The sequence below is a fragment of the Actinoplanes sp. NPDC051411 genome (genome assembly GCF_040682075.1).
Lineage (GTDB): Bacteria > Actinomycetota > Actinomycetes > Mycobacteriales > Micromonosporaceae > Actinoplanes.
In genome coordinates, this window is sequence record NZ_JBFBAD010000005.1 from 55,939 (window position 1) to 99,918 (window position 43,980).

The 43,980-nt window shown below is 71.5% G+C and carries 41 protein-coding genes (1 of these 41 only partly in view); 15 read left to right on the top strand and 26 right to left on the bottom strand.

Annotated elements, in window-relative coordinates; all coding sequences use genetic code 11:
- The 5 genes from AB0M88_RS04080 to AB0M88_RS04100 form a co-directional block, all read right to left on the bottom strand.
- Positions 1-2,820, bottom strand: the 5' portion of a protein-coding gene (locus AB0M88_RS04080) for a BTAD domain-containing putative transcriptional regulator (protein WP_364095047.1). 57 nt of this gene lie to the left of the window's left edge; only the first 2,820 of its 2,877 coding nucleotides appear in the window; the start codon lies at positions 2,818-2,820; its stop codon lies off the left edge, out of view.
- Between the two features lie 315 nt (positions 2,821-3,135).
- Entirely contained in the window at positions 3,136-4,311 is a 1,176-nt protein-coding gene (locus tag AB0M88_RS04085; protein WP_364095050.1) for a Fic/DOC family N-terminal domain-containing protein, read from the bottom strand.
- A 149-nt stretch (positions 4,312-4,460) separates the two neighbouring features.
- Complete coding sequence (locus AB0M88_RS04090) at positions 4,461-6,128, bottom strand: fumarate hydratase (RefSeq protein ID WP_364095053.1); 1,668 nt, start codon at positions 6,126-6,128, stop codon at positions 4,461-4,463.
- Between the two features lie 70 nt (positions 6,129-6,198).
- Positions 6,199-7,497, bottom strand: a complete 1,299-nt coding sequence (locus tag AB0M88_RS04095; protein ID WP_364095055.1) for a PQQ-binding-like beta-propeller repeat protein — start codon at positions 7,495-7,497, stop codon at positions 6,199-6,201.
- A 63-nt stretch (positions 7,498-7,560) separates the two neighbouring features.
- Positions 7,561-8,046, bottom strand: coding sequence for an Lrp/AsnC family transcriptional regulator (locus AB0M88_RS04100; protein ID WP_364095058.1), 486 nt, complete (start codon positions 8,044-8,046; stop codon positions 7,561-7,563).
- Positions 8,047-8,191: 145 nt separating this feature from the next.
- Between AB0M88_RS04100 and hppD the strand changes: the two genes are divergently transcribed.
- From hppD to hisC, 3 genes are all read left to right on the top strand, one after another.
- Complete coding sequence (gene hppD, locus AB0M88_RS04105) at positions 8,192-9,310, top strand: 4-hydroxyphenylpyruvate dioxygenase (protein WP_364095304.1); 1,119 nt, start codon at positions 8,192-8,194, stop codon at positions 9,308-9,310.
- A gap of 153 nt (positions 9,311-9,463) precedes the next feature.
- On the top strand, positions 9,464-10,696 hold the full coding sequence (locus AB0M88_RS04110) for an RDD family protein (protein ID WP_364095060.1): 1,233 nt from the start codon (positions 9,464-9,466) through the stop codon (positions 10,694-10,696).
- Positions 10,693-11,781: a histidinol-phosphate transaminase gene (gene hisC / locus AB0M88_RS04115; RefSeq protein ID WP_364095063.1), complete on the top strand. Its 1,089-nt coding sequence runs from the start codon at positions 10,693-10,695 to the stop codon at positions 11,779-11,781. The genes AB0M88_RS04110 and hisC overlap by 4 nt, the downstream gene beginning before the upstream one ends.
- Before the next feature lie 15 nt (positions 11,782-11,796).
- Here the strand turns inward: hisC and AB0M88_RS04120 are convergent, their stop codons facing one another.
- Entirely contained in the window at positions 11,797-13,020 is a 1,224-nt protein-coding gene (locus AB0M88_RS04120; RefSeq protein WP_364095065.1) for an MFS transporter, read from the bottom strand.
- 51 nt (positions 13,021-13,071) lie between these two features.
- Here AB0M88_RS04120 and AB0M88_RS04125 point away from each other — a divergent pair, with 51 nt between their 5' ends.
- Positions 13,072-14,178: an ROK family protein gene (locus AB0M88_RS04125; protein WP_364095068.1), complete on the top strand. Its 1,107-nt coding sequence runs from the start codon at positions 13,072-13,074 to the stop codon at positions 14,176-14,178.
- Here the strand turns inward: AB0M88_RS04125 and AB0M88_RS04130 are convergent.
- From AB0M88_RS04130 to AB0M88_RS04150, 5 genes are all read right to left on the bottom strand, one after another.
- Positions 14,165-14,962: an SMP-30/gluconolactonase/LRE family protein gene (locus AB0M88_RS04130; RefSeq protein ID WP_364095071.1), complete on the bottom strand. Its 798-nt coding sequence runs from the start codon at positions 14,960-14,962 to the stop codon at positions 14,165-14,167. The two genes, AB0M88_RS04125 and AB0M88_RS04130, sit on opposite strands and share 14 nt — an antisense overlap.
- Before the next feature lie 190 nt (positions 14,963-15,152).
- Complete coding sequence (locus AB0M88_RS04135; RefSeq protein ID WP_364095073.1) at positions 15,153-16,202, bottom strand: PQQ-binding-like beta-propeller repeat protein; 1,050 nt, start codon at positions 16,200-16,202, stop codon at positions 15,153-15,155.
- 15 nt (positions 16,203-16,217) lie between these two features.
- Positions 16,218-16,661: an SRPBCC family protein gene (locus AB0M88_RS04140; RefSeq protein ID WP_364095076.1), complete on the bottom strand. Its 444-nt coding sequence runs from the start codon at positions 16,659-16,661 to the stop codon at positions 16,218-16,220.
- A 15-nt stretch (positions 16,662-16,676) separates the two neighbouring features.
- Positions 16,677-17,783: a fumarylacetoacetate hydrolase family protein gene (locus AB0M88_RS04145; RefSeq protein WP_364095078.1), complete on the bottom strand. Its 1,107-nt coding sequence runs from the start codon at positions 17,781-17,783 to the stop codon at positions 16,677-16,679.
- On the bottom strand, positions 17,780-18,625 hold the full coding sequence (locus AB0M88_RS04150) for a hypothetical protein (RefSeq protein ID WP_364095081.1): 846 nt from the start codon (positions 18,623-18,625) through the stop codon (positions 17,780-17,782). Before AB0M88_RS04150 ends, AB0M88_RS04145 begins: the two co-directional genes overlap by 4 nt.
- A gap of 80 nt (positions 18,626-18,705) precedes the next feature.
- Here AB0M88_RS04150 and AB0M88_RS04155 point away from each other — a divergent pair, with 80 nt between their 5' ends.
- Positions 18,706-19,860 (top strand): homogentisate 1,2-dioxygenase, encoded by a 1,155-nt coding sequence (locus AB0M88_RS04155; protein ID WP_364095307.1) that lies wholly within the window; start codon positions 18,706-18,708, stop codon positions 19,858-19,860.
- A 39-nt stretch (positions 19,861-19,899) separates the two neighbouring features.
- On the opposite strand, the gene AB0M88_RS04160 is transcribed toward AB0M88_RS04155, so the two are convergent.
- The gene (locus AB0M88_RS04160) at positions 19,900-21,114 is read right to left on the bottom strand and encodes a chitosanase (protein ID WP_364095084.1); all 1,215 of its coding nucleotides are present in this window, start codon (positions 21,112-21,114) and stop codon (positions 19,900-19,902) included.
- Between the two features lie 195 nt (positions 21,115-21,309).
- Between AB0M88_RS04160 and AB0M88_RS04165 the strand changes: the two genes are divergently transcribed.
- Genes AB0M88_RS04165 through AB0M88_RS04175 form a run of 3 tightly spaced genes read left to right on the top strand, consistent with a single transcriptional unit; the run spans position 21,310 to position 24,784 of the window.
- A complete protein-coding gene (locus AB0M88_RS04165; protein WP_364095087.1) occupies positions 21,310-22,485 on the top strand; it encodes an ROK family transcriptional regulator in 1,176 nt (391 codons plus the stop codon).
- Between the two features lie 23 nt (positions 22,486-22,508).
- On the top strand, positions 22,509-23,774 hold the full coding sequence (locus AB0M88_RS04170) for a 6-phospho-beta-glucosidase (protein ID WP_364095089.1): 1,266 nt from the start codon (positions 22,509-22,511) through the stop codon (positions 23,772-23,774).
- Positions 23,771-24,784: a BadF/BadG/BcrA/BcrD ATPase family protein gene (locus AB0M88_RS04175; RefSeq protein ID WP_364095091.1), complete on the top strand. Its 1,014-nt coding sequence runs from the start codon at positions 23,771-23,773 to the stop codon at positions 24,782-24,784. Before AB0M88_RS04170 ends, AB0M88_RS04175 begins: the two co-directional genes overlap by 4 nt.
- Before the next feature lie 94 nt (positions 24,785-24,878).
- Here the strand turns inward: AB0M88_RS04175 and AB0M88_RS04180 are convergent, their stop codons facing one another.
- From AB0M88_RS04180 to AB0M88_RS04195, 4 genes are all read right to left on the bottom strand, one after another.
- Entirely contained in the window at positions 24,879-26,054 is a 1,176-nt protein-coding gene (locus AB0M88_RS04180) for a hypothetical protein (RefSeq protein ID WP_364095094.1), read from the bottom strand.
- Between the two features lie 71 nt (positions 26,055-26,125).
- On the bottom strand, positions 26,126-26,617 hold the full coding sequence (gene ispF / locus AB0M88_RS04185; protein WP_364095097.1) for a 2-C-methyl-D-erythritol 2,4-cyclodiphosphate synthase: 492 nt from the start codon (positions 26,615-26,617) through the stop codon (positions 26,126-26,128).
- Between the two features lie 4 nt (positions 26,618-26,621).
- Positions 26,622-27,413, bottom strand: coding sequence for a 2-C-methyl-D-erythritol 4-phosphate cytidylyltransferase (locus AB0M88_RS04190; RefSeq protein ID WP_364095099.1), 792 nt, complete (start codon positions 27,411-27,413; stop codon positions 26,622-26,624).
- A gap of 46 nt (positions 27,414-27,459) precedes the next feature.
- The gene (locus tag AB0M88_RS04195) at positions 27,460-27,945 is read right to left on the bottom strand and encodes a CarD family transcriptional regulator (RefSeq protein WP_026206027.1); all 486 of its coding nucleotides are present in this window, start codon (positions 27,943-27,945) and stop codon (positions 27,460-27,462) included.
- Positions 27,946-28,277: 332 nt separating this feature from the next.
- Here AB0M88_RS04195 and AB0M88_RS04200 point away from each other — a divergent pair, with 332 nt between their 5' ends.
- The gene (locus AB0M88_RS04200; RefSeq protein WP_364095102.1) at positions 28,278-29,054 is read left to right on the top strand and encodes a hypothetical protein; all 777 of its coding nucleotides are present in this window, start codon (positions 28,278-28,280) and stop codon (positions 29,052-29,054) included.
- A 3-nt stretch (positions 29,055-29,057) separates the two neighbouring features.
- Here AB0M88_RS04200 and AB0M88_RS04205 read toward each other — a convergent pair whose 3' ends face one another.
- From AB0M88_RS04205 to AB0M88_RS04220, 4 genes are read right to left on the bottom strand one after another with little or no spacing between them, the layout of a single operon-like run.
- Complete coding sequence (locus AB0M88_RS04205; RefSeq protein ID WP_364095105.1) at positions 29,058-29,513, bottom strand: DUF6023 family protein; 456 nt, start codon at positions 29,511-29,513, stop codon at positions 29,058-29,060.
- The gene (locus tag AB0M88_RS04210; protein WP_364095108.1) at positions 29,510-30,595 is read right to left on the bottom strand and encodes a type III polyketide synthase; all 1,086 of its coding nucleotides are present in this window, start codon (positions 30,593-30,595) and stop codon (positions 29,510-29,512) included. The genes AB0M88_RS04205 and AB0M88_RS04210 overlap by 4 nt, the downstream gene beginning before the upstream one ends.
- A 23-nt stretch (positions 30,596-30,618) precedes the next feature.
- The gene (locus tag AB0M88_RS04215) at positions 30,619-31,773 is read right to left on the bottom strand and encodes an acyl-CoA dehydrogenase family protein (RefSeq protein ID WP_364095111.1); all 1,155 of its coding nucleotides are present in this window, start codon (positions 31,771-31,773) and stop codon (positions 30,619-30,621) included.
- Positions 31,770-32,480, bottom strand: a complete 711-nt coding sequence (locus tag AB0M88_RS04220) for a methyltransferase domain-containing protein (protein ID WP_364095114.1) — start codon at positions 32,478-32,480, stop codon at positions 31,770-31,772. The genes AB0M88_RS04215 and AB0M88_RS04220 overlap by 4 nt, the downstream gene beginning before the upstream one ends.
- A gap of 47 nt (positions 32,481-32,527) precedes the next feature.
- Between AB0M88_RS04220 and AB0M88_RS04225 the strand changes: the two genes are divergently transcribed.
- The 5 genes from AB0M88_RS04225 to AB0M88_RS04245 all read left to right on the top strand — a co-directional run bounded on the left by AB0M88_RS04225 (position 32,528) and on the right by AB0M88_RS04245 (position 38,724).
- On the top strand, positions 32,528-33,355 hold the full coding sequence (locus AB0M88_RS04225; RefSeq protein WP_364095115.1) for a UbiA family prenyltransferase: 828 nt from the start codon (positions 32,528-32,530) through the stop codon (positions 33,353-33,355).
- Between the two features lie 109 nt (positions 33,356-33,464).
- The gene (locus tag AB0M88_RS04230; RefSeq protein ID WP_364095117.1) at positions 33,465-34,196 is read left to right on the top strand and encodes a hypothetical protein; all 732 of its coding nucleotides are present in this window, start codon (positions 33,465-33,467) and stop codon (positions 34,194-34,196) included.
- A gap of 29 nt (positions 34,197-34,225) precedes the next feature.
- The gene (gene radA / locus AB0M88_RS04235) at positions 34,226-35,662 is read left to right on the top strand and encodes a DNA repair protein RadA (RefSeq protein ID WP_364095120.1); all 1,437 of its coding nucleotides are present in this window, start codon (positions 34,226-34,228) and stop codon (positions 35,660-35,662) included.
- A 73-nt stretch (positions 35,663-35,735) separates the two neighbouring features.
- Positions 35,736-36,923 carry a DNA integrity scanning diadenylate cyclase DisA gene (gene disA / locus AB0M88_RS04240; RefSeq protein ID WP_364095123.1) on the top strand — a complete coding sequence of 396 codons (1,188 nt, stop codon included), beginning with the start codon at positions 35,736-35,738 and terminating at the stop codon, positions 36,921-36,923.
- An 871-nt stretch (positions 36,924-37,794) separates the two neighbouring features.
- Entirely contained in the window at positions 37,795-38,724 is a 930-nt protein-coding gene (locus AB0M88_RS04245; RefSeq protein ID WP_364095126.1) for a hypothetical protein, read from the top strand.
- 104 nt (positions 38,725-38,828) lie between these two features.
- Here the strand turns inward: AB0M88_RS04245 and AB0M88_RS04250 are convergent, their stop codons facing one another.
- From AB0M88_RS04250 to AB0M88_RS04265, 4 genes are all read right to left on the bottom strand, one after another.
- Entirely contained in the window at positions 38,829-39,347 is a 519-nt protein-coding gene (locus tag AB0M88_RS04250; protein WP_364095129.1) for a 2'-5' RNA ligase family protein, read from the bottom strand.
- A 4-nt stretch (positions 39,348-39,351) separates the two neighbouring features.
- Positions 39,352-40,128 carry an adhesin gene (locus tag AB0M88_RS04255; RefSeq protein ID WP_364095132.1) on the bottom strand — a complete coding sequence of 259 codons (777 nt, stop codon included), beginning with the start codon at positions 40,126-40,128 and terminating at the stop codon, positions 39,352-39,354.
- 82 nt (positions 40,129-40,210) lie between these two features.
- Positions 40,211-40,729, bottom strand: a complete 519-nt coding sequence (gene def, locus AB0M88_RS04260; RefSeq protein ID WP_364095135.1) for a peptide deformylase — start codon at positions 40,727-40,729, stop codon at positions 40,211-40,213.
- Entirely contained in the window at positions 40,726-41,229 is a 504-nt protein-coding gene (locus AB0M88_RS04265) for an ACT domain-containing protein (protein ID WP_364095137.1), read from the bottom strand. Before AB0M88_RS04265 ends, def begins: the two co-directional genes overlap by 4 nt.
- A 20-nt stretch (positions 41,230-41,249) precedes the next feature.
- Between AB0M88_RS04265 and AB0M88_RS04270 the strand changes: the two genes are divergently transcribed.
- On the top strand, positions 41,250-42,146 hold the full coding sequence (locus tag AB0M88_RS04270; protein WP_364095139.1) for an A/G-specific adenine glycosylase: 897 nt from the start codon (positions 41,250-41,252) through the stop codon (positions 42,144-42,146).
- A 7-nt stretch (positions 42,147-42,153) separates the two neighbouring features.
- Here the strand turns inward: AB0M88_RS04270 and AB0M88_RS04275 are convergent, their stop codons facing one another.
- The gene (locus AB0M88_RS04275; protein WP_364095142.1) at positions 42,154-43,128 is read right to left on the bottom strand and encodes an arabinan endo-1,5-alpha-L-arabinosidase; all 975 of its coding nucleotides are present in this window, start codon (positions 43,126-43,128) and stop codon (positions 42,154-42,156) included.
- A gap of 121 nt (positions 43,129-43,249) precedes the next feature.
- Complete coding sequence (locus tag AB0M88_RS04280; RefSeq protein ID WP_364095145.1) at positions 43,250-43,840, bottom strand: DUF4291 domain-containing protein; 591 nt, start codon at positions 43,838-43,840, stop codon at positions 43,250-43,252.
- Positions 43,841-43,980 lie beyond the last annotated feature (140 nt).

A 43,980-nucleotide genomic window follows, 5' to 3' on the forward strand; every position in this document is an offset into this window, starting at 1 on the left:
GAAGATCTCGACCGCGGCGAGCCAGTGCGACCGGGCCACCTCCGGATCGGTCGCGCAGTCGCCCAGGCCGAGGTGCGAGCGGGCGATCTCGGAGGGCTGGGAGACCGTCCGGGCGAGCTCGCCGGCCCGCCGGTGCAACTCGGCCGCGGCCACCGGGTCGCCGCCCTCGCGCCGGACAACGCCCAGCGTGTTGAACGCACGAGCCCGGAAGCGCACCTCTTCGGACTGGTCGAACATCTCCAGGGCCTGTTCGATCTGGTCGGCCGCGTCGGCGAAGCGGCCCCGCTCGCGCAGCACGTCGCCCAGCTCGGCCCGGGCCTCGGCGGCGACCTCCGGGTATTGGATCCGGATCGCCTGGCGCAGGATGATCCGCAACGCCCGCTCGGCGGCCGGCGGCGCGATCCGGCCGGCCCGCCGCCGGATCGTGATCAGGTTGAGCAGGCAGTGCACGATGTCGGTCTCGTCCTTGGCCCCGAGCCTGGCGCGCAGCCGCCGGCCCTGCAGACGCAGCGCCTCATCGAAGAACCCGAGCCGGTTCAGGCTCATCGCGCGGGAGTCCAGCCGCATCATCACGGCGTGCTCGTCGCCGGCGTGCTCGGCCAGCCGCAGCGCCTCCGCGGAGGTCGCCGCCGCCTCGACGAACCGGTCGGTGGCCGAATAGATCGCGCCCAGGTTGCCGAGCGAGAACGACAGGGGGACCGGGTCGCCGAGCGTCCGCCGGATCCGGATCGCCTCCTGCACCAGCGCCAGCGCGTCGTCGAACTGGGCCCGCCGGAAGTAGATCGACGCGAGATAGTTGGCGCAGGTCGCCTCCGCGGCACCGTTGCCGACGCGGCGCGCCTCGATCTGGGCCCGGGTGAACATCTCCCGGACCTCGTCGCCGTAGCCCAGAGTGGACAGTCGCCACCAGGCCGCCCGGGCGAACTGCCACGAATATTCGGACCGGCCGGCCGCGATCGCGGCCGTGATCAGCGCACCGAGGTAGAGGCGGCCGCGCTCCAGCCGGGCGCCCGGGTCGGCCACCGTCTCGGCCAGTTCGGCGCCGGGCAGCCCGGGCAGGCTCAACTCACGAAGGACCGATCGGAGCCGGGGCGCGGCGAGGGTACGCAGCGCCGCCCCCAGTTCGAGGTCGAGCAGCCGGTGCAGGGCCGACCGCCGCTCGTCCGGCGGCAGCTCGGCGGCGAGAGCCGACGCGTATTCGTGGAGCAGGTCGTGCATCCGGAAGACGTCCGGCTCCGGCTCCTCGACCAGGTGCACGTCGATCAGGTCGTCGAGCAGGTCGCGCGCCTCGTCCGGCGGCCGGCCGGTCAGGGCGGCCACCGCCGGGATGTCGAAGAGCCGGCCGGGATGCACACCGAGCAGCCGGAACGCCCGCCGCATCGGCTCCGGCAGCTGGCCGAAGGAGAGCGCGAACGCCCCGGCCACCGTACGGCTCTCGGCCGCCAGCTCGGGCAGCGCCGCGTCGCCGAACCGCTTGACCAGATCGGCGACCTGCCAGCGCGGCCGGTGCGCGAGCCGGGCCCCGGCCAGCCGGATCGCCAGCGGCAGCCCACCGCAGCGCCCGACCAGATCGGCCGCCGCGCCCGGCTCGGCGAACACCCGGTCGCCCGCGATCCGCGCCAGCAGCGCGACCGACTCGGCCTCGTCGAGCACCGGCAGCGACTCCGGGTGCACGCCGTCCAGCCCGAGCAACCGCCGCCGGCTGGTCACCAGCACCAGCGCCTCAGGCGAGGCCGGCAGCAGGTCGAGAATCTGGGCGCTGGACGCGGCGTTGTCGAGGATCAGCAGTGCCCGGCGCCCGGCCAGCTCGCCGCGCCACAGGTCGATCCGCTCGTCGAGCGACTCCGGCACCCGGTCGGCGGCGACGCCGAGCCGGCGCAGCAGCACCAGCAGGGCGGCCGCCGGGTCGAGGGGCGCGCGCTCGCTGTGCCCGTGCAGGTCGACGTAGAGGTGGGCGTCCGGGTAGCGGTCACCGAGCCGGGACGCCAGGTGCAGGGCCAGGGTGGTCTTGCCGCTGCCGGGCATGCCGTCCAGCGCCAGCACGGCCGGGCCGCCGGCGGCGACCCGGCGCAGCAGGCGGTCGATCAGCTCCTCGCGGCCGGTGAAGTCGGCGACCGTACGCGGAAGGCTCCGCACCACCGGCCGCTCGGACGTCGCGGCCGGCCCGGCTCCGCCGGACAGCAGCAGTTGATAGAGCTCCTGCAACGGCCGCCCCGGCTCGATGCCCAGCTCGTCGAGCAACTGGTCGCGGGCCAGCCGGAACTCGGCCAGCGCCTCCCCGGTGCGGCCGGCCGCGGCCAGCGCCCGCATCAGCTGACCGCGCAGGCGCTCGCGCAGCGGGAACCGCTTGGCCAGGTCGGTGAGCGGCCCGACCAGGTCGCGCTGGTGGCCGGCCGCCAGCTCGAGCTCGGCCCAGTCCTCGAGCGCCGCCTCGTGCTGCTCGTCCAGGGACGCGGCGGCACGGCGTACGGTCTCGCTCTCGACGCCGGAGAGCGCGTCGCCCCGCCAAAGATCGAGTGCCTCGCGCAACGGCGCGGGATCGCCGTCGCGGCGACCGGCCGCCGCGAGGCGGGCGAAAACCACCGAGTCCACATCGTCCGGACCGATATTGATCTGATATCCGGCCGGGTCGCTGCCGATCGTCTGAAACGGCAGAATCCTGCGCAAGCGCGAAATGCAATTCTGCAGTTGGCCCCGCGCCGTGGCCAGCGGTTCCTCACCCCACACGGCCTCGATCAGCGTGTCGACGCTCAGCACCCGCCCCGGGCTGAGCAGCAGCATGGCAAGGACGACCCGATCACGGGCCGCAGTGATGACCACGCTTTGTCCGTCGACAGTGACCGACAGTGGTCCGAGGATGCGAAACCGCATGACGCCCCCGAGATACCTGGCAGAACCGCCAGCCTAGTCCGGTCGGCGAGAGCGGGACGAGAGCCAATTGATAGCGGCGCCGGGCACGATAAACGAGCCGGCACGGTCCGCGGATTCGCCCCTGGCGGTCCGAGCCGGCTACGGGGATGGACTGGCTCGCCCGCGCCCCCAGATCGCGGGCGAGCCTGTTCGAACCGGGCCTTCGCGGGGCGGCCTCGACCGCCGGCCAATCGACCGGACCGGATGTCTCAGCCGGGACCGGACTCAGGCGGCGTTGATGATGTTCAAGACCCTTCGTGCCGCAAATACGCGCCCGTACTTGCGGCCGGTACGTTCCTCCAGGATGCCGAGCTTCACGAGACGTCTGATCGCCGTGTTCGCAGCCTGATAGGAGACCCCATATCTTTCGGCGGTAGGCGTGGCCGTGATCAATGGATACCCGAACAGGTCCTCGACGATCCGCACGGCCACACCGCGGACGTCGGCTTCGAGCAACTGGGCCAGCGCCTCATCTCGCCAGTCGTGCAACGCGTCGATCTTCTCCACGCCGCGTACCGCCTGCGCGCGCACCGCCTCCGAGAAGAAACGGATCCAAGGTTCGAAGTCGCCGGTAGCACTGACGGCGAGCAGGTGGTCCTGATACTGGCGCCTTCTGGCTTCGAGCCAGGGCGAAAGATTCAGCACCGGCACGCGCAGTTCGCCTCGATGGGCCAGCTGCAGAACGCACACGAGGCGGCCGAGGCGGCCGTTGCCGTCGTTGAAGGGGTGCAGCGTCTCGAACTGGTAGTGACCGAGGGCCATCTTGATCACCAATTGGATCGAGTCTTCGGCCATGAGCCATGAGGCCCAGTCGTCGATGCCGGCACGCAACTGATCGCCCGGCGGCGACGGCACAAACCGTGCGTCGTTCACCCGACCACCGCCCCCGCCGATGAACACCTGGGTTGTCCGGATCCGACCGGCGTCGTGCGAATCTCCGCGGGTGCCCCGAACAACCATCTTCTGCAGCTGCTCGAGCATCCCGACCGTGACAGGCTTGTCCTTGATCCACTCGAACGCGAGCTCCGCGGCCTCGACGTAGTTGTGGACTTCCGCTACCGACGCAGTGAGCTGGTCGCGGTGGAGAAAGTCAGCCTCGAGTACGTCATCGAGCGCCGCATAGGTGCCTTCGAGCGCCGACGTGCTGACGGCTTCCTGCCGGATCGCAGGCCGTGCGAGCAGCCCGGGGTTGGGAAGCCGGAAAGCAGCCTGGTCGAGACGGGCGACCGCCACCGCCGCGTCGGTCACCGCCAGGTACGTCTCCTGCCCGAGGTCAAGCCTGGTCGGCAGCGGATCAGGTATGAAGGCCGAGCAGTCGTAACTCTCGTGGAACCGGGGATCCCATCCGGTGATCCGGACAAGTGATCCCACAGGTGACGATCGGAACGTAGCGTCATCCATGATTTAAAGTAAACCACGGAAAACTTGAAAATCGGACCCGACTTTTCAAGCCTGGATGGCATAGCCGAGCCCGGATTCCAAGTTTGCTGGGCGTAACTTGAAATTACGCCGCTGAAATTCAACCACCGTGCGTGAGGCGATTCACCGAGTCAGGGGCGGGCGCCGATCCGCAGGACGCTCTTCGGGCGGGTGACCTCGGCGAAGAAGTCGTTGCCCTTGTCGTCGACGACGATGAACGCCGGGAAGTCCTCGACCTCGATTTTCCAGACCGCTTCCATGCCCAGCTCGGGGTATTCGAGGACCTCGACGTGCCGGATGCAGTCCTGGGCCAGCCGGGCCGCCGGGCCGCCGATCGAGCCGAGGTAGAACCCGCCGTACGCGTTGCAGGCCTGGGTCACCTGGGCCGAGCGGTTGCCCTTGGCCAGCATGACCAGCGAGCCGCCCGCGGCCTGGAACTTCTCGACGTACGAGTCCATCCGCCCGGCCGTGGTCGGGCCGAACGAGCCGGACGCGTAGCCCTCCGGGGTTTTCGCCGGGCCGGCGTAGTAGACCGCGTGGTCCTTCAGGTATTGCGGCATCGGTTCGCCCGCGGCCAGCCGCTCGGCGATCTTGGCGTGGGCGATGTCGCGGGCCACCACCAGTGGGCCGGTCAGCGACAGCCGGGTCTTGACCGGGTATTGCGAGAGCTCGGCCCGGATCTCGGCCATCGGACGGTTGAGGTCGACCTTGACCACCGGGCCCTCGTCGAGTTCGACGTCGGGCAGGAAGCGGGCCGGGTCGGTTTCGAGCCGTTCGAGCCAGACGCCGGACGGCGTGATCTTGGCGAGGGCCTGCCGGTCGGCCGAGCAGGAGACCGCGATCGCGACCGGGCACGAGGCGCCGTGCCGGGGCAGGCGGATCACGCGGACGTCGTGGCAGAAGTAACGCCCGCCGAACTGGGCGCCGATGCCGAAGTCGCGGGTCAGTTCGAGGACCGCCGCCTCCAGCTCGACGTCGCGGAAGCCGTGCGCCGACATGGTGCCGTGGCGGGGCAGGTTGTCGAGGTATTTGGCGCTGGCCAGCTTGGCCGTCTTCAGCGCGTATTCGCCGCTGGTGCCGCCGATGACCACGGCCAGGTGGTAGGGCGGGCAGGCCGAGGTGCCGATCAGGCGGAGCTTCTCGTCCAGGAATTCCATCATGCGCGCCGGGTTGAGCAGCGCCTTGGTCTCCTGATAGAGGTACGACTTGTTGGCCGAGCCGCCGCCCTTGGCCATGTAGAGGAACTTGTAGGCATCGGGTTGGCCGCCCGGGTCTTCGGCGTAGAGCTCGATCTGGGCCGGCAGGTTGGAGCCGGTGTTGCGCTCGTCCCACATGGTGAGCGGCGCGAGCTGCGAGTAGCGCAGGTTGAGCCGGGTGTAGGCCTGGTAGACGCCCTGCGCGATGGCTTCTTCGTCGGTGCCGTCGGTCAGCACGTGCCGGCCGCGCTTGCCCATCACGATCGCGGTGCCGGTGTCCTGGCACATCGGGAGCACCCCGCCGGCCGCGATGTTCGCGTTGCGCAGCAGGTCGAGGGCGACGAACCGGTCGTTCGCCGAGGCCCTCGGGTCGTCGATGATCGATCGCAGCTGGGTCAGGTGGGCCGGCCGCAGGTAGTGCGCGATGTCGTGCATCGCCTCGGCGGTGAGCTGGGTGATCGCGGCCGGGTCGACGGTCAGGAACTGCCGTCCGCCGGGCCCGCTGACCACGTCCACGCCCTCGTCCGTGACCAGACGGTACTCGGTCAGGTCGTCGCCGAGCGGCAACAGCGGCGAGTACGAGAATGCGGCGCCTCTGCTCATGAGCGGAAAGCCTAGGCCAGCCGCCAGGCGAACTGCGAACCACTCCCGCGTTGGCCGGATACCAGTTCGGTTAACGGAACGGTAGGTACGCCATGTCGCGCCCGGAAACGACGATCAGACCGGCGGTGCCGACGGTGAAGACCTTGGCGTCGGTCTTGATATCGACCAGCACCGATCCGCTGCGCGGATCGAGCGCCACCACCCGGCTCGGCTTGGCGGTGACGACGATCGACGCGTACGGGGTGACGGCCGCCGAGACGTTCGCTCCGACGGCCCGCCGCCAGGCCGTTCCCCCGGTCGAGAAGGACATCGCGCGCACGCTCCCGTGGTCGGCGCTGCGGATCAGGGCGTACGCGTCGTTGACCGAGAGCACGTTCTCGCCCTTGTCACCGTGCCAGAGGACCCGGCCGTCGTGGGCCGCGATCAGCTCCTCCCGGCCGACCGGGTCGACCCCGAGCACCACGTCCTGCCCGCCGGCCGGATCGCGGTCCTGCTTGCATCCCGACCCGTTCCCGGCGGTCCTCAGGTTGAGACCGTCGCGTTTCCAGATCGTCTGCCCGCCCGGTGGGTCGATGGCGACGACGCCGTAGTAGCAGGTGCCGTCCCCGGCCGTACCCGTGACCGTGAGCACCCGCCCGCCGACCACCACCACCTTCTGCCCGGCACCCGGGGTGACCGTTTCGGAGACCTTGCCCGTCGCGGTGTTGATCACCCGGACCTTGCCGTCGTCGGGCAGGCCGATCAGTCCGGGCATCTCGCCCCGCCCGGCCACGTCGTCGTCGATGCTCTTGCCGGTGAGCTGCCTGGTGTCGGGCAGGTCGGGGTTGGCGGCGTCGAGCACGAAGCCGATTCCGCCGGTGCTCACCTGCCATCGCGGCTGGGTGCCGTTGGGCGACCACGCGGTGAGCGTGCAGTCGCTGCCTTTGGCGCAGGCCAGGTCGAGGATCGCGTCCTGGTAGGTCCAGACCGCGGTGGCCGAGGTGTCGGCCCGTTTGACGGCGCCGCTGCGCGGGTCGAGCACCTGGTAGCCCTTGGTCAGCAGGCGGCCGGTGACGACCACGGCCTCGCTGCCCTGGCCGGCCACGGAGGCCCAGTCGGCGTCGGATTTCCAGAGCTGCACCCCGGCGCCGAGGCCGTAGGCCTCGACCGAGGTCCGGTACGAGACGATCACGGCGTCGTCGGCGATCTGCACCTTCTGCGGGCTGCCGCCGATCCGCTGTTGCCACTGCGACGCTCCGGCGGCGATCGGGCTGCTGGTGTTGAACCAGTTCCACAGCTTGGGCCAGGGATTCCAGGTGTGGGTGGTGGCCAGCACGATCAGAATGATCACGACGGCGAGCAAGTAGGACTTCCACCTGCCCTGGGCCATGTGGAGCAAGGTAGCCAGGTCGCCGGGCCGAGCGAAGGATCTTCATATGCCCGTGTCGATCGCTTATGTCTGGGATGCCGCTTTGACCAGTGGCAGCGTGCGGTACGGAATCAGCTCGGCCAGGGCGATGATCGTCGACGCCCGGACGATGCCCCCGTAGCCCACGATCTGATCGATCACCCGCTGGAGGTCGGCGTTCGAGCGGGCCACGATGCGGCACAACAGGTCGCCGCTGCCGGTGATCGTGTGCGCCTCGAGCACCTCCGGGATGTCGGCGAGGTGCCGGGCGACCTTGACGTGCCCGTAGCGCTGGCTGATCTCCAGCGTCACGAAGCTCATCACCCCGAAGCCGATCACGGCCGGGGAGACCTCGGGGCCGAAGCCCAGGATCGCGCCCCGCGCGATCAGCTTGTCGAGCCGGGCCTGAACGGTCCCGCGCGCCACGGCGAGACGCCGCGACAATTCCAGTACGCCGATCCTCGGTTCCGTTCTCAGCAGTTGCAGGAGCCGTGCATCGAGGTCGTCGAGCTGGACAGATTGCTCAGTCATTCTCCCGTTCTACCGGACGAATTGCGCAGGCTGACCATCTTTTCAGCCAACTGTTGCCCAGCGCAGGATCGACGACGAGCCTCAGTCCATGACGCAGAGCCTCCGAGGCGGCTTCGCCGCACTGCAAGACGAAAACCCGGCGAAGATGGAAAGCGCCACCGAGACCGTCGACGTCTTCCCGGTCAAGGGCGTCGACTACCTGCAGTTCCTGGTGGGCAACGCGAAACAGGCGGCCCACTACTACTCGACCGCGTTCGGCATGACCTGCGTGGCTTACCGCGGTCCCGAACAGGGCTATCGCGACCAGGCCGAATATGTGCTGGTCAGCGGCTCCGCCCGCTTCCTGATCACCGGGGCCGTGCACGCCGGGGCCTTCGGCGCTGATCACGTGACCGCGCACAGCGACGGCATCTACGACATCGCCATCGAGGTCCCGGACGTCGACGCGGCGTTCAAGCACGCGGTCTCCACCGGCGCCCGCGGGGTGACCGAGCCGCACGATCTGACCGATTCGCACGGCACGGTGCGCATCGCGGCCATCGCCACGTACGGCGACACGATCCACTCGCTGGTCGACCGGTCCCGCTACGACGGGCCGTTCCTGCCCGGCTTCGTGACCCGCGACCCGATCGTGGCCCCGCCTTCGAAACGCTATTTCCAGGCGGTCGACCACGTGGTCGGCAACGTCGAGCTCGGCAAGATGGACGAGTGGGTCGAGTTCTACGGCCGGGTCATGGGCTTCACCAACATGGCCGAGTTCATCGGCGACGACATCGCCACCGACTACTCGGCCCTGATGTCCAAGGTCGTCGCGGACGGCCACCGCAAGGTCAAGTTCCCGCTGAACGAGCCGGCGGTGTCCAAGCGCAAGTCGCAGATCGACGAATACCTGGAGTTCTACGGCGGCCCCGGCGCGCAGCACATCGCGATCGCCACCAACGACATCCTCCGCAGCGTGGACGCCATGCGCGCGGCCGGCGTCGAGTTCCTCGACACACCCGACTCCTACTACGACGACCCGTCGCTCCGGGCCCGCATCGGGCAGGTCCGGGTGCCGATCGAGGAGCTCAAGAGGCGCGCGATCCTGGTCGACCGGGACGAGGACGGCTACCTCCTGCAGATCTTCACCAAGCCGGTGCAGGACCGGCCGACCGTGTTCTTCGAGCTGATCGAGCGGCACGGGTCGCTCGGCTTCGGCAAGGGCAACTTCAAGGCACTCTTCGAGGCCATCGAGCGGGAGCAGGAGCTTCGCGGCAACCTGTAACACTGAGCACGTGATGCCACCACCTGGGTGCAACCTTCTTCCGACCGCGGCGTTCGTCCGGTTCGCGGCCCAGGTGGTGTTTCCCGGCGGCCGGATTCCGCGGCGAGCCCCGCAGGGCAAGGCCGCCCCGACCGTGGTCGTTAAGGTTTCCGCATGAGTTCGCTGCCCGCCGGTTGGTACAAGGACCCGGCCGACACCACGACCCAGCGCTACTGGGACGGTGAAGGCTGGCTGGGGAAAGCCATCCCCGCCGACGCGGTCCCGCCCGACGGGCCTCCCCCGGTCGAGGAGGAGCCGCCACCTTCGGAGGCCGCCGCGTCGATCTCCGGCGAGCCGGTGAAGCCGGGCTGGCCGGGCCAGCAGCTCCCTCCGGGCAATCCGCCCGGCTGGGGCACGCCGCCCGGTCCGCCGCCGGCCGGTTGGGGCACGCCCCCGGCCCAGCCCCCAGCCGGTTGGGGCACGCCCCCGGCCCAGCCCCCGGCCGGTTGGGGCACGCCCCCGGCCCAGCCCCCAGCCGGTTGGGGCACGCCCCCGGGCCAGCCCCCGGCTGGCTGGGGCACGCCTTCCGCTCAGACCCCACCCGGTCAGGTCCCGCCTGGTCAGCCGCCGACTGGATGGGGCACGCCTCCCGGTCAAGTTCCCCCGCCCGGCTGGGCACCTCCCGCTTACGGCCAGATGCCCCCTCCGGGCTGGGCACCCCCGCCCGGCTGGACCCCGCCGCCCGGCTGGCAGCCCCCGCCCGGCATGCGGATGGCCGCCTTCCCGTTCGCGGTGCAGGCGCGCCCGCACGGCTACGCGCTGGCCGGCCTCGGCCGCCGCCTCGTCGCCCGGCTGATCGACATCTTCGCCGTGCTGCTGCTCAACGTGGTCGTGAACGGCTACTTCGCATACCAGTGGTTCCAGGAGTTCCGCCCGATCTGGCACGACACGGTCAACCAGATGGCCAACGGGGGCAGCAGCCTCAACACCGAGCCCGCCACCCCCCGTATGAACGAGCTCACCTTGATCATGCTGGCCGTGGCGACCCTGCTCTGGCTGGCCTACGAGGCGCCCGCGATCGCCAGCCGCGGCCAGACCCTGGGCAAACGCATCATGCGCATCAAGGTCGTGGCGGTCGAGAGCACCGCGCCGCTCGGCTTCCACCGCGCGTGGAGGCGCTGGCTGCGCCTGGGCATCTGGACGCCGGCCTGGAGTTGTTTCGGCCTGGGCCTGCTCGCCCAACTCATCGACTCGCTGTCGCCGACGTTCGACCCGCTGCTGCGGCAGGCCTTCCACGACAAGGTCGCCGGCACGGTCGTCATCGAACTGCCGCCCGGCGGCGCACCCCCGGTCGACGTCACGACCGGTGCCGGCTCCACTTCTTCCTCATCGGAGGGACGATCATGACCCGCTTGACTCGCGCCGACCTGGACGGCCTGCCCAGCTACGTGCCCGGCCGCAGCCTCGCCGACCTGACCCGCGAACTGGGCATCGCCGAGGCGATCAAGCTGGCGAGCAACGAGGTCCCGTACGGCCCGCTCCCGGGCGTCGTCGAGGCGGTCACCGAGGTCATGCTGGGCTCGCACCGCTACCCCGACATGGGCGTGGTCGAACTGCGCGACGCGCTGGCCGACCGCCTGGGCGTCGCCGCCGACCGCATCGTCACCGGCTGCGGCTCGGTCGCCCTGGCCGAAACCCTGGTCAAGGCCACCTGCCTCCCCGGCGACGAGATCGTCTACGCCTGGCGCTCCTTCGAGGCCTACCCGATCGTGGCGGCCGGTGTCGGCGCGACCAGCGTCCGCATCCCCAACACCGCCGACCACGGCCACGACCTGGCCCGGATGGCCGACGCGATCACCGAGCGGACCCGCCTGGTGATCGTCTGCAACCCGAACAACCCGACCGGCACCGGCCTCCGCAAGGCCGAGATCGACCGCTTCCTGTCCCGCGTCCCGTCGGACGTCCTGGTCGTCCTCGACGAGGCCTACCGCGAGATGGTCACCGACCCCGACGTGCCGGACGCCATGCGCACGTACGCCCACCGCCCCAACGTGGTCGTCCTGCGCACGATGAGCAAGGCGTGGGGCCTGGCCGGGCTGCGCATGGGTTACCTGGTGGCGCAGCCCGAGGTGGCGGCCGCGATCCGCAAGGTCCTCACCCCGTTCTCGACCAGTCTGGTCGCCCAGGCCGCCGCCCTGGCCGCCCTGCGGCAGGAAGACGAGGTGAAGCGCCGCTGTGCCCTGGTCGTGGCCGAACGCGACCGGGTCACGGAGTCCCTGCGCAAGCTGGGCGTCGACGTCCCCGACTCGCAGGCCAACTTCGTCTGGCTCCCCCTGGGCGACGGCGCGGCCGCCTTCGGCACGGCGTGTGAGAACCGCGGCGTCATCGTCCGCGCCTTCCACCCGGACGGCGTGCGGGTCACGATCGGCACCCCGGCCGAGAACGACCAGTTCCTGGCCGCCGCCGAGGCCGCCCTGGAGCAGCCCGCCTGATACGACGGCCGAGGCCTAGGCCGACATGCCGGCCAGCTCAGCCTCCGCGCGATGATGATCTTCCGCGGTGAGGCGGGCCGGGAAGACCTGCCGGGCGAACACGACGGCCACGCACGCCACCAGAGCCAGCGAAGCGGTCAAGACCGGCAGCCAGCCCAGCCACCCCGCCCGCACGAAGCGCTCCCCCGCGAACGCCCCACTGCCGATCCCGACCTGGAAGGCCACGACGTACAGCGCCGACGCCGCGTCCCGGGCCCGCGGCGCGACCCGCAACACCGTCGCCTGCAGGCACGCCGGGATGGCGGTGAACGCGCCACCCCACAGCAATGTGCAGATCCACGTCGGCACCGCGCCGAGCCGGGGCGCCAGCAGGGCGACCGCCACCACCATCGTCGCCAGCACTCCGCTCAGGAGCACCCCCGGCCGCCGGTCGATGTGCCGTCCGATCAGGAAGTTGCTGACCAGCCCGGCCGCCCCGAACCCGAGCAGCAGGGCGCTCAGCGAAATGCCTTGCAGCCCGCCGTCCCGCAAAGCGAGCGGCGCCAGATATGTGTAAGCCGCGAAGTGTCCGACCACCATCACGGTGGTGATGCCACAGAGCAGCGCGACCTTGCGGTTGCCGAAGACCCGCACGGCCGAACGCAACGATTCCCCGGGCCGCGCCGCCAGGTCGTGGGGCAGAGGAGCCAGCGCCGGCAACACGCGCAGCAGGGCGAGCACGCTCAGGACCCCGCCCACCGCCATCGCCCCGACCGCGACGCGCCAGCCCAGCCACTGGCCCAACGCCGTACCCAGAGGAACGCCGAGCACGATGGCCAGCGAGTTGCCGATGAAGACCAGCGCCGTCGCCTTGCCGGACTGGCCGGGCGGCGCCAGCCGCGCGGCGACCGGCGCGAGCACCGACCAGAAGACGCCGTGGACGAGCGCGCAGACCAGCCGGGCCAGCACCAGGGTGAGGAAGGTCGGCGCGAACGTGGCGAGGCCCTGCGAGACCGCGAAGATCGCCACGGTGACCGCGATCAGCAGATGCCGGGGGACGCGCATGGTCAGCGCGGTGAGCGGGATCGTGCTGAGCCCGGCCACGACGGCATAGCTGGTGAGCAGCAACCCGACCGAGGCCTCGTCGACTTTGAGACCATGGGCGATCTGCGGCAGCAGACCGACCGGGAGTGTCTCGGCGGTGACGAAGAAGAAGGCGGAGACGCCGAGCACCGTCAGGGCCGGCCGGTTCAGGTGCATGCCCGCAGAATAAGCTCTGCTCCAGAGCAAAAAGAAGGGAACGAGGGAGCTGTGACGACGCGCTCAACCGAACTGCTCCGCGTCGCCCACGCCCATCCCGGGGTGACCAGGGCCGATGCGGCCCGGATGCTCGGGGTCGGCACCGGTGCGGCGACGGAGATCGTCGCACGGTTGACCGAGGCGGAGCTCCTGGCCGAGGCGCCGGCGGCGCGCAGCGGCGGGCGGGGCCGCCCGACGACCATGCTGGTTCCGCACCCCGACGGGCCGCTCGTGCTGGCCGCCGAGATCACCCAGGAGGTGTGGCGGGTCCAGGTGGTCGAGCTGGGCGGCAACGTCCTGGCCACCGCGGGCGAGGAACACGACGGCGCCGCGTGGGCCGAGGTCGCCGCGCCGCTCACCGCCGCGATCGGCGACTTCCGGGACCGGTACGCGGGCCGCCCGCGCGCGCTCGGCCTCTCCGCCCCGGGCACGGTCTCTCCCGGCCTGCGCCTCGACGCGGCCAACCTCAAGTGGCGCGACGTCGACCTGCGCACGCTGTGGCCCGGACTCTTCGTGGCCGGCAACGACGCCACGCTGGCCGCCTCGGCCGAGTCCCGCCGGGGCGCCGCCACCGGCGCCGCGGTCGCCCTGCACCTGCGCATCGAGGCCGGCCTCGGCGGCGCCGTCGTCGACCACGGTCAGGTGCTGGTCGGTGCCACCGGCGCGGCCGGCGAGTTCGGGCACATGCCGTTCGGCGACCCGGCGGTCGCCTGCCCGTGCGGCGCCCACGGCTGCTGGGGTACGGCGGTCGACGGCTCCGCCCTGGCCCGGCTCCTGGGCCGTCCGACCCCGCGCGACCAGGTCACCTTCGCCCGCCGCGCGATCACGTCGCCGACCGCCGAGGAGCGCCCGGCCGTCTCCGCGATCGCCCGCAACCTCGGCCGCGGCATCGCGGGCCTGGTCAACGGCGTCGATGCCGACCTCGTCACGCTCGGTGGCCTCGGCGTCGACCTGCTCAGGTCGGCCCCCGACGACCTGCGCGACGCCTATCTGGCCGGCCTGATGGCCTACCGCCGCGACGACCCGCCACCGATCGTCCCGGCCGCCCTGGGCGACGACGGCCCGATCGCCGGCGCGGCCGAGGAGGCCTGGTCGGCCCTGCTGGTCACGCTGGGCTGACCGCGTACAGCTTCCCGGTCCGCTTGGCGAACATCTGCCGGTCGGTGTAGTCGGCGGTGACCGCGTAGAGCGTCCCGTCGTCGGCGAGCGCACAGTCGAACGCCCCGTCGGCGAAGCCGACTTTCCGCACCACTTCGCCGCCCTCCCGCACCAGCACGCACTGGCGGTTGGGCACGTCGGCATACCAGAGGGCACCACTCGGATCGAGGCAGATGCCGTCGGGCGCCGAACCTTCGACCGCCGCCCAGACCCGCCGCCGGCTCAGCGAGCCATCCGCCCCGATGTCGTACGCGGTAAGCCGGCCCGCATGCGACTCCGCCACGATCAGCGTCGAGTCGTCCCCGGTGACCGCCATCCCGTTCGGAAACCGCAGCCCGTCCGCCACCGGCCGGACCACCCCGTCGGTTCCCACCACGGCGATGATCCCCGGCTGCTCCTCCCCGCCCGGAAAGTCGTAGCCGATGTTGTTGACGAAGAGGTTGCCCCGCGAGTCGGCCGCGACGTCGTTCCACGGATGCACCCCGTCGACCCCACTCAGGTCGGCCCACCGCTCCCCGCCGCGGGTGACAACCGCCTGCCGCCCCTCGACAACCAGCAACTCACCGCCGGGCGTCCACTCCAGACAGAACGGCAGCCCTTCGACCCGGCCCTGCACCTGAGCCTTCCCGTCGACGACCCGAACGACCTCCCCGGCACCCCAGTCGGAGAACCAGAGTTCGCCGTCATGCCAGCGAACCGACTCCCCCATCACGATCCCGCCCAGCACGACCTCAGGTTGTCCCATGCAGGCGAGATTACCGAGCTAGCGGCCGATCTTGCTCAGGCTTCCAGACCACGTCGTGAGCCGCTGGGTCTTGTACAACGCACGCTCGGGGAACTCGTTCGGTAGGCCGGTAGCCCCGCAGGTACCGAGCCTCGACGATCTCGCGCCACGTCATGGCCCGGCTGCCGGTCGGCTCAAGCCTGAGCAGCCGTCACAGCGCGGCGATGAGGACCGTCTCCGGGGTGAAGTAGTGGTCGGGGGCGTCGGCGTCGGCGGGGCCGTCGGCGGTCAGGCGCTCGATCGCCACGTAGCCGTCGGCGACGGCGGACAGGCCGGGCTTCCAGGTCAGTTTCTCGGTGCCCACGGCCAGCGGGAAGTCGACCGTCGCGCCGCCGCTCCGGGGATCGATCTCCCGCAGGTGGCGGCTCGCCGTCAGGACGATCGCGCGGTCGCGCCAAAAGCCCAGCACCTGGTCGCCCGGCGGGGGAACGAAGGCCGGCTCCCGCGCCGGCATCAGGGCGGTCGTCGTCCACGACCGGCCCGTCGAGTCGCGCATGCCGGGGCAGGCCGAGAGGGCCGGCCCGCAGGCGACCGGGGCGAACGTGCCCGGCGGCCACGACGCGACCGGGCGGCCGGTCGCGGTGTCGAGGGCGCTGGCCGGGCAGACGTACGCCCCTCCGGCCGTGACGAAACCCTGGGCGCACGCCGGCGCCGTCCAGAGGCGGGTGCCGGTGGCCGCCGCGTACGCGATCAGGCTGGATCCGGCCGTGACCAGCACCGATGAGGGGGTGACCCGGAGCCCGGCCGGCGCCCAGACGGTCGAGGCGCCGGTTTTGTGGCCGTCGAAGGCGGGCGCCGGCGGGCCGGAGGTCCGCCAGGCGATCTTGCCGGTGCGGGCGTCGATCGCGACGAGGTCGCCGTCCGACCAGCGGGTGACCACCGTGTGGCCGGTCGCCGCCACCCCGGAGACCTGTTGCGGCCAGCGCCGGTAGGACCAGACCGCGGTGTACGTCGTCTTCCCGTCGGCCGGCGCGTCGGCCCGCACCTCGCGCTCGGCGGCGTAGACGCGCACCAGCCCGTCGACGATCAGCGGCGCCATCGCGGTCTTTCCGGTCACGCCGGGTGTGTGCGCGGAGGGGGTTGTGAGGGGGCCGCTGACCGGGGCAAGGACCTCGGCCGGGCCCAGCACCCGCCAGCCGATCAGCGCCGCCGCCGCGGTCAGCACGACCACCAGCAGCGATCGCACCCACATCCGGCCCATTCGGAGCAGGGTAATTCAGGCCGCGTCGGCCAGATCGTCCAGGTCGCGGCGGAGGGCCGAGGAGGCCGTCTCGGCGGCCAGCGCGCCGAAGATCCAGGTCAGGAAGCGTCCGGCCGGTGCCGTCGGCGTGCCGTCCTGGGTGACCGTGACCAGCGTGCCGCCCCGGCGACGCTGGAACGTGTAGGTCATGCGGTAGTCGGCGCCGGTGCCGGGCGAGGTGACGACGAACCGTTCCGGTTCGACCGCCTCGATGACCCGGAACTCCTCGGTGACCGCGTCACCGCCGGCGGCCGTGCGCGTCTCGGCCCAGACCGTGCCGGCCCGGAAGGGCCCCGGTGTGCGCAGTTCGGCCCGCCGAACCGCGGTGAGCCAGCCGGCCCGCCCGGGCACGTCGGTGACCACGCGCCAGACCGCTTCGACCGGGGCGTCGATCGTCCGGGCCACCGCTACCGTCGACATAGCGTGACCCTATCGCTACGAGGCCGCCGGCCGGATGGTCCCGGTGACCGAACCCAGGCCGATTTCGACGCCGGCCGCGCCGATCGTGGTGCCGGCGATCGTGACCCGGTCGCCGTCGAGCAGGAAGCCGCGGGTGGTGCCGTCGGCCAGCTTGACCGGTTCGGTGCCGTTGCGGGTCAGCTCCAGGAACGATCCGACCTGGTCGCGGGACGAGCCGGAGACCGTGCCCGAGGCGTAGAGGTCGCCGGTCCGCACCGACGCGCCGTTGCTGGTCAGGTGGGCCAGCTGCTGGGCCGCGGTCCAGTACATCCCGGCGAACGGCGGCGACGACACGCGGGTGTCGTTCCAGTCGACGGTCAGCCGCAGGTCGAAGCCGGGGCCGGGCGGCATCAGGTAGTCGTGCGGCGGCGGATCTTGAGGCGCCGGGGCCGCCGGGGCGAGCGCGGCCAGCGGCACCACCCAGGGCGAGATCGAGGTGGCGAACGACTTGCCGAGGAACGGGCCGAGCGGCCGGTATTCGAATGCCTGGATGTCGCGTGCCGACCAGTCGTTGAGCAGCACCACGCCGAACACGTGGTCGGCGAAGTCGGTCGTGCGGATGTGGCGGCCGGGCACGCCGACCACGAAACCCACCTCGGCCTCGATGTCGAGCCGCTGCGAGGGGCCGAAGACGCCGTCGGCCAGCTGCCCGGACGGCCGTTCCACCGTGGTGCCGGAGACGATCACAGTGGCCGAGCGCCCGTGATAGCCGATCGGCAGCCGCCGCCAGCTGGGTGAGAGGCCGGGCGACTGCGGCCGCAGGATCTGGCCGACGTTGAGCGCGTGCTGTTCCGACGAATAGAAGTCGGTGTAGTCGGCGACCTCGAACGGCAGGTGCAGCCGCACCTCCTCGAGCGGCGTCCGCGCGGCCCCGGCGGTCACGTGGGCGGTCGCTTCGGCCCGCGCGGCGGTCCACGCCGGACGCCCGGCCGCGAGCAGCGGATTCAGGGTCTCGGCCGCGAGAAGACCGCCTAACGGCGAAAGATCAACAACATCGGACCCCAGCCGTACGCCGATCCGACGGGTCCCGTCGTCGCCGCTGAACACCCCGTAGGGCAGGTTTTCGATGCCGTACCGGCTCACTCGTAACCACCGTTGATCAGGCCGAGCCGCACCAGCTCGGTCAGCGGTTCCACGACGTTGGCCGCGCCGAAGCCGACGAAGAGCGGCCGCGAGCCGTCCCGTCGGCTGCGGGCCGGCTCGACCAGCGGCAGCGGATGGGTCGCGGCCAGGGCCTCGGCGACCTCGGCCACCTCGCCGCCGTCGCTCGCCAGCACCGCGCCGGCGAGCACGTTGAGGAAACCGTGATGGGTGAAGCCGGTCTCCGGGTCGGTGTGCCGGATCGCGTGGCGCATGCTCGCGGCCAGCCGGAACGGCAGCTCGCGATCGCGGCAGGCGCAGATCACGGCGGCCAGCTCGACCGGGGTCGGGAACAGCTCGGCGGCCAGCCCGCCGACCCGGAACTTGGGGGCGATCCGCAGGCCGTCACCGCGCGCCTCGGCGACCGCGTCGAGGGCGGCCAGCAGTCCCCAGCTGAGCGGGATCTCGGCGTACACCTGAAGGTCTTTGTCCTGCCCGGCGAGCGTGCGCAGCGCGGCGAGCCCGGGCTGCGGGTCTTCCCCCCGGCGGGCGACCGCTGCCTCGAGGTGGAAGACGACCGCGCCAGCCGCCCGCAGCTTCTCGACCGCGATCGGCAGCGCGCTGACCGCGAGGTCGCCGAGCAGGGCGACCGGCAGGTCCTGGGCGGGCGCCGCGGCGCCGATCGCCGAGGCCGGGACCAGCAGCGGACCGAGGAGTCCGGCGTACCAGGCGGTGCGGTGTTCGGCATGTTTGGCGTAGGCGTCGGGGAGGCTGGTGAAGCTGGGCGGGAGCAGGGATGCGTCATCCACCAGCCCGGCGAACAGCGTTGGTACCAGCGTTGACACGAACCTGAACCTAATGGACGCTTCGAATGACGGACAACCACGTCCGGTATGTCAGTTTTTTACTTAGGTGGGAGGCGACGATGCCGTACTACCGCAGCGTCGGGGAGGTGCCCCACAAACGGCACACCCAGTTCCGGCGTCCCGACGGGGGTCTCTATTCCGAGGAGCTGATGGGCCAGGAGGGCTTCTCCTCCGACTCCTCGCTGCTCTATCACCGGCACGCGCCGACCGCGATCGTCTCGGCCGACATCTACACGCCGGCCCCGCACAAGCAGTCGGCCAACCTGCCGCTCAAGCCGCGGCACCTGCGCACGCACAAGCTCGACCACGGCTCGTCCGACGCGGTTCTCGGGCGCCACCCGCTGCTCGCCAACAACGACGTACGCATCGGCTACGTCGTCGCCGACCAGCCGTCGCCGCTCTACCGCGACGCGATCGGCGACGAATGCCTCTACGTCGAAGAGGGCAGCGCGACCGTCGAGACGACGTTCGGCGCGCTGACCGTCGGCGCCGGCGACTACGTGATCATCCCGACCTCGGTCGTGCACCGGATCGTGCCCGACGGCCCGGTCCGCCTGCTGACCATCGAGGCGACCGGCCACATCGGACCCCCGAAGCGCTACCTCTCGGTGCGCGGCCAGTTCCTCGAGCACGCGCCCTATTGCGAGCGCGATCTCCGGGCGCCGTCGTCGGTGATCGACGTCGACGAAACCGACGTCGAGGTCTACGTGAAACACCGCGCCGGCTGGACCCGGCACGTCTATGCGCACCACCCGTTCGACGTGGTGGGCTGGGACGGCTGCCTCTACCCGTGGGCGTTCTCGATCCACGACTTCGAGCCGATCACCGGGCGCGTGCACCAGCCGCCGCCGGTGCACCAGACGTTCGAGGGGCCCAACTTCGTCGTCTGCTCGTTCGTACCGCGCAAGGTCGACTACCACCCGCTGGCGATCCCGGTGCCGTACAACCATCACAACGTCGACTCGGACGAGATGATGTTCTACACCGGCGGCAACTACGAGGCCCGCCGCGGCTCCGGCATCGAGCAGGGGTCGATCTCGCTGCACCCGTCCGGGTTCACGCACGGGCCCCAGCCGGGTGCCGTCGAGCGGGCGATCGGCGCCGAGGCATTCGACGAGCTGGCCGTCATGGTCGACACGTTCCGGCCGCTCGACCTGTGCGAGGCCGCGTTCGAGGTGGAGGACAGCGCGTACGCCTGGACCTGGAACCGCTGAAAGCGAAGGGGAGCCGGCAGGCCGGCTCCCCCGCGCTTTTTACCCGATGTGGTACGGGTCGCCGTAGGTCTTGAAGTCGAGCGGCGTGTTCAGGTCGAGGTTGCCGGCGTTGAGGAAGACGCGCTGCTCGGTGTCGACACGCGAGGTGTCGTCGTGAGCGGCCTCCTTCTTCATCTCGATCACCCGCTCGTTCAGGTACGCCTGCAGGTACGCGGTCTCGTTGCCGCCCTGGGACGGCGGCTTCGCGTCCTTGATCGCCCGAGCCCGGATCTGCTGCTCGCCCTCGAAGCCGTGCATGACCGCGGCGTCGTAGTACGCGAACTGGCCGAGCGCCCGCAGGCCGTCCGCCTTGGCCTGGTTGACCGCCGGCGTGAAGTAGGTGTCGTCGCGCTCTTTGTCCTGCGCGGCCTGGAACACCGGGTCGGCCGCGGCCGTCTTCCAGTCCTTGGTGAAGTTCGGGTCGAGGCCCGCGTGCGAGTCCGAGTTGTTGACCGCCTTCAGCGCCGTCAGGTATTTGGCCAGCACGTTGTTCGGCTCGGTCCTGGTGTACGCCTGCACCAGTTCCAGCATGTCGCCGGTGCCGGAGCAGAAGCCGATGATGCCGGCCGTGTAGCCGCGGCCGTCACCGATGTCCTCGATGTACTTGTACTGGGCTTTCCAGTCCAGCGACGAGTTCTCGGCCGCCGAGACGAGCTCCATGGCGACCTCCTTCTTCGCCGGGTCGGTGAGGTCCTTGCCGCTCGGGGCGGAGCTGGTCGGCGTGGTCGTGGGTGGCGTCGAGGTTCCCGACATGGTCCAAATCTGGTTGCTCGCGCCCGTGCATGTCCAGATCTGCAGCCGGGCGCCGTTGGCCGTGCTCTTGCCGGTGACGTCGAGGCACTTGCCCGAGCCCGAGTTGATCAGCTCGCCGCCGGAGAGGGTCCACTTCTGGGCGGCGGTGCCGTTGCAGTCGTACTGCTGAATCTTGGCCCCGTTGGCGACGGATGCGCTGGTCACGTCCAGGCACTTGCCCGAACCGGCATTGACCAGTGCACCGCCGGACAAACTCCACTGCTGGGCGGCCGAGCCGTTGCAGTCGTACAGCTGGATGGCGGCACCGTTGGCGGTCGAGGCGTTGGCGACGTCCACGCACTTGCCGCCGAGCCCGGTGATGGGGGCACCGGCGGCCGCGCTGGCCGGGAGCAGACCGTAGATCACGGCTGCTCCGGGGATGACCAGCCCGCCGACGGCATAGACGAAGGTTCTCTTGCGCATCAAGGCGCTCCTGTCTGGGGATAGGGGAAAGGCGCGCGCGATGGGCTGAGACGCTAGAACAGTTAAGTAGGTTTATCAATCCCCGTCGATCACCGCCATCTAGGCTGGATCGGTGCAGGCCTTGACACAGACGAGCGGCCTGCCTAACGTCCGAGCAAACTGTTAGGCAGTTTGCCAATCACCAGAGGAGCTTCTGTGACGCGTCTCGCCGGCTCGTCCAAGCTGCTCCGCGCCATGAACGAGAGCGCGGCCCTGGCCCACCTGCTCGACCCGGGCATGCTGACCCGGGCCGACCTGCGCAAACTGACCGCGCTCTCGACGCCGACCATCTCCGAGGTGCTGCGCCGGCTCACCGACGCCGGCCTGGTCACGGTGGTCGGGCACAACAGCGGCCGGCCGGGGCCCAACGCGGAGATCTACGCCGCCAACCCCGATGCCGCCTACTCGGCGGCCATTTCCGTACGCGACATAGGCGCCAGCGGATCGCCCTCGGTCGCGGCCGCGCTCTGTGACCTCACCGGCGCCGTCCGGGCCCGCCTCGAGTCGCCGATCGACTTCCTGGTCACCGACCCCAAGACCGCGATGCTCCAGGTCGTCGCCGAGCTGAGCGAGCAGGCCGGGGTGGAGGCTTCGCTCATCCGTCACGTGCAGATCGGCGTCGCCGGGTCGTACGACAGCCGCACCCAGACCATCCGCCACGTCGACGTGCCCGGCTTCGGCGCGACCGAGCTGGTGGCCGAGATCGCCGAGGCGCTCGGCACCCACATCGGCGTCGACAACGACGTCAACCTGGCCGCGGTCGCCGAGCGGCGCCGGGGCGTCGGCCGCGACACCGACGGGTTCGCCCTGCTCTGGCTGGGCCAGGAGGGCCTCGGTCTCGCGATCGACATCAACGGGCAGCTCATGCGGGGTGCGCGGGGCGGCGCCGGCGAGATCGGCTATGTGCCGCTCTATGCGCCCGACGACACCGGGCGCAAGCTCGACCTGCAGGACCTGTTCGGCGGCGCGGCCATCCTCGACCTGGCCCGGGAATGTGGCGTGGCCGGGCGTACGCCGGCCGAAGTGGTCGCCGCCGCGGCGGCCGTCCCCTCGGGCGATTTTCTGCCGCGGTTGGCCGATCGCATCGGGATCGGCCTGGCCGCCGTGATCGCCGTGCTCGACCCCTGGATGGTCGTGCTGGCCGGCCCGATCGCCCAGGCCGGCGGCGAGACGCTGCGCGGCGCGGTGGCCACCGCGATCCGGCGCGCCGCCCCGCTCGAGGGCTCCATTGCCATCACCGGCCTGGACGACGACGCAGTGTTGCTCGGCGCCCTCGACGCGGGTCTCACCGCGGTGCGCGAGACGCTCATCGGCACGATCCGCGACAATTGATCCATCTCTGATAGGTGCAAAACATGAAAATCGCGGTCATCGGTGGCGGATCGACCTACACGCCCGAGCTCGTGGACGGGTTCGCCCGGCTCCGCGACTCCGGCCTCGACGTCGACGAGCTCGTGTTGATCGACCCGGCCGCCGAACGGCTGGAGATCGTGGGAGCGTTCGCGGCCCGCATCTTCAACCAGTACGGTCACCCCGGCAAGGTCACCTGGACCACCGACCTCGACGCCGGGGTCACCGACGCCGACGTCGCGGTCATCCAGCTGCGGGTCGGCGGACAGCAGGCCCGGATCACCGACGAGACGTTCCCGCTCGAGTGTGGCTGCATCGGCCAGGAGACCACCGGCGCCGGTGGGCTGGCCAAGGCCCTGCGTACGGTCCCGGTCGTTCTCGACGTCGCCGCTCGGGTGAGAGACCGGGCCAAGCCGGGCGCGTGGATCGTCGACTTCACCAACCCGGTCGGCATCGTCACCCGGTCGCTGCTCGACGCCGGCCACAAGGCCGTCGGCCTGTGCAACGTGGCGATCGGCTTCCAGCGGCGGTTCGCCGGCTACCTCGGCGTCGACCCATCGGCAGTCGTCCTCGACCACGTCGGCCTCAACCACCTGACCTGGGAGCGCGGCGTCTACGTCGACGGCGTCGACCACCTGCCCTCCCTGCTCGCTTCTTTCGGTTCGGAACTGGCGGCCGAGGTCGATGTCGATCCGCTCGTCCTGAAAACGCTCGGCAACGTCCCGTCCTACTATCTGTCGTACTTCTACGCCCACGACCGCCACGTCCGCGAGGCCGTCGGCCAGCCGACCCGGGGCCAGCGAGTCGCCGAGATCGAGGCGACGCTGCTGGAGATGTACCGCGACGTGTCCCTGGTCGAGAAGCCGGCCCTGCTCGGCGAACGCGGCGGTGCCTACTACTCCGAAGCCGCGGTCGGCCTGATCGCCGCGCTCAACGGGCTCGACCCGGACGGCGTCCATTCGGTCAACGTGCGCAACAACGGCACCCTGCCCTTCCTCCCCGACGAGGCGGTCATCGAGATCTCGGCCCGGGCCGGCGTCGACGGCCCGGTCCCGCTGCAGATCAATCCCCTGGCACCCGATCTCGCCGGTCTGGTCGCCCACGTTTCCGGGTACGAGGAACTGGCCATCGACGCGGCCCTGCGCGGTGGTCGTGACCGGGTTTACCACGCTCTGCTCGCCCACCCCCTGATCGGCCAGCACGAGTACGCCGACGCCCTGGCCGACAAGCTGATCGCGGCCGGGCGCGAGCACCTCGCGTGGGCCAAATGAGCCTGTACCTCGCGGTCGACGGCGGGAACTCCAAGACCGACGTGGTGCTGGGCTCCTCGTCCGGTGAGGTTCTCGGCTTCGTACGCGGCGGCACGTCGGCGCCGTTCCAGGTCGGCCTGCCGGGCACCGTCTCCGTGCTCGACGGCCTCATCCGGGCCGTGCACGCCGACGCCGGGCTGCCGTTCGGCACCCCGATCGAGGTGCTCTCGGTCTACCTGGCCGGCGCCGACCTGCCGATCGAGGTCCAGCGCCTGCAGGACGCGGTGTCGGCGCCCGGCTGGGCCCGACGGTCCATCGTGGACAACGACTGCTTCGCTCTGCTCCGGGCCGGCACGTCGATGCCCGACGCGGTGACGGTCGTCTGCGGCGCGGGCACCAACTGTGTGGGCGTCGCGGCCGACGGGCGTACCGCCCGCTTCCTGGCCCTCGGCCCGATCTCCGGCGACTGGGGCGGCGGACACGACCTGGCCGAGAACGCCCTCCGCTACGCCGCCCGGGGCGAGGACGGCCGCGGCACCCCGACCGCCCTGCAGGCCGCGGTGGCCGGACATTTCGGTCTGCCCACTGTGGAGGCGGTGAGCATCGGGCTGCACTTCGGCGAGATCCCGATGGAACGCATCCCCGAACTGGCGCCGGTGCTGTTCGAAGTGGCGGCCGCGGGCGACGAGGTAGCGACGTCGCTGGTCGAGCGGCAGGCCCAAGAGGTGCTGGCCCAGCACCGGGTGGCGGCCGGCCGCCTCGGCCTGCTCGACCAGCCGCACGCGCTGGTGCTCGGAGGCGGGGTGCTCCGGGCCCGCCACCCGCAGCTGGAAAAGCTGATCGACGCGGGCGCCCACGCCATCGCGCCCCGGGTCGAGATCTCGGTGCTCGACGCGCCGCCCGTAGCCGGCGCGGCCCTGCTGGCGCTGGACGCGCTGGGCGCCACGGCGGCCGAGCCGTCCCTGCGTGCGGCCATCCGCACCCGCGAGCCGGGCGCCGCCCCGGTGCCCCAGGACGCGGTGGCCGACTGACCGCGGCAATGCACATCCTGGACGATCCGGCGAAGTCGGCGCGGGTAGCACAATTTCTGGAGCCTGGAGCAGCGAAGCCGGCCGGCGCCCGGAATCACGCCTCGCGATTGCGGGCCGTCAGCACGATCATTTCGGCGGCGGCGGCCAGAAGCATGCCCACAACGAGCGGCACGACCCCGCCGACCAGCGTGTAAAACAGCAACAGGACCGGCGCGGCGAAGGTCAGATAGGCCGCACTGGCCAGCGCCCGCCGGTGCGCGCGCAACCGGGCCAGCGCCGCCGCCAACGGCTCGGGCAGCTTGCGGTTGAGCCAGAACGTGACCCCACCCAAAATCAGCAAACCGATCAGTGCCGCCCAGACCCGCGAAATGCCCTCGCTGGCCAGGGTCATCGCCCCGGCGATCACGGCCGCGATCAGGGTCCAGTTGGTGCCGTAGAGCACAGCCTGCCGCACGGTGGCGACCGTCTCGGCCGACGGGTCGAGCACCGGCCCGGCCGGGACGCTCACCGGCGGCGGCTCACTCCAACTGGCCGACGACAGGCCGGCCGGCTCGTCGGGCAGCGGCCGGTCGGGCGCCTGATAGGGACGGGGGAACGGCTCCGGATAGGGCGTTTCCTCGATCGGCTCGGGCTCGGTCGGCAACGACGCCTGGTCGGCCAGGCTCTCCAGCGCCTGCGCCCAGCGGCGCCTCTCCAACCGTACGATCCCCACGTCGCGCTGGGCCTCGCCGACCGCGGGGTCGAGGTCGAGTGCCTCCGCGTACGCCCGCTGGGCCAGGTCGAACAGGCGCAACCGGGCCGCCACCACGGCCAGCACCAGGTGGGCCTCGGCCTCGGCGGGCGCGACGCGTACGCCGTTCCACGCCGCGTTCAGCGCCTCCTGCCCGTTGTGCGCCTCGCTGAGCAGGGCCGCCCCGGTGCGCTGGGCATAGGCGTCGCCCGGCCAGTTCCGCAGGATGTCGACGGCGATCTGAGCGGCCTCGCCATATCGCTGGGAGTCGGTGAGCGCCATCGCCCGCACCACGAGCGTGTGCAATATCGCCGGGGCGGCCGAGTTGGCCCGGTCGGCCGCGCGCAACGCCTCGGCCGGCTGCTCGGCCACCAGGTGGATGCGGGCGAGAGTGGCCAGCAGATTGGGCTCGTTGGGAGCCGCCTCGAGCCCGGCCGCGATCTCGCCGGCCGCCTCGTCATAACGCCCCAGATCGGCGAGCAGCAGGGCACGCTGCCGGTACTCCTCCGGCGTCGTCTCTGGCTCCAAGGGCGCGGCCACGCGTCGAGCGTAGGCCGCCGACGCGAGCCCCCGCGGCCCGGGTAGTCAGCAGTGACCCGTGCTCCCGCCGATTACGACAAACCGTCCGCCGGCCGCCCGATGATCAAGGCGATCGCGGTCGCGGCCAGGCCCTCTCCACGCCCCGTGAGGCCGAGCCCGTCGGTGGTCGTGCCGGAGACGGTGACCGGGGCGCCCACGGCCGCCGAGAGCGCCTCCTGGGCCTCGGCCCGGCGCTTGCCGATCTTCGGGTGGTTGCCGATCACCTGGACCGACACGTTCACGATCTCGTACGACGCGGCCCGCACCAGCCGCGCCGTCCCGGTCAGCAGCGCGACCCCGGACGCGCCGGCCCACTCCGGCCGCGACGTGCCGAAGTTGCTGCCCAGATCGCCGAGCCCGGCCGCCCCGAAGAGGGCATCACAGGCGGCATGCGCGGCCACGTCACCGTCGGAGTGCCCGGCCAGCCCGTCCTCGCCCGGCCACAGCAGCCCGGCGACCCAGCAGGGACGCCCCGGTTCGAAGGCGTGCACGTCGTTGCCGATGCCGACCCGCTGATCACTCACGGGGTCACTTTAGGTGCAGCAGCGCCTCGGCCAGCACCAGGTCGAGGGGGCGCGTGATCTTCAGCGCCAGCTCGGAGCCGGGGATGCAGGTCACCGGCAGCCCGGCCTTCTCGACCAGGCCGGCGTCGTCGGTGAGCGGGTCGGTCGCGGCGGCGTGGGCCGCCGCCAGCACGCTGTGACGGAAGCCCTGCGGGGTCTGCACGCTTCGCAGTGCCGCTCGATCGACTGTGCCTCGAACGATTTCGTGTGGGACCGGTAGACCACCCCCGCCCCCACCCCAGCGCTGGGCGGGGTCGAGTGAACCACCGGGGTCTGACATTTTCGGGCGTTCGTCCACCGCCGGCGCGGGGCCGACCTCTTTGATGGTGTCGACGACCGGCAGGACCGGGATCACGGCCGGCGCCCCACCGCGAACGGCAGCGGCCACCGACTCGATCAGTGCCGGCGGCGTGAGCGACCGGGCCGCGTCGTGCACCAGCACGATGTCGATCTCGGGCGGCACCTGGGCCAGCGCGATCGCCACCGACTCCTGCCGCTCGGCACCGCCGGCCACCACCGTGACCGGCGCGACGTCAGCGAGCAGGGCCCGCACCGCCGGGACGTCGGCGGCCGGGGCGGCGACCACGATCTGTCGCACCGAGGCGGCCGCGGCGACCCGGCGGATCGCGTGAACCAGGAGCGGCTCGCCGGCGAGGAGCCGCAGGGCTTTGGGGCCACCAGGACCGAGCCGCAGCCCGGCGCCGGCGGCCGGAACGAGGACCGCGACGTCACCCCGAGCATTAAGCTGCGCGGTCACGTCGCGGTCCTTGTGTGATCTATCCGGGAGGGATGGTGGCGGTTGCTCAGGCCTCGGTGAGGACCTTGTCGAGGAGAACCTCGGCCTCGTCCTTCGTGCTCTTCTCCGCCAGAGCGACCTCGCCGACCAGGATGTCGCGGGCCTTGGCCAGCATGCGCTTCTCTCCGGCCGAGAGACCGCGCTCGCGCTCACGACGCCACAGGTCACGAACAACCTCGGCCACCTTGAGCGGGTTGCCAGAAGCGAGCTTCTCGAGATTGGCCTTGTAACGCCGTGACCAGTTGGTCGGCTCCTCGGTGTGCGGAGCGCGGAGGACGTCGAAGACCTTGCCCAGGCCTTCCTCGCCAACCACTTCGCGCACGCCGACGATCTCGGCGTTCTCAGCGGGCACCCGAACGGTCAGGTCGCCCTGGGCGACGCGCAGAACGAGATATTGCTTTGGCTCGCCCTTGATGACCCTAGTTTCGATCGCCTCGATGAGTGCGGCCCCGTGGTGGGGGTAAACAACGGTCTCGCCGACACTGAAAACCATAGGTTCGAAGCCCCTTTCGCTGTGTCTAGGGTAACACGCCCACGCAGCGATGTCCCACCCTGCCGGTGACTGTTAGTGCAGCTCAGAGGCCCTGTGACAGGCCTTTCTCGGGCTTGACAGGAGCGCTAGGAGCTGCCTCAGTAACGCAATGTGACGAAAGCGTGACCGCTATGCCCAGCGAGTCGGTTATTTCGTACTTACGGCGTTTGCCTGGTCAAGCTTATCGCTAAGGTCCGCAAGCGCACACTACTGGCGGTCGGGCGCCGCTTAAGGGAGGCTGGGACCTAGATTCCCCGACCGGAACGCTCTATCGGCAGGGGGGAGGGTGAGTCATGGCTGGGGCGCACGATAACGACGGCAATTCGCCGGACGATCTGCCTGACCTCCCCGAGGAGTGGGGCGTCATCGTCATCCCCGACGACCTGTCGGAGCTTACCGACGAGGTCGAGGCGGTTCGGGCCGAGCTCCGGCAGACCGATCGTTCCGACCGCTGGCGCCGCCTGTTCAACCGGCCCGGCCTGCGGCAGCTGCGCCAGGTCAGTCTCGCCCTGCTGCGCGCTCCCGTCCTGATCATCTCGATGGCCGTGTTGGTCACCGTGGCCAGCCTCTTCGCGTCGGCGTGGCCCGGGCCGCCCCGCCAGCCCGTCGTGCAGCGCACCAACGACGATCATTCCGGCTCGCTGCCCGCCCTCGACGTGGTCGACGACGCCGGCCGCCCGGTCTCGCTGCGGGCCAAGCTGCCCGCGGTCATCCTGGTCACCGAAGGCTGCGACTGCGACCGCCTGGTCTCGGCGACCGCCGCCGCGGCGAAAGACCGCCCGCAGGTCGCGATTGTCGTGATCGCGGCCGCCCTGAGCGGGGCCGCCAGCAGCCGGCCGACGACCGGGCAGAACACCCCGGCCACCCAGACCACCCCACTGGCGCAGACCGATCATCCGGTCCAGACGCTGCACAACCCGCCCGGCAGCGACGTGCGCGAGCAGCTCAAACTCGGCCGGCCCGACGGCACCGCCGCGGCGCTGCTGGTCGACAGCAAGGGCCAGATCGTCAAAACGATCACGCGGACGGCCTCGGCCGACGTCATCCAGCCCTACCTGGCGCGAATCTGAAGCTCAGTCGTCGATCTTGATTACCGAGTAGCGGAAGACCACCGGGCTCGACCCGGTGACGGCCAGGTTCATGTGCAGGTTGTCGACCAGAAACACCTCGAAGTGAGTCGGTGCCTGCTCGCCGGTGCAGTGCAGCCCGCGGCCCGAGTCGTCGATCAGCCCGAGGCTGACCCGCACGATGCTGTTCGCCTCCCCCACGCACACCACCGAGAGCCGTTGGTTGCCGGTGTTGATCGGGGCGTCGATCTGCCGCTCGGCGCCCGCGCCCAGCTCGACGGTCTCGGTCGCCTCGGCGTCCGGCGGCTCGGGAAGCAGCCGCTCGGCGGTCGCGCTCCACCGCGCGACGTCCGGGTCGATCTCCGTCCGGGGCTTGGCCCGGAGCCACCACACCCCACCGGCGGCCAGCAGCAGCGCGGCGCCGGCATAGAGCACGGCGCCCCGGACACGCTCGCTGGTCACACCGCGACTCTAGAGGTCTCCAGGAGAGCGCCGTAGAGGGTGAGACCCGGCCCGAAGGCCAGCATCACCACCCGCCGCGGCGGCGCCGGGCGCCGCCGCAGCTCATCGAGCACCAACAGCACGGTGGGTGAGGAGCAGTTCCCGTACGCCGAGAGCACCCCGCGCGAGTCGGCGAGTGCCGCGTCGTCGAGCTCGAGCCGCTCCTGCACCACGTCGAGGATCTTGGGGCCGCCGGGGTGGACCGCCCACCCGTCCACGTCACCGATCGTCAGCCCGTGCCGGCCGAGCAGGTCGTCGACCATGGCCCGCACGTGCACCGAGAGCACCTTGGGCACCCGGGGCGAGAGACCCATCCGAAACCCGAGATCGGTCACGTCCCACGTCATGTGGTCGGCCGTCGTCGCATCGGTGACGGCGGCGATGTCCCGCACCGCATATCCGGAGCTCCCGGCGTACCCGGAACTCGCGTCGCCCGGGGTGAGCACGACGGCGGCCGCCGCGTCGCTGAAAAGCGCGTGGGACACGATCTGCTGGATGTCCATCCGGGTGGTCGGCGGCTGGAGGTGGAGGCTGGTCAGCTCGGCGCAGAGCAGCAGCGCCGGCTGCCCGTGCGCGACCACGAAGTCGGCCGCCGTGCCCAGTCCGGGCAGCGCGGCATAGCAGCCCATGTGGCCGACGAACAGCCGGCGGACACTCGGTGCCATGCCCATGTCGCGGGCGAGCAGGATGTCGAGTCCCGGCGTGGCGTAACCGGTGCACGAGCAGACCGCGAAGAGGCCGATCTCGTCGGCGGCCAGGCCGGCGTCGGTCAGCGCCCGGCCGACCGCCTCCTTGCCGAGCGGCGCCGCCTCGACCTGGTAGCGGCGCATCCGGCGCTCGGTCGACCACTCCGAGACGTCCTCGAGCAGCGGGTTGACCGCGGCCTGCCGGGTGCGGACCCCGGAGTTGGCGAAGATCCGCCGGGCCAGCCCCCGGCGGTCGTCGGCGAAACGACGGGCGAAGAAGCCGTTCCACACGTCGTCCTGCACTACCGAAGGTGGCAGCGAGATACCCAAGCCGGCGATGATCGCGTTCCGGTCCACTCGTGCCTCCCTTGGCGCGCCCGCTACCAGCGGGGCGCGATGCCGTCGCTGTCCGGGTCGCCGCCCAGCGCTTCCACGCCGAGCCAATCCGCGCAGACGTCGCTGGTGGCCGGCTGCAGTGATCCGGCCCGGGCGTCGCGGTAGAGGCGTTCGAGGGGATGGCCGCGGCGCATCGCCGAGGTGCCGGCCGCCTCCAGCATCGAGGCGGCGACGTCGGCCGCGGTGGTGCCGGCGAGCAGCTTGGCCCGCCACACCCACCGGTTGGTGTCGGCCTCGCCGGGCGCCTCGTCGACCCGCCGGGCGGCCTCCATGACCGCCAGGTGGGCCGCGGCGACCGCGGCGTCGGCCCGGCCGATCCGGGCCCGGATGGCCGGCAGATGACCGAGTTTGCGCTCGTTGACGTGCTCGACCGCGGCGTCGACGGCGGCCCGGGCCACGCCGACGTAGACCGCGGCGTAGCTGGCCACCATCCAGTGCGGTGCCAGCTGGGCGACCAGCAGGGCCAGGCCCTCGACCCCGCCGAGCAGGGCGGCGGCCGGGACCGTCACGTCGACGTGCAGGTCGTGCGAGCCGGTCGCCCGCATGCCGAGGGCGTCCCAGGTCGGCTCGACCGTCACCCCGGCGCCGGCCGGAACCAGGAACTGGGAGACCTGGGTGGGATCGCTCGCGCTGCGAGCGGCGATCAGGTACGCGTCGGCATGCCCCGCCCCCGAGCAGAACGTCTTCGACCCGGTGATGTGGAAGCCGCCGTCGACGGCCTGGTAGGAGGTCTTCATCTGAGACAGCCGGGAGCCGGCCCCGCGCTCGCTCATCGCGACCGCGAACCACGAGCCGCCGGCGGCCGCCCGCAGGGCGTCGTCGCGGGCCTGGAGCGCCTCGGGCGGCAGGCTCAGGGCGTCGGCCAGCTCGTCGGTGACGCCGGCCAGCGCCCCGGTCACCGAGGCGTGCATGTTGAAGATCAGGGCGGTCGCGCCGTTGCCCCGGGCCAGTTCGTAGGCGATCGCGGCGTAGTCGGCGAAGCCCGCTCCCGCTCCGCCGAGACGGGCCGGGACCATCAGGCCGAACAGGCCGGAGCGGCGCAGGTCGGCGAAGTCGTCGGCCGGAAACGAGCCGTCCCGGTCGTGGTCGGCCGCGCGGGCGGCGAACCGGGGTGCGAGCCGTCGTGCCTCGTCGATCACGTAGTTTCCCCCTCTTTGCGGCCTTTGCCCTGATAGAGAACGACGGTCGAGGGGGCGGCCACGATCCGGCCACCGGTCTTCCTGAGAAAGAGCCAGCGGAACAGGCCGGTCGCGGTCGGGCGTACGCCGCGCAGGTGCAGGCGTACGCCGTGCCGCTCGAACTCGGCACTCAGGCGCTTCGGGGCGACGAACAGGGCGGGGTCGTGCAGACCGGCGGGAGCCACCCCGATCCATTCCCCCGCGGTGACCGTGATGAATCGACTGAGCGCGGTCGCGTTGACTGTGTCGAGCACCACCAGACCGCCCGGGCGTAACACCCGACACAGCTCGGCCACGGTCGCGGTCAGGTCGGAGACGTGCTCGAGGATCTCGCCGGCCGCCACCACGTCGGCGCGGCCGGTCGCGAAGGGCAGGGCGGTCACGTCACCGCGGACCGGCTCGACGCCGTGCCTCGCCGCCTCCCGCAGCCCGGAGAGCTGGAGATCGACGCCGACGTGCCGGTAGCCCTTGCCGGCCAGGTGCGGGGCGAGCAGGCCGCCCCCGCAGCCGGCATCGATCAGCAGCGCGTTCTTCACCGTGGCGGGCGGGATCAGGGCGGCCCGGGACGCGGCGAGCCAGTGCAGCAACTCGAAGTCACCGCCGGGGCGCCACCACTCGGCGACGAGGTCGTCGTACTGACGCGGATCGTTGCGCACCATCGACGGCATGTGATCGAGCGTGGCACGCCCGGTGCACAACCACCACACTTGCGTTCATGAAGCGCGCGCTCGCCCTGCTCCGCTCCTCGCATCCCGAACCGGGCGGGGCGGTGACGGTCGCCATGACACTGCTGGCGGTCGGGGCTGGACACCGCGGGTGGGCGCTGGTCGGCGTCTTCTGTGCGGTGGGCGCCACCCAACTGGCCGTGGGCTGGGTCAACGACTGGCTCGACGCCGATCGCGACCGGCAGTCGGGCCGCCGGGACAAGCCCGTCGCGGCGGGGGCGGTCTCACGGCGTACGGTCGGGGCGGCGGGCCTGCTCGCCGCCCTGGCCATCCCCCTGCTCGGTCTTCCCTTCGGAGCGACAGCGACGATTCTGATCTCGCTGGTCGGGATCTTCGCGCTGCTCTACGACTGGCCGCTGAAGTCCACGGTGTTCTCGGTCGTGCCCTACCTGGTGGCGTTCGGACTGCTGCCGGCGTTCGTGGTGGTGGCGCTGCCCGGGCATCCGGCGCCGCCGGCCTGGCTGGTCGCCGCGGGTGCGCTGCTCGGCGGGGGCGCGCACTTCGCCAACGTGCTGCCCGACCTGGCCGACGACGCGGCGACCGGGGTGCGCGGCCTGCCCCATCGGCTGGGCGCGCTCGGCTCCGCCGTCGCCGCCGCGGTGCTCCTGCTGGGCGCGACGCTCACCCTGGTCTTCGGACCGCCCGGGCCTCCGTCGTGGGCCGGCTGGGCGGCGGGCGCGGCCGCCGTCGTGGTCCTTCCCCTTGGGGCGTACGCGACCAGACGTGCACAGGGGCGGGGTGTGGCGATGTTCCGCGCGGTGATCGTGGTGGCTCTGATCGACGTCCTTTTGCTGATCTTCAGTGGCCGCGTGGTGTGAATGGACGGGTCGGCGTACGAGCCGGATCACCGACCTCTAGGCTGAGCCTCACGCAGTTGGCGTATTTTCTTGGAGGACCCTGATGCGCTCCCTGGGCAGAGTTCGCCCATTGGCCTGTCGCGCCGCTCAGGCAGCAGGCGCCGCCACGGTCGCCGTGCTGGCGCTGGCCGGGTGCTCGGCCGGGCAGACCGCCGAGACCAGTCTTCTCCAGACGCCCGTCTCGGGCCTCAACACGGCCAGTCCCGACGGCGGCCTGCAGATCCGCAACCTGCAGGTGGTCTACAAGGACGCGACGGGTTACCCGGCCAACGGCAGCGCGCCGCTCGAGGTGAGCCTGTTCAACCAGACCGAGCAAGAGATCACCGTGACGATCAGCAGCAAGCCACAGCAGACCGTGGTCCCCGGCATCGTCTCGGCCCAGCAGGTCGGTCTGACCGGGCCGGCGCCGACGCCCTCGTCGCCGATCGCCTCGGGCCCGGCCGCCGGCGGCGACACCAGCCCGTCGACGCCGACCCCGGGCACCTCGGGCGAGGTCAGCCCGCCGGCCAGCGCCCCTTCGGCGATGCCCAGCGACACGGCCACCCCACCGCCGGCCGCCGCGCTCAGCCCGGCCAAGCTGACCATCCCGGCACTCGGCTCGCTGAGCTTCCTTCCCGGCAGCCCCAACTCGCTGATCGCCTCCGGCCTGAGCGACAGGCTGGCCCCCGGTTACTCGCTGGCACTCACTGTCCAGAGCAGCACGAGCGCCACGCCGATCGACGTGACGGCCCCGGTCGCCACCCCACTGTCGGCCGGGCCCCGCGCCCCGGCCGTCGAGGGTGAAAACTCCGAGGGCGAATAGTTGTCACACCCTCCGGCTAGCTTGGCGGAGTGACGACCTCCCGCAGTCCTTCCCGGGCTGCCACCACCAAGGCGGCCCGGCCGACCTACGTCTGCGACGCCTGCGGGCATCAGCCGCCGAAGTGGCTGGGCCGCTGTCCGGAGTGCAACGAGTGGGGCTCGGTCATCGAGTCCACCGTGACCACGCCGCTCGGCGCCGGCCGGGTGGTCAGCTCCCGCATGCCGTCCGAGCCGGCCCGGCCGATCGCCACGATCAGCGCCGCCCCGGCCAAGGCCGTCCCGACCAACGTCAGCGAGCTCGACCGGGTGCTCGGCGGCGGTCTGGTGCCCGGCGCGGTGGTGCTGCTGGCGGGCGAGCCCGGCGTGGGCAAGTCGACGCTGCTGCTCGACGTGGCCCAGCAGTGGGCGGCCGGTGCCGGCTCTCCGTCCCTGGTGGTCAGCGGCGAAGAGTCGGTCAGCCAGGTGCGGCTGCGGGCCGAGCGGCTCGGCGCCCTCCACGAAAAGCTCTATCTGGCCTCCGAGAGCGACCTCGGCGCCGTGCTCGGCCACCTCGACGCGGTCAAGCCGGGCCTGCTCGTGCTCGACTCGGTGCAGACCATCTCGGCCCCGGGCACCGAGGGCGTCCCGGGCGGCGTCACCCAGGTTCGCGCGGTCACCTCGGCGCTGGTCGGGGTGGCCAAGGAGCGCGGCATCGCGACCGTCCTGGTCGGCCACGTCACCAAGGACGGTCAGGTCGCCGGCCCCCGCGTCCTCGAGCACCTGGTCGACGTCGTTCTCCACTTCGAGGGCGACAAGCACTCCTCGCTGCGCCTGGTCCGCGGGGTCAAAAACCGTTTCGGCGCGGCCGACGAGGTGGGCTGCTTCGAGATGCACGAGGGCGGCATCACCAGCCTCGCCGACCCGTCCGGCCTCTTCCTCACGCGTTATCAGGAGCCCGTCCCGGGCACGTGCGTGACCGTCGCGATGGAGGGCCGGCGGGCCCTGGTCACCGAGGTGCAGGCGCTGATCGGCGCCGAGGTGCAGGGGTCGCCCCGCCGCACGGTGTCGGGCCTCGACAGCGCCCGGCTGGCCATGGTGCTCGCCGTGCTCGAGCGCCGCACCAAGCAGCTCAAGCTCTACAATCGTGAGGTCTTCGCGGCCACCGTCGGGGGCATCCGGCTCGTCGAGCCCTCGGCCGACCTGGCCATGGCCCTGGCCGTCGCCTCCGGCGGCCTCGACCTGGCCATGGCGCCCGGCCTGGTCGCAATCGGCGAGGTCGGCCTGACCGGCGAGATCCGGCGGGTCGGCGCGGTCGGCCGCCGGCTGGCCGAGGCGGCCCGGCTCGGCTTCAAGGTCGCCCTGGTGCCGCCGGGCGGCGGGCCCGACGCCGGCAGCGTCCCACGCGGCATGCAGGTGATCGAGGTGAGCGACCTCCGGTCGGCGCTCCAGGCGGCCGCCCGGGCCTCGGCTTCGCATGACGCCGGGTAACGATTCATCACGCTACGGAGCATTCATCGAACCGCGAGTCGTTGCCCTGGATGACAGTCCGTAGAATGTACAGGTGCCGCTCGACCGCGATGGTTCCAAGCCCGCCGCTGCCACCCCGACGCCACGTCCCGGCGTCAACGGTTCGGCGCACCGCGCGGCGACCTCTTCCAGCCCCGGCCTCAGCGGTGGCGGCGTGACCGCCGACCCGCTCCGCGCCAATCTCGCACTCATGGCTCCGGGCACCGCCCTGCGCGACGGCCTCGAGCGCATCCTCCGCGGCCGCACCGGCGCGCTGATCGTCCTCGGCCACGACACGGTCGTCGAGAGCATCTGCACCGGCGGCTTCCAGCTCGACGTCGAGTTCTCCGCGACCCGGCTGCGCGAGCTGTGCAAGATGGACGGGGCGGTCGTGCTCTCCAGCGACGGCACCCGCATCGTCCGGGCCGCCGTCCACCTGATGCCCGACCCGTCGATCCCGTCCGAGGAGTCCGGCACCCGCCACCGCACCGCCGAGCGGGTCGCCAAGCAGTCCGGCTTCCCGGTCATCTCGGTCTCGCAGTCGATGCGCATCATCGGGCTCTACGTCAACGGTCAGCGCCACGTCCTCGACGACTCGGCCGCCATCCTCTCCCGGGCCAACCAGGCGCTGGCCACGCTGGAGCGCTACAAACTCCGCCTCGACGAGGTGTCCGGCACCCTCTCCGCGCTCGAGATCGAAGACCTGGTCACGGTCCGCGACGCGGTCGCCGTCGTCCAGCGCCTCGAGATGGTCCGCCGCATCGCCGACGAGATCTCGGGCTACGTGGTCGAGCTGGGCACCGACGGCCGCCTGCTCGCCCTGCAGCTCGACGAGCTGATGGCCGGCGTCGACGCCGACCGCACCCTGGTCATCCGCGACTACCTGCCCTCCGGCCGCAAGGCCCGCACCCTCGACGAGGCGCTGGTCGAACTCGACCTGCTGAGCGCCACCGAGATGATCGACCTGGTCGCGGTGGCCAAGGCGATCGGCTACCCGGGCGCCTCCGACGCCCTCGACGCGGCGGTCTCACCCCGCGGCTTCCGCCTGCTGGCCAAGGTCCCCCGCCTGCCGGCCCAGATCGTCGACCGCCTGGTCGACCACTTCGGCAGCCTCCAGCGCCTGCTGGGCGCCACAGTCGAAGACCTGCAGGCCGTCGACGGCGTCGGCGACGCCCGCGCCCGAGGCGTCCGCGAGGGCCTGTCCCGCCTGGCCGAGGCCTCAATCCTCGAGCGCTACGTCTGACTGAGCTCTCCCCGGCTTCCCGTTCGGTTTCGTGTGGTGGGTCGGGCCGGGCGTGGTGTTGTTCGCTGTCGGTCGGGTGATGTCGGTAACCCCGAGCCAGTCCGGCCGTTCAGCGCCGGACCGGTGTTGCACGAGGCCCTCTGACGGCTGCCTGCCCGGATCCCGGCTCATGCAACCGCGCCGGTAGACGCCCGGCCGCCACGCACGTTCGCGGCCGGCGCACACCGGGCGCCAAGCGCAGCTCGGCATGGACCCGCGGTGATCCGTAGGTGCCACGTGACATCTGACGGGTACTGCGGATCGTCGTGGTCAGCGCCTGATCGGCCACCTGGCGCCGCAAGGCATGGCACCCGGACGTCGACACGCCCAAGACCCGGCACGTCACCGCCACCGCGATCGCGCCCGCGGCGAGTCCGCGACAACCGGCTGGATCATTTTGGGAGATTGTTGTCCCGCGCGAAATGCGCGGCCGCCTTACGCAGGATCTCGTTCTCGGTCGCTTCTCCCGCCGCAACACGGCCGGCGCAGCACGCTGGTCAGGCACGACTCAGAAGTCCCCAACTCCCCGCGAGGTGCCGGAACGGCTCGTCACCCGGACGGGCCAACTCGGCTACGCTCCCGAAACTCCCGGCGGGCGTGGTCCGGCGGAAGCTCAGGACTGCGCGAAGCAGGAGCCCCGACGACCCGCAGCGTGGGGTTCCCGCCATTCGGGTGTCAGCAGGCGGTCGGTCAACAGAAGGCCGGGCAGCGTGCGCCGCAGCCGGATGTCACCCCCGATCGATCATCGCAGGCGCTAAGGTGCTGGCCGTGATCAACCGGATGATGACGGCTCTCGATCGGCTGCCGCGGGTGCTGGACCGACAGGATCTGAATGAGTTCAGCGGATCTTCACCATGCTCCTGCCCCGGGAGCCGCCGGCTGGACGCCCGGCGAGCTGACCTCGCTGGTCGAGCGGCTCGCGCCGGTCCTCGCGCGGCGGCCGGAAGGGGTCTTCGCCCGGCTGGCTCTGACCGCGGGAGCCTACGTCGAGTTCGGGGCGTCACCGGTCGCGCTGGCCGAGAACGTACCGGCCTGCACCGGCATGACGTTGCTGCTGCGGAAGGCCTTCTCCGAGGTCTGGCCGGCCGTCAACGGTGACGGACGGCCGGAGCCGAACCCGGACGATCCGCCGCGGATGCGGAATCTGGTCAAGCTGTTTGAGGACGGGGCGGCGCGGGCCGGCATCCCGGCCGAGGCCGCGCCGCACGTGGCGGTGTCCTGGTTCGACGCGCCGCACTGGGTCAATCTGCTGATCACGCTGCTGGGGCGGCGGGAGTTCCGGGACGCCATGGAGCCGCTTGCAGGGCTGGCCGAGGACGCGGCCGAGCTGGCCGACCGGGTGCCGCGGGCGTACTGGCTGGGTGGGCTGTTCGCGGTGCTCGACGACGAGCCGGTGGTGGTGCTCGATCCGGCGAGCGGTCGCGGGTTCCGGCTGACCATGAGCGGGGTGGGCGACAACTTCCAGCTTCACACGCTGCTGGCGGACCGGCTGATCGGCGATGGGGAAGGTGGGCTGCTGGCCGGCGTACGCCCGGAAGCGGCCTGGGTCGCGGCCGCGACCGACGCGCCCGCCGAGGTGGCCGGGAAGCCGATCGAGAGGCGCTTCCGCCTTTTCGACGCGACCGGCGAGTACGTCGCTCCGGAGGGCCGCCCGTCGGAGATCGCCCGGGTGGAGGGTGCCCGCGTGCTCGTGATCCATCCGCCGAACGGCAGCTACCAGTGGGGCAGGGCCGCGTCTACGAGGGCATGCGCCCGGAGCTGAGCCTCGACGAGATCATGACCGCGGACGAGGTCGCACGGTGGACGGCCCGCGTGGCGCCGGCCCGCGAGAACGACCTCTTCGCCGCCCGGCCGGCGTAGGACGGGTCAGTTCGGCAGCGGGTGGGCGATGTCGTTGGCGTAGTCGGTGATCGACGCCCCGATCACCGCGGCCGGGAGCGGCAGCACCTCGAGGCAGCGCCGGACCGCCGCCGCCATCGACGGGTTGGGGACGCGCATCGAGATCGTGCAGTGGGGCACCCAGCGGCCCGGGCGGTAGAGATCCCAGACCTCGACGCCGGCCTCGGCCAGGCGGTAGTGGACGACCTGGTGATGGGTCAGGAGCTCGACCGTCGGGACGACGCCGAGCCACAGCACGCGGCCGACGAACTGGCCGACGAAGTCCATGTCGACCCGCAGGCCCCGGCCGACCGGGATGCCGTCCAGGGCCGAGGCGACCGCGTCCGGGGCCAGCGTGCGGGCGGCGGCCAGCGAGACGTGCGGGCGGTGCTTCTGGTTGAGCAGACCGGCCAGGGTGGGTACGCCCTCGTCCTCGAGCGCCTTCCACAGCCCGCGCACCCGCCGGGTCGCCTCGACGTCGACGTAGAGCTCGAGTGCCGCGACCACGCCGTCAGTTGACGAAGGTCAGCGTGATCGGGTTGCTGATCAGCGAGCCGAGCCGGCCCCGGAGCTGGAACTGGCCGGGCGGCGGCACCGGACCGGCCGCGACTCCGCCGTCGCAGCTGCTCGACTGGCGGCCGTTCCAGGTGATCTTGTAAGCCCGGGAGTTGCCGGGAGACCACTGGCGTACGTCGTGGCCGCCGGTCCCGCCGCACTTGTCGGACGACCAGTAGACCTGCACGCCCGAGCTCAGGTAGAGCTCCTGCGGGTCGGAGCCGACGTCGCGGGAGCACGTACGCCGGCCGATGTATTTGATCGTCAGCGTGAGGTCGACGGTCGGCGCGGCCCGGCTGATCGTCGTCGAGGACGCGCTCGGCGTGATCTGCATCTCGGAGTCGGCGCAGCTGCCGTCGGCCGGGAGGGTCACGTTGGTGTTGGTCCCGGTCTGGCCCCCGCCGGTCGTGGAGCCGGTGCCCGTGCCCGTGCCGGTCGTGGACGTGCCGGCCTGCTGCGACTGCACCTGGGCCGGGTCGGGCAGCGAAGGCCCGCTGCCGGCGGGCGGATTGTCGACGAACGACGGCTCATCATTCGGATCCGAGCCGGACGGGGCCGGCGTCGGCAGCGACGTCGAGGACGACGCCGTTCTGCCCTTGGGACCGGCCTTGTTGTCGCCGCTCTGCGAGCAGGAGACGAACAGCACGATGATGCCGAGCAGGGCCGCACCCAGCACGACCGCACGACGCCGCCAGTAGACGGAGGAAGGAAGGGGACCAACCGTCGTTCGCATGATGGGGCCACCGTAAACCCGTACGAGCGCGGCGTTGGGCACGACGCGCCGGTTATGCGACACCGACTCGCCTTAGGTTTGGTTAGAGGTAGACCTTCCGCTGGTAGATCGCGTGGGCGCCGGCCACCCGATCGAGGAAGAGCTTCCCGGCGCAGTGATCGATCTCGTGCTGGAGGGCCCGCGCCTCGAACGCGTCGGTGGTCATCGTGACCGGTTCCCCGCTGCCCGGGCGCACCGCCGACACCACGACCCGGCCGGCCCGTTTCACGTCGCCGGTCAGGTCGGGCACCGACATGCAGCCCTCGCGGCCGGCCTTCCAGCGGCTGGATTCGATGATCTTGGCGTTGCAGAGCACGAAGGCGCCGTGGGTGGTGCCCGCCTTGGGATGTCCGGTCACGTCCACGGCGAAGACCTGCACACCGAGGCCGACCTGGGGTGCGGCCAGCCCGACGCAGCCCGGCGACACCCGCATGGTCGCGACGAGGTCGGCCGCCAGCTGGACCACCGACGGGTCGGTCGGGTCGACCTCTTCGCCGACCGTGCTGAGAACCGTGGCGGGGGCGGTCACGACGGGAAGGACCCGGCCGGCGACGCCGCTCACAGAATCTCCGACTCGGCCCGCCGCAGCGTCACCTCGACGCCCAGTTCGGACGCGGCCACCGCCAGCTGCTCGGCGAGCTCCTCCGAGGTGCCCGGCGGCAGGTCGACCTCGGCGACCAGCACGTAGAGGGTGCCGGACAGCCGGGTGCTCAGGTCGGTGATGTTGCCGCCTTCCGCCGCCACGACCCGGGTCACGGCGGCCACGATGCCCAGGCGGTCGGCGCCGTGCACGCTCACCACGTACGGCTCGCCGGCATCTTCGGAGCCGGCCTCGGGTGACACCTGGCGCACCGAGGTGACCACGCCGGTCAGCGGCTCCAGGGCTTTCGAAACCTCCGGAGCGGACGGTCCGGTGCAGACCAGCGTCATCGTGAAGTGGCCGCGCAGGCGGGTCATGGTCGAGTCGGTGAGGTTGGCGCCCACCCCGGCCAGCGCCTCGGCCACATCGGCGACGATGCCGGTCCGGTCGGGACCGATGACGGTGATGGCAAGCTCGTGCACCCGCCTACAGTAAGTCCTCTATGACTCTCGCCGACGACGCCATCACCTGGTACGACGCCAATCTTCGCGACCTGCCCTGGCGGCAGCCCGGCACCAGCCCGTGGGGGGTGCTGGTCAGCGAGGTGATGCTGCAGCAGACCCCGGTCGTGCGGGTCGAGCCGGCCTGGCACGCCTGGATGACCCGCTGGCCGACGCCGGCCGCGCTGGCCGACGATCCGCCGTCCGAGGCGATCCGGATGTGGGGGCGGCTCGGCTATCCCCGCCGGGCGATGCGGCTGCACGCCTGCGCGGCCGCGATGGTCGAGCGGCACGACGGCAAGGTGCCCGACGACCTCGACCAGCTGCTGGCTCTGCCCGGCGTCGGCACCTACACGGCACGGGCGGTGGCGACGTTCGCGTTCGGGCAGCGTCACCCGGTCGTGGACACCAACGTGCGGCGGGTGGTCGCCCGCGCGGTCGAGGGCAAGCCCGACGCCGGTCCGGCCACGACCGCCGCCGATCTCGTCGCGGTCGAGGAGCTGCTGCCGGCCGACGACCGGCGGGCGGCGCGGGCCAGCATCGCGTTCATGGAGATCGGTGCGGTGCTCTGCACGGCCCGGTCACCGCGCTGCGCGCAGTGCCCGTTCGAGGCCGTCTGCGCCTGGCGGCTGAGCGGTTCGCCCGCGCTGAGCGGCCCCTCCCGCAAACCCCAGAGGTACGCCGGCACCGACCGCCAGGTGCGCGGCCTCCTGCTCGAGGTTCTCCGCCACGCCACCGGTCCCGTGCCCCGGCAACGGCTGGACATGGTGTGGACCGACGACGTGCAGCGCGCCCGGGCCCTGGCCGGACTGGTCGACGACGGCCTGGTCGAGCCGCTCCGCTCGGGCGACTTCGTGCTCGCCGGAGACGGGCCGCGCGACCAGGCCCAGTCGCTCTAGCCGTCGATCAGTAGACGGACGGCCAGCCGGCCGAGTCGTAGGCGAGCAGGTTGATGCCGAGCTGCGCGGCACCGTTGTCGGCGTAGTAGTGGTAGACCAGCACGTCGGCGTCCGCGTCGGTGAAGACCGACTGGCCGCCCGGCCCGTGGATGCTGCCGTGCCCGGCCAGGATCTCGGTGCCGCCGCCGGAGCTCATCGCGGTGCCGTTCTTGTCGGTGAACGGGCCGTTCACGCTCGTCGACCGGCCGACCATGATGCGGTAGGTGCTGGACGCGCCCCGGCAGCACAGGTCGAAGGAGACGAACAGGTAGTAGTACGACCCGTGGTGGAACAGGAACGGCGCCTCGATCGCCCCGCCGCCGCGACCCGCCACGAGACGGATCGTGCTGTTGAGCCGCTTGCCGGTGGACGGGTCGAGCTGCACCTGCTGGATGCCGGACCAGAACGAGCCGAACGTCAGCCACCAGCGGTTGGACGAGTCGACGTACAGGTTGGGGTCGATGGCGTTCCAGTTGTTGCTCGTCGTCGACTCGATGACCAGCCCGTTGTTGGTCCAGGTGCCCGGGTTCCCGCTGGTGCTCGTGGCCAGGAAGATCGCCGAGTGGTTGGAGCCGAACGTCGAGGCCGCGTAGTACATGTAGTACTTGCCGTTGTGGTATGAGAGGTCGGGCGCCCAGAGCGAGGCACTCCCGCCGGTGTACGCCGTGGTCCACGACGCCCCGCCCGGGAACGCCGCCCCGACGTCTCTCCACGCCGTACGGTCGCTCGACGTCTTCAGCTGGATGTTGTTCCCGGTGTACGCGATCAGGTAGGTCCCGTCGGTCCGCTTGACCACTCCGGGGTCGTGCACGCCGATGCTGCCGGTGACCTTGCCCGGGTTGGGATAGGTGGCCGCGTCGGCCGCCGATAGCCCGCCCACGACCCCACCGAGGGCGGTGAGCGTGACCGCGAGAGTGATTGCGAGCCTGCGTTTGATCGCCACGGAGTTTCCCCTTCCGGCGCGTTTCCCGGCCCGGCAGAGCCCACGTTGCCGCCGCTGTCGTCCGTCATTGTGAACGTTCACATAGACAGCGGTCAAGGAATATTGACGCTGAGCTGGAAGTTCAGGCGACACCCACCCGCGCGGCCACCTCGGGCGACAACGGCATCACCCGCTCGTCGGGAAGCAGCGCCGCCGCCCCGGCCTCGTCACCCGCGTCCAGCCGGGCCCGGATCTCCCGGGCCGGCCCGGTCACCTCGGTCAGCCCGACAATCCACCCGTCGACATAGCGCGACACCGCCTCGGCACCCAGCCCGACCTGCAGCGACCGGTAGGGCAACTCGGCCAGCCGCAGCGACCGCTCCGGGTCCCACTGCACCCGCACCGGGCTGGACTTCAACTCGCGGCTCCACTCGGCCCGCGACGCGTGGCGGTCCGGGTCGAAGTGGCTGAGGGAGGCGTGTCCGAGCGCCCATTCGAAGCCGTCGCGGCGGATCTCGACCGCGAGCACCCGCTCCTGGCAGGGCTTGGTCGCCCAGCCGCAGCGGTACATCATCCACAGGAAGGACGGCTTGATCCAGGTCATCCGCTCGCGCTTGAACGGCGGCTCGAATCGCCCCGCCAGCAGCGCCGGCGAAGCGATCTCGGCCGGATAGGCCTGGTAGACGGTGACCGTGGTGTCCGTATAGACCGCGCGGACCTCTCGTTGTCGCATGCCGCCATCGTGGCCGGTGATCGTCCGGCCGGCGACCGAGATAGGAAACGGCCCGGCTGCGTGGACGCAGCCGGGGCGGGTGTAGTTGTGGATGGGGACACCGCGGCCCAGGGCCCACCCCGGGCGGCCGGCCCCCCCGC

Excerpts from the sequence above, each read along its gene's own strand:
- AB0M88_RS04085 (WP_364095050.1), bottom strand. The coding sequence starts at position 4,311 with ATGGATGACGCTACGTTCCGATCGTCACCTGTGGGATCACTTGTCCGG.
- AB0M88_RS04090 (WP_364095053.1), bottom strand. The coding sequence starts at position 6,128 with ATGAGCAGAGGCGCCGCATTCTCGTACTCGCCGCTGTTGCCGCTCGGC.
- AB0M88_RS04095 (WP_364095055.1), bottom strand. The coding sequence starts at position 7,497 with ATGGCCCAGGGCAGGTGGAAGTCCTACTTGCTCGCCGTCGTGATCATT.
- AB0M88_RS04100 (WP_364095058.1), bottom strand. The coding sequence starts at position 8,046 with ATGACTGAGCAATCTGTCCAGCTCGACGACCTCGATGCACGGCTCCTG.
- hppD (WP_364095304.1), top strand. The coding sequence starts at position 8,192 with ATGGAAAGCGCCACCGAGACCGTCGACGTCTTCCCGGTCAAGGGCGTC.
- AB0M88_RS04110 (WP_364095060.1), top strand. The coding sequence starts at position 9,464 with ATGAGTTCGCTGCCCGCCGGTTGGTACAAGGACCCGGCCGACACCACG.
- hisC (WP_364095063.1), top strand. The coding sequence starts at position 10,693 with ATGACCCGCTTGACTCGCGCCGACCTGGACGGCCTGCCCAGCTACGTG.
- AB0M88_RS04120 (WP_364095065.1), bottom strand. The coding sequence starts at position 13,020 with ATGCACCTGAACCGGCCGGCCCTGACGGTGCTCGGCGTCTCCGCCTTC.
- AB0M88_RS04130 (WP_364095071.1), bottom strand. The coding sequence starts at position 14,962 with ATGGGACAACCTGAGGTCGTGCTGGGCGGGATCGTGATGGGGGAGTCG.
- AB0M88_RS04135 (WP_364095073.1), bottom strand. The coding sequence starts at position 16,202 with ATGGGCCGGATGTGGGTGCGATCGCTGCTGGTGGTCGTGCTGACCGCG.
- AB0M88_RS04140 (WP_364095076.1), bottom strand. The coding sequence starts at position 16,661 with ATGTCGACGGTAGCGGTGGCCCGGACGATCGACGCCCCGGTCGAAGCG.
- AB0M88_RS04155 (WP_364095307.1), top strand. The coding sequence starts at position 18,706 with ATGCCGTACTACCGCAGCGTCGGGGAGGTGCCCCACAAACGGCACACC.
- AB0M88_RS04160 (WP_364095084.1), bottom strand. The coding sequence starts at position 21,114 with ATGCGCAAGAGAACCTTCGTCTATGCCGTCGGCGGGCTGGTCATCCCC.
- AB0M88_RS04170 (WP_364095089.1), top strand. The coding sequence starts at position 22,509 with ATGAAAATCGCGGTCATCGGTGGCGGATCGACCTACACGCCCGAGCTC.
- AB0M88_RS04175 (WP_364095091.1), top strand. The coding sequence starts at position 23,771 with ATGAGCCTGTACCTCGCGGTCGACGGCGGGAACTCCAAGACCGACGTG.
- AB0M88_RS04195 (WP_026206027.1), bottom strand. The coding sequence starts at position 27,945 with ATGGTTTTCAGTGTCGGCGAGACCGTTGTTTACCCCCACCACGGGGCC.
- AB0M88_RS04200 (WP_364095102.1), top strand. The coding sequence starts at position 28,278 with ATGGCTGGGGCGCACGATAACGACGGCAATTCGCCGGACGATCTGCCT.
- AB0M88_RS04220 (WP_364095114.1), bottom strand. The coding sequence starts at position 32,480 with ATGCCGTCGATGGTGCGCAACGATCCGCGTCAGTACGACGACCTCGTC.
- AB0M88_RS04225 (WP_364095115.1), top strand. The coding sequence starts at position 32,528 with ATGAAGCGCGCGCTCGCCCTGCTCCGCTCCTCGCATCCCGAACCGGGC.
- AB0M88_RS04245 (WP_364095126.1), top strand. The coding sequence starts at position 37,795 with ATGAGTTCAGCGGATCTTCACCATGCTCCTGCCCCGGGAGCCGCCGGC.
- AB0M88_RS04255 (WP_364095132.1), bottom strand. The coding sequence starts at position 40,128 with ATGCGAACGACGGTTGGTCCCCTTCCTTCCTCCGTCTACTGGCGGCGT.
- AB0M88_RS04270 (WP_364095139.1), top strand. The coding sequence starts at position 41,250 with ATGACTCTCGCCGACGACGCCATCACCTGGTACGACGCCAATCTTCGC.
- AB0M88_RS04280 (WP_364095145.1), bottom strand. The coding sequence starts at position 43,840 with ATGCGACAACGAGAGGTCCGCGCGGTCTATACGGACACCACGGTCACC.